33 protein-coding genes (1 of these 33 cut by a window edge) are annotated in these 48167 nt (G+C 37.6%); 22 read left to right on the forward strand and 11 right to left on the reverse strand.

The features are described from left to right. The 5 genes in view from LUD75_RS16675 to LUD75_RS16695 are tightly spaced (at most 18 nt apart) and all read left to right on the forward strand, a layout consistent with a single transcriptional unit that may run on beyond the window. On the forward strand, positions 1 to 3455 hold the 3' portion of the coding sequence (locus tag LUD75_RS16675; RefSeq protein WP_232706947.1) for a response regulator. Its footprint begins 163 nt before the window's first position; only the last 3455 of its 3618 coding nucleotides appear in the window; its start codon lies off the left edge, out of view; its stop codon occupies positions 3453 to 3455. An 18-nt stretch (positions 3456 to 3473) separates the two neighbouring features. Then, positions 3474 to 3839: a response regulator gene (locus tag LUD75_RS16680; protein ID WP_232706948.1), complete on the forward strand. Its 366-nt coding sequence runs from the start codon at positions 3474 to 3476 to the stop codon at positions 3837 to 3839. Continuing rightward, entirely contained in the window at positions 3839 to 4669 is an 831-nt protein-coding gene (locus LUD75_RS16685) for a protein-glutamate O-methyltransferase CheR (protein ID WP_232706949.1), read from the forward strand. Before LUD75_RS16680 ends, LUD75_RS16685 begins: the two co-directional genes overlap by 1 nt. A 3-nt stretch (positions 4670 to 4672) precedes the next feature. After that, positions 4673 to 5248 carry a chemotaxis protein CheB gene (locus LUD75_RS16690; RefSeq protein ID WP_232706950.1) on the forward strand — a complete coding sequence of 192 codons (576 nt, stop codon included), beginning with the start codon at positions 4673 to 4675 and terminating at the stop codon, positions 5246 to 5248. Between the two features lie 17 nt (positions 5249 to 5265). After that, the gene (locus LUD75_RS16695; RefSeq protein ID WP_232706951.1) at positions 5266 to 5628 is read left to right on the forward strand and encodes a response regulator; all 363 of its coding nucleotides are present in this window, start codon (positions 5266 to 5268) and stop codon (positions 5626 to 5628) included. A gap of 65 nt (positions 5629 to 5693) precedes the next feature. Here LUD75_RS16695 and LUD75_RS16700 read toward each other — a convergent pair whose 3' ends face one another. Next, on the reverse strand, positions 5694 to 7304 hold the full coding sequence (locus LUD75_RS16700; protein ID WP_262908228.1) for a Na+/H+ antiporter: 1611 nt from the start codon (positions 7302 to 7304) through the stop codon (positions 5694 to 5696). A 250-nt stretch (positions 7305 to 7554) separates the two neighbouring features. On the opposite strand from LUD75_RS16700, the gene LUD75_RS16705 reads away from it, so the two are divergent. Then, positions 7555 to 9579 (forward strand): M13 family metallopeptidase, encoded by a 2025-nt coding sequence (locus LUD75_RS16705; protein ID WP_232706953.1) that lies wholly within the window; start codon positions 7555 to 7557, stop codon positions 9577 to 9579. 289 nt (positions 9580 to 9868) lie between these two features. On the opposite strand, the gene LUD75_RS16710 is transcribed toward LUD75_RS16705, so the two are convergent. From LUD75_RS16710 to dnaE, 3 genes are all read right to left on the reverse strand, one after another. Beyond that, the gene (locus LUD75_RS16710) at positions 9869 to 11455 is read right to left on the reverse strand and encodes a T9SS type A sorting domain-containing protein (RefSeq protein ID WP_232706954.1); all 1587 of its coding nucleotides are present in this window, start codon (positions 11453 to 11455) and stop codon (positions 9869 to 9871) included. A 155-nt stretch (positions 11456 to 11610) separates the two neighbouring features. Continuing rightward, positions 11611 to 13218, reverse strand: a complete 1608-nt coding sequence (locus LUD75_RS16715; RefSeq protein ID WP_232706955.1) for a GEVED domain-containing protein — start codon at positions 13216 to 13218, stop codon at positions 11611 to 11613. Positions 13219 to 13407: 189 nt separating this feature from the next. Beyond that, positions 13408 to 18057, reverse strand: coding sequence for a DNA polymerase III subunit alpha (dnaE, locus tag LUD75_RS16720; protein WP_232706956.1), 4650 nt, complete (start codon positions 18055 to 18057; stop codon positions 13408 to 13410). A 227-nt stretch (positions 18058 to 18284) separates the two neighbouring features. Here dnaE and LUD75_RS16725 point away from each other — a divergent pair, with 227 nt between their 5' ends. After that, positions 18285 to 18923, forward strand: a complete 639-nt coding sequence (locus tag LUD75_RS16725) for a hypothetical protein (protein ID WP_232706957.1) — start codon at positions 18285 to 18287, stop codon at positions 18921 to 18923. A 60-nt stretch (positions 18924 to 18983) separates the two neighbouring features. Beyond that, entirely contained in the window at positions 18984 to 21047 is a 2064-nt protein-coding gene (locus tag LUD75_RS16730) for a S8 family peptidase (RefSeq protein ID WP_232706958.1), read from the forward strand. 72 nt (positions 21048 to 21119) lie between these two features. Here the strand turns inward: LUD75_RS16730 and pyk are convergent, their stop codons facing one another. Genes pyk through LUD75_RS16755 form a run of 5 tightly spaced genes read right to left on the reverse strand, consistent with a single transcriptional unit; the run spans position 21120 to position 25298 of the window. Then, on the reverse strand, positions 21120 to 22565 hold the full coding sequence (gene pyk, locus LUD75_RS16735; protein ID WP_232706959.1) for a pyruvate kinase: 1446 nt from the start codon (positions 22563 to 22565) through the stop codon (positions 21120 to 21122). Continuing rightward, complete coding sequence (locus tag LUD75_RS16740; RefSeq protein ID WP_232706960.1) at positions 22558 to 23031, reverse strand: IPExxxVDY family protein; 474 nt, start codon at positions 23029 to 23031, stop codon at positions 22558 to 22560. Before LUD75_RS16740 ends, pyk begins: the two co-directional genes overlap by 8 nt. Next, positions 23006 to 23776 carry a ribonuclease III gene (gene rnc / locus LUD75_RS16745; RefSeq protein WP_232706961.1) on the reverse strand — a complete coding sequence of 257 codons (771 nt, stop codon included), beginning with the start codon at positions 23774 to 23776 and terminating at the stop codon, positions 23006 to 23008. The genes LUD75_RS16740 and rnc overlap by 26 nt, the downstream gene beginning before the upstream one ends. Before the next feature lie 9 nt (positions 23777 to 23785). Beyond that, positions 23786 to 25033 (reverse strand): beta-ketoacyl-ACP synthase II, encoded by a 1248-nt coding sequence (fabF, locus tag LUD75_RS16750; RefSeq protein WP_232706962.1) that lies wholly within the window; start codon positions 25031 to 25033, stop codon positions 23786 to 23788. Positions 25034 to 25058: 25 nt separating this feature from the next. Further along, a complete protein-coding gene (locus LUD75_RS16755; RefSeq protein ID WP_002976354.1) occupies positions 25059 to 25298 on the reverse strand; it encodes an acyl carrier protein in 240 nt (79 codons plus the stop codon). Between the two features lie 181 nt (positions 25299 to 25479). Here LUD75_RS16755 and folE point away from each other — a divergent pair, with 181 nt between their 5' ends. The 11 genes from folE to LUD75_RS16810 all read left to right on the forward strand — a co-directional run bounded on the left by folE (position 25480) and on the right by LUD75_RS16810 (position 38773). Continuing rightward, positions 25480 to 26145 carry a GTP cyclohydrolase I FolE gene (gene folE, locus LUD75_RS16760; RefSeq protein WP_232706963.1) on the forward strand — a complete coding sequence of 222 codons (666 nt, stop codon included), beginning with the start codon at positions 25480 to 25482 and terminating at the stop codon, positions 26143 to 26145. A gap of 118 nt (positions 26146 to 26263) precedes the next feature. Beyond that, on the forward strand, positions 26264 to 27733 hold the full coding sequence (gene cysS, locus LUD75_RS16765) for a cysteine--tRNA ligase (protein ID WP_232706964.1): 1470 nt from the start codon (positions 26264 to 26266) through the stop codon (positions 27731 to 27733). Between the two features lie 117 nt (positions 27734 to 27850). Further along, the gene (locus tag LUD75_RS16770; RefSeq protein WP_232706965.1) at positions 27851 to 29002 is read left to right on the forward strand and encodes a T9SS type A sorting domain-containing protein; all 1152 of its coding nucleotides are present in this window, start codon (positions 27851 to 27853) and stop codon (positions 29000 to 29002) included. 98 nt (positions 29003 to 29100) lie between these two features. Beyond that, positions 29101 to 29832, forward strand: coding sequence for a hypothetical protein (locus tag LUD75_RS16775; protein WP_232706966.1), 732 nt, complete (start codon positions 29101 to 29103; stop codon positions 29830 to 29832). 70 nt (positions 29833 to 29902) lie between these two features. After that, positions 29903 to 32557, forward strand: coding sequence for a 4-alpha-glucanotransferase (locus LUD75_RS16780; RefSeq protein WP_232706967.1), 2655 nt, complete (start codon positions 29903 to 29905; stop codon positions 32555 to 32557). 301 nt (positions 32558 to 32858) lie between these two features. After that, complete coding sequence (locus LUD75_RS16785) at positions 32859 to 33833, forward strand: hypothetical protein (RefSeq protein ID WP_232706968.1); 975 nt, start codon at positions 32859 to 32861, stop codon at positions 33831 to 33833. A 107-nt stretch (positions 33834 to 33940) separates the two neighbouring features. Then, positions 33941 to 34315, forward strand: a complete 375-nt coding sequence (locus tag LUD75_RS16790) for a hypothetical protein (protein ID WP_232706969.1) — start codon at positions 33941 to 33943, stop codon at positions 34313 to 34315. Between the two features lie 85 nt (positions 34316 to 34400). Then, a complete protein-coding gene (locus LUD75_RS16795) occupies positions 34401 to 34907 on the forward strand; it encodes a ferritin (protein WP_232706970.1) in 507 nt (168 codons plus the stop codon). 15 nt (positions 34908 to 34922) lie between these two features. Continuing rightward, positions 34923 to 36803: a DUF3857 domain-containing protein gene (locus LUD75_RS16800; RefSeq protein ID WP_232706971.1), complete on the forward strand. Its 1881-nt coding sequence runs from the start codon at positions 34923 to 34925 to the stop codon at positions 36801 to 36803. Between the two features lie 7 nt (positions 36804 to 36810). After that, positions 36811 to 38133, forward strand: coding sequence for a DUF3857 domain-containing protein (locus tag LUD75_RS16805; protein ID WP_232706972.1), 1323 nt, complete (start codon positions 36811 to 36813; stop codon positions 38131 to 38133). 37 nt (positions 38134 to 38170) lie between these two features. Further along, complete coding sequence (locus LUD75_RS16810) at positions 38171 to 38773, forward strand: hypothetical protein (protein ID WP_232706973.1); 603 nt, start codon at positions 38171 to 38173, stop codon at positions 38771 to 38773. 150 nt (positions 38774 to 38923) lie between these two features. On the opposite strand, the gene LUD75_RS16815 is transcribed toward LUD75_RS16810, so the two are convergent. Together LUD75_RS16815 and LUD75_RS16820 are read right to left on the reverse strand one after the other, a co-directional pair. Further along, positions 38924 to 42082 (reverse strand): UvrD-helicase domain-containing protein, encoded by a 3159-nt coding sequence (locus LUD75_RS16815; RefSeq protein WP_232706974.1) that lies wholly within the window; start codon positions 42080 to 42082, stop codon positions 38924 to 38926. Positions 42083 to 42131: 49 nt separating this feature from the next. Continuing rightward, entirely contained in the window at positions 42132 to 42728 is a 597-nt protein-coding gene (locus LUD75_RS16820) for a ribonuclease HII (protein ID WP_232706975.1), read from the reverse strand. Positions 42729 to 42858: 130 nt separating this feature from the next. Here LUD75_RS16820 and LUD75_RS16825 point away from each other — a divergent pair, with 130 nt between their 5' ends. The 3 genes from LUD75_RS16825 to LUD75_RS16835 are packed head-to-tail and all read left to right on the forward strand — an operon-like array spanning position 42859 to position 48105. Beyond that, positions 42859 to 45837 carry a SusC/RagA family TonB-linked outer membrane protein gene (locus LUD75_RS16825; RefSeq protein WP_232706976.1) on the forward strand — a complete coding sequence of 993 codons (2979 nt, stop codon included), beginning with the start codon at positions 42859 to 42861 and terminating at the stop codon, positions 45835 to 45837. Between the two features lie 17 nt (positions 45838 to 45854). Then, positions 45855 to 47558 carry a SusD/RagB family nutrient-binding outer membrane lipoprotein gene (locus LUD75_RS16830; protein ID WP_232706977.1) on the forward strand — a complete coding sequence of 568 codons (1704 nt, stop codon included), beginning with the start codon at positions 45855 to 45857 and terminating at the stop codon, positions 47556 to 47558. Between the two features lie 58 nt (positions 47559 to 47616). Then, positions 47617 to 48105 carry a hypothetical protein gene (locus LUD75_RS16835; protein ID WP_232706978.1) on the forward strand — a complete coding sequence of 163 codons (489 nt, stop codon included), beginning with the start codon at positions 47617 to 47619 and terminating at the stop codon, positions 48103 to 48105. Positions 48106 to 48167 lie beyond the last annotated feature (62 nt).

Here is a 48167-nt window from a genome sequence, read left to right on the forward strand (position 1 = left end):
TGATTGCACTTTTGGATGCGGAAACCGGTAACAGGGGATTTCAGCTCACAGGAAAAGAAAGTTTTCTGGAACCTTACAACCGCAGTATCAAAGAATATTCTAAGGCAATAGAACTTGCCAAATCATTTGATATTGATAACACTCAACAATTGGAGCGTCTCAAAAGCCTGGAGCAAAATGTGGACGGCAATATGAGCAATCTGAAACAATTTGTTCAGAACAAACGAAACGGCATTGCAATGACACAGGATCAGATGATGCTCAGCAAAGTCTATATGGACAAATGCAGAATTCTAGTTCATAATTTTGTACAGTTTGAAGAAGCTCAGCTGGCGAAAAAAAATATAGATCTTGACAGATCGTCTAACACAACTGTTTTATTCATCATATTTTCTGCGCTTGCTGCCATTGCAGTAACTGTATTTTTCTATGTTAAACTTAGAAATGATCTGCTAAGAAGAGATAAGCTTGAGAAAGAACTGAAAGCAAAAGATATTGAAATTTCAAAAAGAGTAAGCGTCATTCAGCAGGTTGCAAACAGAGTTTCCAATGGCGATTACAATCAAAGATTGGTAGATAATTATGACGGCGATCTAGGTGATCTGGTGGAATCTCTGAATCATATGACAGATTCCCTAAAAGAATCCTTTGATAAGATTAATAAGAGCGACTGGCATCAGAAAGGTTTGGCTTTGATCAATGAATCTTTGGTTGGAAACAAATCTGTGAGCCAGGTGACAATTGATTCATTAAACCAATTAATTGATTACGGGAATTGTACAAACGGTGCAATTTATTTGGTAGATGATGCAAAATTAAGACTTACAACGGCTTTCGGACTGGAAAATACAATGAGACAGTCTTTCGAACTTGGTGAAGGAATGGTCGGACAGGCTTTCATTCAAAAAACACAAAAGGTTTATAACGATTTGGATGAGAATGACTTTGCCGTTTCGTTTGCAACCGGGAAGATTAAAATTAATGGTATTGTACTGGTTCCGATTCTTCTTAATAATGAAGGCATTGGTGTTTTGGAACTGAGTTCAAATTCTAATTTTGATGAAGATCAAGTCGAATTTTTTGTTGAAAGTTCCCGAAACATTGCAATTGCGCTCAATGCTGCAAAAGGCCGTGAAAAAGAACAGAGATTGCTGGAAGAAACTCAGGCACAGTCTGAGGAGTTACAGGTTCAGCATTCCGAATTGGAAAATCTGAACACGGAATTGGAAGCGCAGACACAAAAACTGCAAGCTTCCGAAGAAGAACTCAAAGTGCAGCAGGAAGAACTGATGCAGACCAATACAGAACTGGAAGAGCGTTCCAAATTGCTGGAAGAAAAAAACCATTTGATAGCGGAACGTAATTCTGAAATTCAGAAAAAAGCTGAAGAGCTGGAATTAAGCACCAAATATAAATCCGAATTCCTAGCAAATATGTCGCATGAGTTGAGAACACCATTGAACTCAATTCTGCTTTTGTCTAGATTAATGGCAGAAAATTCCGATGATAATCTGAATGAAGATCAGATAGAATCTGCACGTGTAATCCAAAGTTCCGGTACAAGTTTGTTGACATTAATTGATGAAATTCTTGATCTTGCAAAAATCGAATCCGGAAAAATGTCGCTTGAGTATGAAGAAGTTGCTTTGGATAATGTTTTGAAAGATCTTAAGAATCTAATGGGTCCTGTAGCCAAAAACAAAGGCATCGAATTTAATATTAATATAGAAAATGATCTGGCCAAAACTATTGAAACCGACCGTTTGCGACTGGATCAGGTTTTAAGAAATCTGCTTTCCAATGCCATCAAGTTCACAAAAGAAGGCAGTGTGCAGCTGAATATAAAGCAGCATCCAAAAGATCAGGATTGTATTATTTTCTCTGTGAAAGATACTGGAATTGGAATTCCGCAAGATAAGCAAATGGTAATCTTCGAAGCATTCCAGCAAGCCGATGGATCTACTCAGCGCAAGTTTGGCGGAACAGGTTTGGGATTGTCGATCAGCCGCGAGATTGCAAAATTATTGGGCGGCGAATTAGTGCTTGAAAGCGAAGTAAATGAAGGCAGTGAGTTTAGCCTCATCATTCCGAAAAATGAAAAATCAAAAATAAATAAGATTCAAAAAGATCAGATTTTGGATCAGGTGATTCGCGAAGAAGAAGATGTTGAAGAAGTGAAGAACATCATTGATTTCAATGAATACGGGATTTCAACACCAATTAACGATCTTCAGATTCCGGAAGATGTGGCGGATGACCGTGATAATATTGAAAAAGATGATAAAGTCATTCTGATTGTAGAAGATGACACCAATTTTGCCAAAGCATTACTGAAATATGCAAGGATTCAAAATTACAAAGGAATTGTGGCGGTGAGAGGCGATCACGCAATCTCTGCAGCATTGCAATACCGTCCTGCTGCTATTTTGCTTGATGTCCAGCTTCCTGTAAAAGACGGCTGGCAAGTGATGGATGAGTTGAAAGCAAATCCACAGACCAAACCAATTCCGGTTCATATGATGTCGTCTCTGCACGTAAGACAACAGAGTTTGATGAAAGGCGCTATCGATTTCATCAACAAACCTGTGGCAATGGAGCAGATGACAGAGATCTTCAAAAAAATTGAAGATGCGCTGAAAAGATCGCCCCAAAAAGTACTGATTGTGGAGGAAAACGCGAGACACGCCAACGCATTGTCTTATTTCCTCAGCAACTTTAATATTTCACTTTCTGTTGAAGATAATTTGGAAGACAGCGTGAAAGCACTGACGTCGGACAAAGTAGATTGTGTAATTTTGGATATTGGTCCTGCGAGAGGAAATGGCTACCAGATCATCGAGTCTATAAAAAGCTACGAAGGTCTCGAGAACTTACCGATCATCATTTTTACGGAACGCAATTTGTCCAAGTCCGAAGAACTTAAAATCAAACAGTACGCAGATTCTATTGTTGTAAAGACGGCGCATTCTTACCAAAGAATCCTGGATGAGGTTGGACTGTTCTTACATTTGGTAGAGGAAAAAAACAGCTCTGCCGAGATTATTAGAAACAAAACTTTAGGATCTTTGACAGAAGTTTTAAGTGGCAAAAAAATATTGGTTACGGATGATGACGTTCGCAACATATTCTCACTTTCCAAAGCGTTAGAAAAATACAAGGTCGAAGTCGTTTTGGCAATGGACGGAAAACAGGCTTTGGATCAGATCAAAATCAATCCGGATATTGATGTCGTATTGATGGATATGATGATGCCGGAAATGGATGGTTACGAAACGATCCAGGAAATCAGGAAAATGCCTGCTTATAAGAAGCTGCCAATTATCGCGGTGACGGCAAAATCGATGATTGGCGATCGGGACAAATGTCTCCAGGCTGGTGCGTCGGATTATATCACTAAGCCTGTGGATATAGATCAATTGTTATCTTTGCTCCGTGTCTGGTTATATGAAAACTAAAAACTGTTCGAATTTTTTATGAGTAAGAAAATTTTAATTGTGGATGATGATCCTAATAATATTTTTGCCCTGCGATTGACCCTGAAAGCCAGAAAATATCAGCTCGAAAGTTGTATGATGGCGGATGAGGCGATCAGGATTTTGAAAGAAGATAAAGAGTTCTGCGTCGTATTGATGGATATGATGATGCCGGAAATAGATGGATACGAAGCCATTAAAATTATAAGAAATACACCCGAGATAAGCAAAACACCAATCATTGCCGTGACTGCACAGGCGATGGATGAAGACCGTCAGAAATGTCTGGAAGCGGGCGCTCAGGATTATATTAAGAAACCAATAGACGTAGATCTGTTGTTAAATGCTATAGAAAAACACTGCTAATGCTGGAACCAAGTATCGTAAAAGATAACGAAATAGAACACCTGATAAAGGACATCTACGAATCTTACGGTTATGATTTTTCTCTGTACAGCCGCGCATCTTTCACAAGAAGGATCAATCGGATATGCATGATAGACAGATTTACAAGCTATGCGGAACTGCGCTATCAGGTGCTGAATGATGCAGATTACTTCAAACATTTCATCGAAGAGATCACGGTGAATGTCACAGAGATGTTCCGTGATCCGTTATTTTTCAAATCGCTTCGGGAAAAGATTTTGCCGCAGTTGGGAACTTTCCCATTGATCAGGATTTGGGTGGCTGGATGTTCCACAGGTGAGGAAGCGTACTCAATCGCGATTTTACTGAAGGAAGCCGGACTATATCACAAATGTCTGATTTACGGCACAGACATCAATCCGTCTGTGTTGGAAACTGCACGAGCCGGCGTTTTCCCGATGCATCAGATGAAAACCTATTCCGAAAATTATATGCTTTCCGGAGGAAAAAAGGATTTCTCAGATTATTACACTGCTAATTATGACAGTGCAAAATTTGACAAAAGCCTGCAGGAAAAACTGATTTTATCAACGCATAATCTGGTATCAGACAGTTCATTCAACAGCTTTCAATTGGTCATTTGCCGCAATGTTTTGATTTATTTTGATAAAGAATTGCAGGAGCGCGTTTTTGATTTGTTTGATGCAAGTCTTGAGAATTTGGGTTATCTGGCTTTAGGTTCGAAAGAAACATTAAGGTTTTCGAATTTGAATAAATTTTACCATCAGATTGATGATCAGAAAATCTGGAAAAAAGTAGATCTTAATTAATTTATGGAGACCAAAGATCCACATACAGAACTGATTGTGATTGGCGGCTCCGCAGGAAGTCTTCAGGTCATTCTGGAGGCGGTCAAAAACCTGAAAGCAGATCTTGGGTTTCCAATTGTTTTGGTGCTTCATCGCAAGGCGCAGGCAGAAAGCATTCTCCCAAAATTGATGCAGCAGTTTTCTGCAATAGAAGTTATCGAAATTGAGGATAAAACCGAAATCGAAAGGAATAAAATCTACATCGTTCCTTCGGATTACCATCTGTTGTTCGAGAATAAAAATACCGTTTCGCTGGACAGTTCAGAGAAAATGAATTACTCGCGGCCGTCTATAGATGTCACTTTCAGATCTGCAGCAGAGATCTTTAAACAGAGTACAATCGGTGTGCTTTTGTCGGGTGCAAATTCTGACGGTGTGGAAGGCTTGAAATATATCAAGAAAAATCAGGGAAGAATCTGGATTCAGGATCCGGAAACGGCAGATGTGGATTATATGCCAAAACAGGCGATCCAGAATGTGGAATATGATCTGATTATCAAACCAAACAATCTGGCAAATTATATTAATCAACTTAAATAAACTAACTATATATACTAATGAATAAGATTTTAATTTTTGATGACGATGCAAGTATTCTGGAGGTTATCACTATCATTTTTGAAGAAAATGGATACAAAGTAGAGATCTCCGAAACTTCGCACGACATCATAGAAAAAGTTTCAAAATTCCGTCCGGATGTGATTTTGATGGATAATTGGATTCCGAATATCGGCGGCGTGGAAGCAACTAAACTGCTGAAAAGCAATGAGGAATTCAAAAATATTCCTGTCATCTATGTGACGGCAAATAATGATATTGCAGCCTTGGCAGAAAGTGCGCAGGCAGATGATTTTGTTGCAAAACCTTTTAACCTGGAAGATCTTGAGGAAAAAGTGGCGCACTATATGAAGCTGAAATAATTTTTTATCAACAACGCTTACAATTGAAAAACTCTTCCGTCATTGGAAGAGTTTTTGCATTTATTTTATGAATGAAAATCCGGATTGATCTTCAGATCATTCAAATCCAGCTGAAGTTCTGCTTTTCTGATTTCCTCGTCTTCATAGTATTTTTCTTTTCTCATCTGGAAGATTTCCACCCTTTGTCTGTCGTAGATTTCTTTTAGAATTTCTTCGAAGTTATCAATTTCCTGAGAGGTACAATTGTTACATTCCATCAGGTCTAATTGATTTTCTGTGTTTTCGGTTTCCAGTGAAATCTGCATCTGATAATTCTTCAGCAGATTACTTCTCTGCAAAACATCACTGTATTTATTATTAATATGACTCAAAGCCAGTCTGTTGAGCCTCAGTTGAATCTGAGCTTCCTGCTGCTCCTGTGGTAAAACAACATCCAAAGGCGGAATGTTGAGTTTTTTGACAATAAATGGCAAAGACAATCCCTGAACTACCAAGGTGATGAAAATCACGATGAAGGTGATAAATAAAATCAAGTTACGATGCGGAAAAGGCGAACCGTCCGGCATCAGAAACGGAATTGAAAGCGCCGTTGCCAGAGAAACCACACCTCGCATTCCTGCCCAGCCAATCACAAGAGGACCTTTCCAGCCAGGATTTTGTTCTTTCCTTACCGATTTGAAAAGCCATCTGGGAACAAACGCAGCGGGATAAATCCACAAAAACCGAATTGCAATAGCTACAGCACTAATAATTACCCCATATTTAATTCCCTGAATCAACGATGCTTCTTCAAGTCCGTGAATGATGGAAGGAAGTGACAAGCCTATTAATATAAAAACCATTGCATTCATCACGAAAATAACGGTGGTCCAAACGCCCAGCATATTGAGTCGTGTATTTCCGTTTTTGAAAATTTCGTGAGATCGGTAGGAGATGAAAAGTCCACCTGTCACCACTGCCATTACTCCGGAGAAATGAAATTGTTCTGCACCCAGATATAAAATATAAGGCGTCATTATGGTTAAAGCGGCATCAATTGCTGAGGTGGTCGGGAGAAAACGATGAATCAAATACATAATTCCACCGCCTGCAAGTCCGCAGACGATTCCCATTCCGGCAACTAAAAAGAATTGACCCACTGCTTCGTGCATAGAAAAACTTCCTGTCAGAATCGCAGCCAAAGCAAATCGGAAAACAATCAAAGATGACGCATCATTCACAAGACTCTCACCTTCCAGAATGCTCACGATTCTTTTCGGAACTGGTAATCCTTTCAAAACGGTAGTTGCGGCCACGGCATCTGGCGGCGAAATAATTCCGCCTAACAAAAATCCTAAAGCCAATGTAAATCCTGGGATCATAGCCTGAGAAAGATAAGCAATAATCACAGACGTTGCGAAAACCAATCCGAAAGCCAAAAGCGAAATCGGTCTTTTCCATTTCCAAAAGTCATTCCAGGAGGTGTACCATGCGGCTTCGTAAAGCAATGGCGGAAGAAAGATCAGAAAAACCAATTCCGGATCCAGCTCTATTTCCGGAATTCCCGGGAGTAAACTGATTGCCAAGCCTGCGATGACCAAAAATATCGGATAAGCGATTTTCATTTTTCTGGCCACCATCACCATCATGAAAACTGAAAAAAGTAAGGCTAGTATTAATAATAAATTATGATGCATTTGTGTACGATTTGTTGTGAATTAAGATGTAAAAATATCATTCTATCTATTAAAATCCTAAATATCAAATCAATTAATTTAATTATTAAATCTACTGAGATTCATTCTTTAATTAATGCTTTAATTATAAGTAAGTTATAGAAGGATTTTGGCTAATAAGTCTTACTTTTAGTTTTTTGAAATTTGGATGATTAAATTGTAACAAATACAGCTTTAAAACTACATATAGAACAAATATTTTTATCAAGAAATGAAAAAGATCTCACTTACAGCATTAATGTTAGCTTCTTTGGTAAGCACTGTTTCTGCGCAATCCAAGCAAAACGCTCTGGAATTGACTTATATGGACACCACTGTTCGTCCGCAAGATGATTTTTACAACTATGTCAACGGAACCTGGATGAAAACCGCCAAGATTCCTGCAGACAAGCCAAGCTGGGGATCTTTCACACAGTTGAGAGAGACAACAGATATGAATTCATTGGGACTTTTGGACAACATCCTGAAAGAGAAATTCGAGAACGGTTCCGAAGGGCAGAAGATCCAGGCGCTTTACCAGACTTATATGGATATGAACAAGCGTAATGCCGACGGTCTTAATCCTATCAAAGGAGATCTTGCTAAAATTGATGGTATCAAGAATCTTGCGGATCTTCAGAAATATCTGATCGACGCAACGAAGAGAGGCGACAACTCATTCTACGAGTGGGGTGTAGACGGCGATCTTAAGGATTCTAAAATGAACGCTGTTTATTTGGGTGATGCATCTTTGGGTCTTGGAAGAGATTATTATCAAAAAGATTCTCCGAAGAATACAGAAACCATCGAGGAATACAAAAAGTATGTAGCTCAGGTTCTAACTGAGATCGGTTACAAGAACTCAGCAGTTGTCGCGGGACAAATTGTAGATTTCGAAAAGAAAATTGCTAAAACATTGCTGACGAATGAGCAGATCCGTGATGCTACGCTTCAGTACAATCCTAAGACTTTACCTGAACTTAAAGCCTTAGTTAAGAACATCGATCTTCCAAAATATTTGGCTGAAGTAGGCGTTAAAACTGATAAAGTAATCATTGGAGAATTGGGTTATTACAAAAACCTTGATACTTTCCTGACAGAGAAAAATATCCCTCTGATTAAGGATTATCTTAAATTCAACTTGGTTTCAGGAAGCGCAGGTTACCTGAATCAGAAATTGGATACAATGAAATTCGATTTCTACAGCAAATATCTACAAGGCCAGCAGGAGCAGAGAGCGATGAACAAAAGAGCGCTTGGTTTGATCAATGGCGTTGTGGGTGAAGCTTTCGGTAAAGTGTATGTTGAGAAGTTTTTTACGCCTGAGGCTAAAGCACAGATGTTAACTTACGTGGATTATCTTAAGAAAAGTTTTGCGGTTCACATCAACGGACTGACTTGGATGTCATCTGTAACGAAGACCAAAGCATTAGAGAAATTAAATAAATTCACCGTTAAGATCGCTTATCCAGATACTTGGAAGGACTATTCTAAATTGACTCTTAAATCTGAAAAAGATGGCGGAACACTTTACGCAAACCTTCAGAATGTTTCTAGCTGGCATTACGCTAAGGAATTGGAAAAAGTTGGAAAACCTGTAGATAAAGCAGAGTGGGGAATGTCTCCACAGACTGTGAACGCTTATTACAATCCGGTAAACAACGAGATCGTTTTCCCTGCTGCGATTCTTCAGCCGCCTTTCTTCAATCCAGCGGCAGATGCTGCGGTTAACTTTGGAGGAATTGGAGCGGTAATCGGGCACGAGATGACGCACGGTTTTGATGACAGTGGTGCACAGTTCGACGGTGATGGTAACCTGAAAGACTGGTGGACTGCCGAAGACAAAGCCAACTTCGAGAAAGCAACGAAAAGTTTAGCAGCTCAGTACGATACCTATTCTCCGGTAAAAGATATCCACGTGAACGGAACTTTTACAAACGGAGAGAATATCGCTGATCTTGGCGGTGTCAATATCGCTTATGACGCATTGCAAATGTACCTTAAAGACAAAGGAACGCCTGGAAAAATTGACGGTTATACACCGGATCAAAGATTCTTCTTAAGTTGGGCGACCGTATGGAGAACGCTTTCTACCGAGAAGTTTATGACCAATCAGGTGAAAACAGATCCACACTCTCCAGGACTTTACAGAAGTTTCGGACCATTGGTAAACACCGAAGCCTTCTACAAAGCGTTTGATGTGAAGCAAGGCGACAAGCTTTACAAAAAACCGGAAGAAAGAGTAAAAATCTGGTAAGATCAGCATTATAATAAAATGACAAAGTCCTGTGAATTTCACGGGATTTTTTTTGTGGTTTGAATTTAATCTTACGAAAGTATTATGAATATTAAACAAACGTACTCTTAATGTGACAAGTTTTCTTTTTTTAATGAGTTTCATATTTAAATTAAACTTGCTTTCAGCAGAACCAAATATTATTGTATCTAATAAATTAGTGATATAATTTACTTTTGATGATCCATTTGTTGGCAAACAAAAAGCCCACTTGTTCGAGTGGGCTTAGTATTAAGATAATTCTAGAGAATTATTTTTTGATAGCTTTGAAAGTTTTTACACTTCCGTCTTCCATTTGTAGGTTAACGATGTATAATCCAGATTTCAAGCTAGAAAGGTTAAGTTCTGCAGAAGGTGCAAGCGTTTTAACTTGTCTTCCGGAGATGTCATTAACTGATACGGATTTAACTCCTTTCACATCAGATATTCTAAGAACATCAGTGAATGGATTTGGATATACAGAGATACCAGCTTTAGTTACGTCAGAAACTGCAAGCGCATCTTGGTAATCAAGTGTGTAATCTTCTGTTTGTCCATTTACCATATTTGCACAGCCAGAAACTAAAGCAGTATGGATAGTTGCTCCAGAGAAGTTATATTTAATTCTCATGAATTTTTTACCTAATGAAGTACCTGCTGGGATTTCGATATTTTTAGTTAATGTAACTGGATTATCTGTTACTCCAGATACTCTAAGCATTGTTTCTGTAGTGTTCCAGTAAGATTCGCCAGCATCATCAAAGTCTCCATCGTTGTTCCAGTCGATAAATACAGATGCAGCCCATCCATTTACAGGATTTCCGTTAGTAGTTCCTTGGATAGTCAATGGTACACTTGTTACATTGTTTTTTACAGGGAATTCTATAGTTGTAAAATTCTGATGAACCGGGAACGAACCAATTGTTGTAGCTGTAGGATCGGATGTGTTTGTAACACCTGCGAAGTTTACAGACTTAATTGGAGCAATAGCAGTCGGTGCAGTAGATGTCAATGGTCCACAGTGTCCAACTGTATTATTTGTACTGAAAGTAATTTCCTGACATCCGGTAGCATCACCAACGCTATTTGTAGCCAATACTTTAGCGTAATAAGTTGTGTTAGGTGTTAAAGCTACATTTAATGAATTACCATAGATCGTTGTATTAACAACATTTGATCCGCCAGCTGTAGTTCCAACAGTTACTTTGTAACCAGAAGCAATAGCTGAAGTTGCCCAAGTAAGACCGTAAGTTCCTGCAGGCACAACACCGCCGTTAGTAGGTGTTGTAAATGTAGTACAAGCTGGCACAGTGCTTACAGCGGCTTGTTTCACGATCAAATCATCTACATAGAGAGCTCCTGTACTGGTTCCACTTCTTTGCATCCATGTTCCTACAGCGTAAGTTTTGTTAGGATCGAATGTCCCAGCCGGAACAGAACCTGTCACAGTTCCGCAAGTCGTAACTGCAGCAGCAGTCAAAGCGGTTCCTGTTCCAACAGTATAGATAGACCAAGAGTTAGATTCCTCATCTAATACAGCATAAGCAGCGTATAGAGTTCCAGTAAGATTTGCTCCTTTTTTGTAGCTAAAAGTGATGTCAAGTTTTTGACCGTTGTTTGTTTGGCCCGTAGCATCACCTTTTTCCAAAAGATTTGCCAACCATCCTGTCTGGGTTACAGTTGCACTGTAAGTTAAAGACCCGGAAGTTCCGGCACTACAGAAATTAACGGTGTTGAAACCACCACCGCCAAACTGGATCATACCAGCTGCATCGCCTTCAAAATCTTCGGTAAAGTCATATTGAGCGTTTACCCCAATACCTAATGCCAAAAGGCAAGAGAATAGAATTTTTTTCATAATATTATAAATTTATTAAAACTGATACGAATATAAAATAATTTTTCTTTCTAAAAAAGAATATTAACACTTAAAGTCAATAAAACTTGCTAATAACAAAAAGCCGCCTCGTTCAAAACGAGGCGGCTTCATTATTTTAATAATTTAAAGATAAATTATTTTTTGATTGCTTTGAAAGTTTTTACACTTCCGTCTTCCATATTAAGGTTTACGATATACAATCCACCTTTCAAACTAGATAAATTGATTTCTGCAGAAGGTGCAAGAGATTTCACTTGTCTTCCAGACATATCGTTTACAGATACAGATTTAACACCTTTTACATCAGAGATTTTAAGAACATCTGTGAATGGATTTGGATAAACAGAAACTGCTGCTTTGTTTACATCTGTTACAGCTAAGAAATCTTTATAGTCGATTGTGTAATCTTCTACCTGTCCATTGTTAATATCGGTACAACCAGTTGTAAGTGACGAATGGATCGTTGTTCCAGTAAAGTTATACTTAACTCTCATTCTCTTCTGACCTAGTGTAACGCCTGCAGGGATTGTAATGTTTCCTGTTAAAGTAGCAATATTTGCAGCACTTACAGTAGTAGTTCTTTTGATTGTTGCAGTAGTATTGAAATATGACTCACCAGCATCTAAGAAATCTCCGTCATTGTTCCAGTCAATAAATATCGAAGTACCCCATCCATTACCTGTAATACCAATTCCGTTTACAGTAAATGGTACAGTCGTTACGTTATTTTTTACTTCAAAAGGAGCAGATAAATAATTTTCGTGCGGTGCAAATGATCCAATCGTGGTTGCTGCAGCGTCAGAAGTATTGGTCACACCTCCGAAGATAAACGATTTGATAGGTGCTGTCTGTGTAGGAGCAGTAGAAATCATTGGGCCACAATATGGTGCTATTGCGTTAGCTCCGGTAGTGAAAGTCGTTTCTGTACAACCAGTAGCACTTCCAATATCGTTTGTAGCTGTTACAGTTGCATACAGAAGTTTGTTTTGTGGTAAAGCACTTGTTGATAGTGGAGTATAAGATGTGGTATTAACTGTTGTAGATAATACATCAGAAGCTCCAGGAGTAGTTCCTAATTTCACAGTATAAGATTGAGCACCGGAAGCAGCAGCCCACGTTAGTGTAGGTCTTACAGATACACCGGTAGCAGCAGAAGCAGGACTAGTTAATGCTGTACAAGCTGGAGCTGCGGTAGCTTCTTGTTTTACAACAACTTTGTCCAAGAAAATGTAGAAATCATCAGTTGCACCGTTTACAGTTACACTTGTGATTTTAAGTTTGAAATTTCCATTTACGTTGGCAGATTCTGGTATTTGTGCAGAGTATGCGTAGCAAGTAACCCCAGTAGATGGAAACGTGTAAGTTGTACCGAAAGGAACATACGTTGTACCACCATCTGTAGAATATGCAACATTTAAGTTTCCATTTGTTGTGCTACCTGTAGCATATGGAAGCGCAGATACTGTAAACGATACATCAATTTTTTTTCCGTTTGCAGTCACTGAAGCTGGCTTTGTGTACACTAAGGTTGATGTGTTGTATGCTACATTGGTTCCATAAAGGTTTGATCCAATTGCAATAGTACCATCACATCCTGCAAGATATGTGTTCGGACTGTACCCTCCTGTGAAGACGAATCCGTTTGCAGTGTAAGCTGCAGTTTCAAAACTTTCGCTTACAAAAATTTGAGCGTTTGCTCCTAATCCTAGTGCCAGTGAGCACGTGAGTAGAAATTTCTTCATAATTATTTAATTTATATTTCAGCAAATATAATAATTATTTTTAATGATAGTAATTAATGTTTATATTTTTTTTATTAATTTATGATAATATATGTGATTGTGTTAAATTAACAGCTACACAATAGTTTATTTAATAAAAACAGTCATTTTACGAAATGCAAAATGGCTGTTACTGTTATTTTAAACTCCTTAATTCAGAAAAACTTCATAATTATTAATGGAATGTATCACTTCTAAAAGATCTTCATTAATATTAATATGATGTTTCATACTCACAACTTCCAAAACAGATTCATCTTCCGGATTTTTGATAAAGAAATTCAATTTCTGCTCGCCATGATTCTCAATGATCTTCTCTTTAAAGAATTCAATATCAGTTTTACGCAAGGAATCCAGTGGCACTACAATACATAAACTACGTGCAAATCGGTCAAAAGCCTCTTTCAATTCCAAAACATCATTTACATTGACGAAAACACGTCCGTCTTTTCCCTGTGAGAATTTGAGTTTCATAATGACAAAGCGCTGAACTTCCAATTTGTCTTTCAAACGCATATAATCTCTGTCACCCAATCGGAAAGAGTAGGAGCCTGTGTAATCCTCCAACAAGACAAAAGCCACTTTTTCCCCACTTCGGAAACCATCCGCCACACGATATTCCGTAATTAGGCCAGCAACGGTGTATTCCTTGGTGTTGTCTTTTTCATTCATCTTGTCCTTCCAGCTTTTCTTTTCTTCAAAAAGTTCGGGTGCTTTTGGCGGAAAGGCCAAATCTTTGAAAGCTTCCACTTCATCTAGATTCAGGAAATTGAAATTACCTTTTGGTTCTGCTTTTTTGCCGGATTCTTCAATGATTTCATCTTCCAATCCGACTTCATCAGAAACCAAAATATCAGGAACTTCTTCGTCAGGCGTATTGTCGGTTTCCAAAATCGGAATTACTTCATCCAAAACAGGAATTTCGTCCTTCTTCTCATCAAGGATCGCTTTTTTGGAAAGGACACCTTGCATAAATTTAAACTGATATTTGAACTCGTCCAGAGGATGCGCGGACAAATAGAATCCAATGATTTCTTTCTCTTTATTGAGTTTATGCATATTCGGCCATTCTGCGCAAGGCAAAAGTTTTGGTTGTTCGATTTGAACTTCCTCGGCAAAATCTGCAAACAGAGAATTATCCATTTCATTTTTGCTGTCCTGAAAACTTTGTCCGTAACGCGAAAGTCTTTCAATATTCGTTTTCCCGGAAGCATCGATGTCAAAGTATTGTCCGCGGTGATACGTGTCCAATTCGTCAAACGCTCCCGCAGTCACCAAACTTTCCGCAACCCTTTTGTTCACTTGCGAAGGCGGAATTCGCTCAAAGAAATCATAGACGTTTTTATATCTTCCGTTTTGTCTCAAGGCTGCAATCGCCTCACTCGGGCCTTCACCAATTCCTTTAATAGCGCCCAATCCAAAGCGGATTTGTCCTTTTTCATTTACTGAGAATTTATATTGAGATTCATTCACATCTGGACCCAAAACATCGACACCAATGGCTTTACAATCCTCCATAAACATTGTGATGGAAGCGGTATTATTAATGTTATTACTCATTACACTCGCCATATATTCTGCTGGATAATTGGCTTTCAGATAAGCGGTTTGATAAGCGATCCACGCGTAACAAGTCGAGTGGGATTTGTTGAAGGCGTACTCTGCAAAGGCTTTCCAGTCATTCCAGATCTTTTCCAATCTTTCTTCATCTAGGTTGTTTTTTCTTCCACCTTCGATGAATTTCGGGTACATTTTGTTCAGAACTTCGATCTGCTTTTTACCCATCGCTTTTCTCAAAGTATCGGCTTCACCTTTGGTAAAGTTGGCCAACTTCTGAGACAGAAGCATTACCTGTTCCTGATAAACGGTGATCCCGTAAGTTTCTTCAAGATATTCTTTTGTTTCTTCGAGGTCATAGATAATTTCCTCAGTTCCGTGTTTTCTGTTAATGAAATTTGGGATATATTTAATAGGACCTGGGCGATACAAGGCATTCATCGCAATCAGATCGGCGAAAACCGTTGGTTTCAATTCACGCATATATTTTTGCATTCCCGGACTCTCGTATTGGAAAATCCCGATCGTTCTTCCTTCCTTAAATAATTGATAAGTTTTTGCGTCATCCAAAGGGATTTCATCTGGGTCGATATCAACGCCGTGACGTTCTTTTACAAGTTTCACTGCATCTTTAATAATAGTCAAAGTCCTCAATCCAAGGAAATCCATCTTCAAAAGACCCGCATTTTCCGCCACCGAGTTATCGAACTGAGAAACCAAAATATCCGCATCTTTCGCCGCAATCGTGATTGGAACCAAATTGCTCACAGGTTCTGGCGTAATGATCACACCACAAGCGTGGATTCCCGTATTTCGGATGCAACCTTCCATTTTCTTCGCGCTTTCCAGAACCGAGAATCTGGAATCATCGGAGTTTGAAAGAATGAACTTCATCTCATCAACCAATTGCTGATCCTCAGGCTTCAGCTTGTCATATTTTGAAAGCGCTTTCGCAATATTCATTCCCGGACTTGGCGGAATCAGTTTCGCAATCATATTCGTTTCTGGAATTGACAGGTCGAGAACTCGACCAGCATCTTTGATCGCTGATTTTCCTCCCAAAACCGAATAAGTGATGATCTGCGCCACCTGTTCCTGACCATATTTTTCAACCACCCATTTGATGACCTTATCACGGCCTTCATCATCAAAATCGATATCGATATCGGGCATCGAAACCCTTTCCGGATTCAGGAATCTCTCAAAAAGGAGATCATATTTGATCGGGTCGACATTCGTGATTTTAATGCAATAGGCAACTGCCGATCCAGCGGCCGATCCACGACCTGGACCAACCGAAACACCCATATTTCGAGCCTCATTACAGAAATCCTGAACGATCAAGAAATATCCAGGATAACCTGTGTTGGCAATAACTTCCAATTCAAAATCCAATCGCTCCTGAATTTCAGGCGTAATAACTGGGTAACGTTTATTTGCACCTTCGTAGGTCAAATGTCGCAGGTAGGCCATTTCACCACGTTTTCCGCCATCAGCTTCATCTTCTGGATCGATGAATTCTTCCGGAATGTCAAACTTCGGTAGCAAAACATCACGTTTCAAAGTGTAAGGTTTGAACTTCGCCAAAAATTCTTCATAAGCTTCGAAAGCATCCGGATAATTTATAAAAGCTTGTTTTAATTCATCTTGACTTTTGATGTAATATTCGTTGGTCGTCAAGCCTTTTCTCTTTCCGAAACCTTTGCCAATCGGCGTTGATTGCTTTTCGCCATCTTTGATACAACCCAAAATGTCTTGGATATTCGCGTCATCTTTATTGGTGTAGTACGTTTCGTTTTGAGCTAAGATCTTGACATTATATTTATCTGCAAATTGCAATAGAACTTCATTCAAATGCTCTTCCTCGGGCAAATTATGATTCTGGATCTGAACATAGAAATCATCGCCAAATTCCTCTTTCCACCATTGGAACAATTCTTCCCCTTTTTGTTCTCCGATATTTAAGATCGTATTCGGAATATCGCCGTTGATCCCGGAAGTCAAGGCGATCAATCCTTCTTTGTATTGAGAGATCAATTCTCTGCTGATCCTTGGAACGCCAAAATAGAATCCTTTCTGAAAACCAATACTGGAAAGTTTGATCAAATTTTTATAACCATTGAAATCCTTTGCCAGCAACACCATTTGCGTCCTTCTGTCCGGATCGTCTTTGGTAAATTGCTTTTGCTCGTATCGATTCGAAATGAAAAATTCGCAACCAACAATTGGGATCAGTTGATCTGTAATTGGCTCTTCTTCATTGAAAACTTCTCCTTTTTCTTCGGCTTCCTGTTTTTTAGCCAAATATTCTTTGTGCTTTTTATTTCTTCCGGAATTGGTGTCTTCAACCGCAGAAACGAATTTGAACGCGCCCATCATATTGCCAATATCCACCATTCCAACGGCCGCATAGTTCTCATCTGTCGCTTTTTTGATAAGGTCGTTGATATTGGTCGTCGCCGTCAAAGTGGAGAAAACGCTGTGGTTGTCGAAATTGAAATATTTTCCAAGCTCAATGTCATCAATGCTGCCAACATCGGCTTGTTTTTTCTTATTGTTAAAACTTGCAACCTGTCTTCTGATGACGATTCCGAAAGGTTTTATCGGATTTGGATTGTGGGTCTGAAATTCTTTTAACTGAGTTTCATTGATCTTCAAAACATCCGTCGGAATCACGCCGATTCTCATCATTTCAAAGAAAACCTGAGCCGTTGCATTCACATCGGCTGCAGCGTTGTGCGCTTCATCAAACTTGTGTCCGTAAAGTTTCTCGTAAAGTTCTTCCAGTTTTGGCGATTTGAATTTTCCGCCTCGTCCGCCAGCCAACTGACAATAATCTGTTCCCAAGATCATCGTATCTGCTCTCGGTTTTTCCTGAAGATTATCTTTAATATTTTTCCTGAAAAATTCTGCCCCAACGATGTTGTAATCGAATTCCACATTGTGTCCGGAAACAACTCTAACGTTTTCCAAAGCTTTAGAAAATTCTACTAAGATCTCTTCCAGATCTCGACCTTCTTCATTAGCGATTTTAGTCGTGATCCCGTGGATTCTCGCGGCGTTGAACGGGATGTCATAACCTTCTGGTTTGATGATGTAATCTTGGTTTTCTATCAGGTTTCCATTGTCATCGTGGATCTGCCAGGCGATCTGGACCATTCTTGGCCAGTTGTCTGAATCTGAGAGCGGTGCGTTGAAATTTTTGGGTAAACCAGTGGTCTCTGTATCGAAAACTAAGTACATCTACATTGTAATTTTGCGTAAAGTTAAGGTTTTAAACAGAGAAATAAAATGCTTTGGAAATCCGATTTTGTTAAATGTTCACAAAAAAGTTAATCCTGGTTAAATGTCATTTCCGAGCCGGAATTAAATTTATTTTTGATGAAAAATAGCCTTTGAAAATATTTCTATTCTCTTGTTTTTTACTGCTTTTTCAAACCTTTTATTCACAAAATATTAAAGGAAAAATTGTGTCTGATTCTGTTTTGGCGAATCAAGTTTTGGTCGTTAATATCAATTCTCAGGAAAAAACTTATTCTAATTCTCAAGGTCAGTTTGTGATTAATGCAAATCTTGGTGATGAGCTCCGGTTTGTGAAAGAAGGTTACGAAAGGAAGATTTTGAAAATCATTAATACTGATGAAATTGTCATTAATTTAATAAAAATTGTTACGGAAATCGAGGAAGTTGAGGTCAGGAAAAAGTTGTCTGGGAAACTTGATGAGGATTCTAAACTTTTCAATGAAAACAAGAAAAAAGTCGCTTTGAACAATGATTTGAAAGTCTATTTCAAAACGAAATCCAGTGAGGAATTAATGAAACCAAGACACGGCGAATTTGTACAGCCAGTTGGCGGAGGTATTAGTTTTGGAAAAATCGATGACAAATGGACTACATCAGATTTTGTGGAATGGCTGCGCGAAAATCTGACGGATGACTATTTTATTTCTTTAGGATTAATATCTCAGGAAATTAATTCTTTTATCTTCTACTCACTTCAAAGTTTTGGGACGAGAACTATTCTGAAATATGGCTATTGCAGTGAAGAAGATATTGGAAACCTGAAACTTCACTTCGAAACTACATTTAAGAAATTCAAAAATAAATAGTTAACATTTTTAAAACTTATTATGATCTAAGTATTTTTTATCTTTGCAAAAAGTTTTTAGATGAAAAAAGTTGTACTCAGTGTCGGAATGTTATTTTCGTTTTATTTTTCTAATGCCCAGGATCTTAAACTGAAAAATGAGTTTGGGAAACAAAGATTAGAAAATGAAAAGAAACTGGATTCTTTCTTATCAAAAAGCGCAAAGTATTCTTCCAAAGAAAAAGACAGTCTGAAAAAGAATCTTGCAGGTTTTGCGGGACAGATTCCCCTTTTTTATTCCACCGAAGAGACCAGAGCGAATGCGACAGCTAATATAGATGAATTGCAGTCCGGGTCAGTTTCCGGAGCTGCTGCAGTTACAGGAAGTGGTGTGAAAATTACCATTTTCGATGCAGGAAGAATTCAGGATACGCACGAGCAATTCACGACAAACAGAGCCGTGAATAGGGAAGCGGCGACAGAAGCCAAGCATTACCACGGGACAAATGTCAACAGTATTCTTATCGGAAACGGAACAGCAACGGGAACTTTTACTCAAAGTGGAAGCACTTACTCCAAGCTGGATGCAAAGGGAATTCTGCCACAAGGAATCACGGATAATTATATGTTTGCTGCGACGGCTTTGGGCAATAATTACCAGAAACTAGCAACTTTGCCGGATCTTAATATTTCCAATCATTCTTATGGCGTCAATCTAGGCTGGCTGCAATCTGGCAGTTCTTACTATTGGTATGGTAATTATGAATTTAGTCATCAGGATACCTATTCCGGCGCTTATTACGAAAACGACTATAATTTTGATAAAATCGTTTATGCACAGCCTCAGCAGATTATCGTAAAATCTACAGGGAACTATTACGGCGTTGGGCCTTCTGCTGCTTCTCCAAAATATAAATTTAATACTGCCACAAATTCCTGGGTTGCTTTCGCAGCCGGAGATGAGATTCCGCCGGCCAATTGCAGTCAGGGTTATAATTGCATAGGATATGGTTCAGTAGCCAAAAACATTATTGTAGTAGGAGCGGTCAATCAATTGACAACTTCGGATCATAAATATACGCAGGCAAATGACGTGGTAAAAGGCAGCTTCAGCGGTGCAGGTCCGAGAAAAGATGGCGCTGTGAAGCCAGATATTACAGCTGTTGGCGTAGATATGATAATGGCAAATTACACCAATGCAAATCCCAATGCAACCACTCAATACGTCGTGAATTACGGAACATCCTATGCAGCACCAATGGTTACAGGCATTGCCGGCGCACTGACTCAGATTCAAAGAGGGATTTTGGGAAACAGCAGTTTTATTTTTAAAGCTGATGAGATGAAAGCGCTTTTGACTCATACTGCGAATGAGGCTGGAAGACCAGGTCCGGATGTTTGGTATGGCTGGGGACTTGTGGATGCGAAAAAGGCCGCCAAAGTTTTAATTAACAAACTGAATGAAGATTCCTATCTGGAAAGAAATACGCTTCAGTCCACAGTAGATTTTACGAAGGAAATCAAAGCATCGGGAACAGAACCTTTGAAGGTCAGCATTTCTTGGGTTGATCCTGCAATTGCCTATTTCACAACAGATATAGACCAGCAGCAAAATCACACCTCGAGACTGGTGAATGATCTTGATCTTAGAGTTGTTGAAGTTGGCTCCGGAACGGTTTATTATCCTTGGAAACTGGACATCAATGATCCTAATGCTAATGCCACGAAAGGTGATAATACTGTTGATAATGTAGAACAAATCGTGATTGATAATCCTGCAGCGGGTGGAATTTACAGAATAGAAGTCAGCCACAAAAATACGCTGGTCAATCAGGAAGGTAATGCGGCAACTCAGGATTTTGCATTGGTCGCAACCGGAACGAAGAAGATTACTTTAGCTTCAGAAAATATTTCAAAAGACGAAGTGAAAATCTATCCGACGAAAACAAAAGATCTAATTAATATCAATGCACCAAATGATATAGAAAGAATTGCTCTTTTTGATATGAACGGAAAACTGATTCTTGAAAATCTTAAAGCTTCAAAATCCCAAACCATCAGTCTGAATAAGCTTCCAAATTCAGTTTATATCTTAACGGTTAAAACTAAAACTGGAATCGTATCAAAGAAAATTGTGAAAGAATAGTTTCTTTGACAATGGAAAATAAAAAAAGACACCAAGTAGATTGGTGTCTTTTTGCTTTTATATAAACCGAAATTATATCGTTGATAATCTCAAAGTATTTGTTTTTCCGCCGTTGTGAACCGGCATTGCATTAAGGTTGATAACATAATCACCTTGCTCTACAAATCCATAATTGTGCGTCAGCATATTCACTTGGATTACAGTCTCATCCGTAGATTTTTCCATATCATAATAGAAAGCTCTTACGCCCCAAAGAAGGTTTAGCATTGTAATAACACGTTTGTTGTTACTGAAAACGATGATGTGGGAAGATGGTCTGTGCGCAGAGATCTGGAAAGCGGTGTAACCGGAAGATGTCAAAGTGACGATAGCCTCAGCTCCCGTAGATTTTGCAATATCAACTGCAGAACGACAAACTTTATCCGTAATGAAACGCTCGTCCACACAATTGATTTTTTCTTCAATCACGTGATTTAGTTTTCCGTAAAGTGGCGTTTTCTCAATATTCTTCACGATTTTTGCCATATTGCTTACCACTTCCACAGGATATTTTCCAACCGAAGTTTCTCCGGAAAGCATTACTGCATCAGCACCATCCAATACAGAGTTGGCAACGTCATTTACTTCCGCTCTTGTAGGCGTCAGGATGTTAATCATTGTTTCCATCATCTGAGTTGCGATGATTACAGGTTTTGCGTAAAGTCTAGCTTTGTTTACAAGGTTTTTCTGGATTACAGGCACTTGCTCCATAGGAACTTCAACTCCCAAATCACCTCTGGCAACCATCAGACAGTCACATTCCAGCAAGATCTCATCGATGTTTTTCACACCTTCTGGCTTCTCGATTTTTGCAATGATCGGCGTTTTGGTCTTGTTGGTTGGGTGTTTTGCCATCAGATCTTTAAGATCGATAATGTCCTGAGCGTGACGTACGAAAGATAAAGCAATCCAGTCAAACTCATTGTCCAGCATAAAGTTTGCATCTTCGATATCTTTTTCTGTCAATGCAGGCAAAGAAACGTTTGTGTTAGGAAGGTTTACTCCTTTTTTGGAACTCAACGGTCCGCCTTGGATTGTTTTAGCTCTTACAGTGTCCAGGTTATTAGTTTCGATCACTTCGAAAACCAATTTACCGTCGTCAATCAGGATTCTCTCTCCAACTTTTACGTCCTGAGGGAACTGCTGATAAGTCATGTAAACTCTGGTAGCGTCTCCTTCAATTTTTTCGTTAGTGAAAGTAAGAATATCTCCGGGATTAAGGAAAGATCCTTCTTTTACTACACCAACTCTAAGTTTTGGTCCCTGAAGATCTCCCAAAATAGATACAGAGTAGCCATATTCTTTGTTGATCTCACGGATAATATTTACATTTTTCATCACCAAATCGTAATCGGCGTGTGAAAAGTTTATTCTAAATACATCAACACCTGCCTGGATCATTTGGATCATCGTTTCCTTGCTGGAAGATGCTGGTCCTAGGGTTGCAATAATTTTTGTTTTTTTAAGGTTTTTATTCATAATATTGAATTAATTGATAAAGCTCTTCTTCAGAGCTCAATGGATATTCCTGAATTTGGAACACGAAATTTTCCGGAAGCAAAATTAACGAAAATTCCGCAAACATGTCGGAATTAGTTAAAATGTAATCCACATCTTGATGCGTATTAAGTAGAAATTTAATATTTGATTCATCTGAAAAAAGCTGATTCTGTTCTTTTTTCTGAATTGAGACAATAGACTTGTTGGAAATAAAACTGTAACAGTTTTTGGATGATTTGTCGTACGCCTGATATCTGGAAAAAGAATGGTCGAAATATTCGCCTTTGATGAGAATATCATCTACTCTTGTAAATTTGAAAGTATTGATATTGTTGATGAGAAAAAACAATTCGTGTTCCGGGATTGGTTTTGCAAGTCTAATCAATCCTACGTTGATCTCTGATAGATCTTCTTCTAGTTTAAGATACTGTTTTTTGATGCTCAATAATGTTTTCTTTCTTACTCAAAACGTAAAATGCCCTCTGAGCTGCTTTTTCCTCGGCTTTCTTTTTCGAAGTTTCTACCGCGTTGGCGATTCTTTCGTTGTGAAGCCAGACGTGACAGCGGAAAACGGCAACTTTATTTGGCTGAAGTTCCTCGCAGGTTTCGTACTTGATAGGGATTTTCTTTTTCTGACTCCATTCCAGCAAAAGACCTTTGTAGCTGATGATCTTATTTTCAAGCTTATTGATTGTGGAAGGCGTAAGAATCCTGTCGAGGACTATTTTCTTACAGAATTCATAATCAATATCGAGATAAAGCGCACCAATTAAAGCTTCCAAAAGATTTCCTGAGATGTTTTCACTAAGAATCGTCTGGCTTGTATCGGCCTGCAGAAGAGAGCTTAATTTAAGATCTTCTCCCAGTTTGTTGAGGTTTTTCCTGTTGACAATTTTGGACTTCATCTGCGTGAGAAATCCTTCGTTTTCATTCGGATAAGTTTGAAAAAGATGACAAGAAATAATGGTTCCTAAAACAGAATCCCCTAAAAACTCAAGACGTTCGTAATTTTTTTTATTCGTGCTTTTTGAAGACGATTTCAAAGAAAATGCTTCTTTAAAGATTTCGATATCGTGGATGTTGTAACCTACGATGTTTGAAATGTTTTTGCGAAAAAGAATATCTTTTTCCGAAAGTTTTTGTGCTCTGTTTTTAAGAAGGAATTTAGAAAAATAACTTTTCAACTCCATAAAAACATATTATATTTTTTTGAAAAGAACACAAGCGTTGTGACCTCCGAAACCAAAAGTATTACTCATAGCGATGTTAACATCTTTTTCAATCGCAGTATTGAATGTAAAATTCAATCTTGGGTCGATGTTTTCATCATCAGTAAAATGATTGATTGTTGGTGGAACAATACCGTGAATAATGGCGTGTAACGCGGCAATGGCTTCAATAACGCCGGCAGCTCCCAAAAGGTGGCCGGTCATTGATTTTGTAGAATTGATCTGAATATCAAAAGCGTGTTCTCCGAATAATTTTGCAATCGCATTGGATTCTGCGATGTCTCCCAGTGGAGTAGATGTACCATGCATGTTGATATGATCTACTTCATCGGCAGTTACACCAGCATCTTCCAGACAATTTTTCATTACCAGATAAGCGCCAAGTCCTTCAGGGTGTGGAGCCGTCATGTGATGTGCATCTGCACTCATTCCGCCACCAGCTAATTCTGCATAGATTGTTGCACCTCGTTTTTTTGCGTGTTCGTATTCTTCAAGGATGATACATCCTGCGCCTTCGCCCAATACAAATCCATCTCTGTCTTTGTCGAATGGTCTGGAAGCCGTTTTGGGATCATCGTTTCTTGTAGAAAGTGCGTGCATGGCGTTGAAACCTCCCATTCCGCTCGCTGTAACAGCAGCTTCTGAACCTCCACATACAATCACGTCAGCTTTGCCTAAGTTAATAAGCATCTTAGCATCGATCAAAGCATTGGCAGAAGAAGCACAAGCAGAAACAGTTGTGTAATTAGGACCATGGAAACCATATTCAATAGAAATATTTCCAGGCGTAATGTCCGCAATCATTTTTGGAATAAAGAAAGGATTGAATCTCGGAATACCTTTGGATTCTGCAAAACCCAAAACTTCTTGTTCAAAAGTTTCCAGTCCGCCGATTCCTGATCCCCAGATTACACCAACGCGATTTTTATCGACATTGTCTTCAATAAGTCTCCCGTGAGCAATAGCTTCTCTTGCAGCAATTTGGCCGAACTGAGAATTTCTATCCATCTTTTTCGCCTCTTTTTTATCGAAATAATTAAGTGGATCAAAGTTTTTCACCTCACTGGCGAACTTGGTTTTAAAATTAGTGGAATCAAAAAGAGTAATCGGGGCAGCGCCACTTGCTCCTATTTTAAGGCTTTCCCAGTATTCCTTCGCGTTATTTCCAATCGGTGTAATAGCGCCGAAGCCGGTTACAACTACTCTCTTTAATTCCATAAATTTTTTTTGTCTTGAATAAATATTATTTATTTACAACTTCCTCGATGTAAGCAATAGCGTGACCAACAGTTGTAATTTTCTCTGCTTGATCATCTGGAATCTGAATGTTGAATTCTTTTTCGAATTCCATGATAAGTTCAACAGTATCCAAAGAATCAGCTCCTAAATCGTTTGTGAAGCTAGCTTCTGGAGTCACTTCTGTTTCTTCAACGTCAAGCTTATCAGCGATGATAGCTTTTACTCTTGATGCAATGTCTGACATAGTATTTTATTTTTAATTATGTTAATTTGGTGCAAATATATAAAAATTCAAATCATTTCAATTTTTTTTTAGTTTTTTAGATGCTTTCTAAATCTATTCTTTTTATAATCAAATCTTTAGATTTACTCTCAACGGAGTAGATAAATTTTGTTTATTTTTGCTTCTTATTATTAATGATATTATGGAACACATTTCTGATAATGATGATGATGTCTTTACAGGAAAAGATCACACGCCTCTCAGACCGGATGCTTTTGATCTGAAACCTGAAGAAAAAATAAAGAAAATCGAAGGGCTTTTTGGCGAGATCATGCAAACTTTAGGCCTCGATATGACGGATGATTCTCTGAAAGATTCTCCAAAGCGTGTGGCGAAAATGTACGTGAACGAGATCTTTGGAGGTTTGCTTCCGGAAAATAAACCTGGCATCTCAACATTCAAAAATCAGTACAAGTACCGACAGATGTTGGTGGAAAAAGATATTACAGTCTATTCTTTCTGCGAACATCATTTCTTGCCGATCATCGGGAAAGCGCACGTTGCTTATATTTCAAGTGGTGAAGTGATAGGTTTGTCTAAAATCAATAGGATTGTAGATTATTACGCAAAACGTCCCCAAGTTCAGGAACGATTGACAATGCAAATTGTTGATGCCTTGAAAGAAGCTTTGGGAACGAAAAATGTAGCCTGTATCATCGATGCTAAACACCTTTGCGTCAATTGTCGCGGGATAAAAGATACTGCAAGTTCTACGATTACAGCAGAATTGAGTGGGATTTTCAGAACGAATCCAATTACGAGACAGGAATTTCTGCATTATGTGGGAAGTCACGCGAAATTTGATTAAAATGATAAAATATAAAAAACTGACTCATCAAATTTTCATCACAACAACTATTTGATGTTGATATTTTGTGTCAATATTTAAATCATTTATCAATTATAATTTATCATTCATAAAAACAATGCAACTAAAAATATACAACTCGCTCTCAGGCGAAAAAGAAGTTTTCAAACCAATATTAGAAGGTAATATCGGGATGTACGTGTGTGGGCCGACGGTTTACAGCAATGTGCATTTGGGGAATGTGAGAACTTTTTTGTCATTCGATTTTATTTACCGAAGCCTTCAGTTTCTGGGTTATAAAGTTCGATATGTCAGAAATATCACTGATGCCGGACATTTGACGGACGATGGCGATATCAATAATGACAGATTCATCAAGCAATCCAGATTGGAAAAATTGGAGCCAATGGAAATCGTGCAAAAATACACAGTCGATTTTCACGAGGTTTTGAAGAAATTCAACTTGCTTCCGCCAACAATCGAACCGACTGCAACGGGTCACATCATCGAACAATTGGAACTTGCAAAAGATTTGATTGAAAAAGGTTTTGCTTATGAAAGCAATGGTTCCGTTTACTTTGATGTTTTGGAGTATAATGCAAGAGGTCTTAATTATGGTGAACTTTCCAGAAGAAATATCGAGGAATTATTCGCCAACACAAGAGATTTGGACGGACAGTTTGAAAAGAAAAACCCGCAGGATTTTGCGCTTTGGAAAAAAGCTTCGCCAGAACATATTATGAAATGGCCGTCACCTTGGGGAGAGGGTTTTCCTGGCTGGCACTTGGAATGTACCGCGATGAGCACGAAATATCTGGGAGACCAATTCGACATTCACGGTGGCGGAATGGATTTGAAATTCCCGCACCACGAGTGTGAAATCGCTCAAGGAAAAGCTTGTTACGGCGTAGAACCTGTGAAATATTGGATGCACGCCAATATGCTGACTATGAACGGGCAAAGAATGAGTAAATCCACAGGAAATTACATTCTTCCAATGGAATTAATTACTGGAAAAAATGATTTCTTTGAGAAAGCTTTTCATCCAAGTGTGTTGAGATTCTGCTTTTTGCAGGCGCATTACAGAAGTGTTCTGGACATTTCCAATGATGCGATGTTGGCGAGCGAAAAAGGTTTCAACAGATTGATGGAAGCCGTAAAAATCCTAAATACACAAGTTCCGACAGAAGGTGTGGAAACCTCTTCTTTTGATTATAAAACTTGGAAAGAAAAAGTTTTGGAAGCTTTGTCAGACGATTTCAACAGTCCGATTTTGATTTCCCATTTGTTCGAGGCAGTGAAGTTTATTTCAGCTTCGAAACTTGGAAAAGAAAGCATTTCGACCAATGATTTTGAAGATTTGAAACAATTCCTGAATGCTATTGTTTTCGATGTTTTAGGATTGGAAACGATTGAAGAATCGAATAATGATAAGCTTGACCAGACTTTGCAGGTTTTGATCGATTTGAGAAATCAAGCGAGAAAATCAAAAAACTGGGAACTGTCTGACCAGATCCGCGATCAGCTTCTGGAAAAAGGAATTGAGTTGAAAGATGGAAGAGACGGAACGACTTACGTTCTGAATTAATTATCAGAAACAATAAATAACTAAACCTTTCGTAGCAAACGAAAGGTTTTTTGTGAATATGATTGTGGTGTTTCAAAAATACTTAACTTGGTATCAACAATTACAAATACTTATACTATGAAAAAATCTCTATCCACTTTAATTTTATTGTTTATCGGCGCCAATTCCTTTGCACAGCAAGACATTTTTGCACTGACAGGCAAAGAAACCGCAAACATTATTTTCCAGGATTTCCGGGCTTTAGATTCCAAAAAAGGCATTACGGAAAAGATCTTACTGTCTGAAAAAGATCAGCCTAAAACATTTTCGACCAAATTAGATAAGGAAATTTTCGAGGACAAAAAATCTTTTGCCAATGCGGTAGCAAGTCAAATTGCTGGTTTAGCGGTAGATGGAAGGGGGAATTTGGTTTATATGCCAATGTTTTCTTCAAATATTTACATTTTGGATTCTAAAACAAAAGATATCATTTTGCTGGAAAACAATCTTTCGAATCCGACAGCTTGCGACACAGGTTCTCAGTTTTCCAGAATGACAATAGGAAATGACGGTAACATTTACGCACTTTCAAATTCCGGTTCTCAGCTTCTGAAAATTTCTAGAATTAATGGCAAATATGCTGTTTCGGATTTGGGAATTGTTAAGGATGATTCAGGAAACGGTGACAATCAGCTGAGCAAGATGCAGACTGGTTTTGGAGGCGATATGATTGCGGATGACAATAATAATTTGTATGTTTTTTCATCGACAGGAAATGTTTTCAAAGTTGCTTTGAAAGAGATGAAAGCCAAATTCATCGGAAAAGTAAAAGGTCTGCAAGATAATTTTTCTATCAACGGCGTTGCAGTGAATGCTGAAGGAAAAATCGTCCTGGGAAGTGCAAAAGGCGGTGTTTTACATAGTTTGAACTTGGAAACTTTGCAGGCTGAGCCTATGAATGGAAACATTAACTTGCCAATTTATGATTTAGGAAGTTCGTATGTTCTTAGAAGTAATAAAAATATCGCTAGCATTGACAAAAATGAAATTTACCCAACAAAAGTTTCTGATGGTTTTGTAAATATAAGACTTGGAAGTTCTCAGAAAGGAAACGCACAAGTTAAAATTTACAGTTTAGCCGGCGCTTTGGTAAAGGAAAATAAGATTACCAATATCAATAATTCTGAAACTAAAATTGAACTTGGAAAGCTGGTTTCAGGCGTTTACCTTGTCAATGTTGAATCTGAAAATGGAAAAACCATTATTTCTAAAAAGATTATTGTAAAGTAATTTTTGTTGGATCAATATTTATAAAATACGGTTAACAAACGTTAAACCGTATTTTTTGTTTTTAATAAAGCGCTATTTTTGGTTAAAATTAATCACGGTTGAAGAACTTTCTATTCCTTTGCTTCCTATCGATTTCCATTTCAATCTCTTCTCAGATGATTTCCGGCGTTGTGGTGACAGACGAATCTGCGCGTCTTCCCAAAACTTTGATCATTAATATAAGTTCTGACCAGAAGGTTTTTAGCAATGAAGTCGGCGAGTTTTCCATCGATGCAAAAGCAGGCGATGAATTAAGAATTGTGAAAGAAAATTACGAGCGGGAAAAAGTAATTGTCCGAAATGATTATTTCCTGACGGTTCGCTTGGTCAAAATTCCACTTGAAATTGAAGAAGTCAATCTTGAAAATAAAAAATTAGCAGACGCTAAAAAAGAAGAGCTTAGAAAATCAATTGGTTTACCGAAAAGTCCGGAAAAACCAAGAGAAAAGCCGGCTGAAGCTGTCAATGATATTCTGATGCCTCTTATAGGAATTCCTCCAACAGTAAAAATTCAGGCGATTTATGATGTTTTGAGTGGGAAATCAAGACGGTTGAGACGGCTTTACAAATACGAAGATCTGCAGGAAGGTCTGGCCTGGATTAATAATAATATTGATCCGAATTATTTTGCTGAAGCTGGAATTACGCCTGATAAATTCAATGATTTTCTGATATTTTCAATGCGCGATGAGAAAGTTCTGATGTATATGAAAGCCAAAAATGTAGGCGGAATTACCGTTTCTCTTGACAATAATATTAAGGACTATCTGGACCGAATTACGAAAAAATGATTTTTTTATTTGAATAATAGTTATAATTCAATAAATCATTAAATTGCGCCAATATTAATAGACCTTAATAATGAAACTATACTTTAGTATTAATTTCGGAACAAAAGTTGGCGAACGGCTTGTTTTACGACTATTTGACGAGAAAAACGATCACCGCGATCACGATTTAAACTATTCCGAAAATAATAACTGGACCACAGAAATTGATTATTTTTCAAAATCAATCGAGTACAAATATCTTTTGGTAAATGAGCAGGGCTACGTTTTGGATGAGGAGATCCCAACTCACAAGCTTAATCTGCCAAACAGCTTCAAAGAATTTGTGATCTTCGACAGTTGGAATCTTAAAAATTTCCCAGAAAATTATTTGACCAACAAAATTCTTCACAATCGTCTGCAAGGTTTCAAACCTGCAAAATTATCGGTTGTCAAAAAACATTCGCACCTTTTCCGCATAGAAGCGCCGCTTTACAATCCAAACTGGCAATTGGTCATTATTGGAAACGTAGACGCTTTGGGAAATTGGAACGGCGAAAAATCAGTGCAGCTACAGGAAACGGATTACGGCGTTTGGGAAATCGGTGTTGATATTCCGACGCATCAGACAGTTCTTTACAAATATGCCATCAAGGACAAAACGTCTGGGCAAATCATTTACATCGAACCGAATGAAAACCGTTGGGTTTTCGGAAATCCGACTAAGGATATTCTGTATGTGAAGGCTGATCATTATTTCAAATTTAATAATGAAACACTTTGGCATTCTGCTGGGGTTGCAGTTCCGGTTTTCTCTTTGAGATCCGAAGACGGTTTTGGCGTTGGTGAATTTTCTGACATCAAAAAATTAGGCGATTGGGCCAATGATGCAAAGCTTTCTGTGATTCAGATTTTGCCAATTAATGATACAACTGCCAATTATACTTGGACCGATTCTTATCCGTATGCGGCAATTTCGGTTTACGCACTTCATCCGCAATATCTTTCGATTGAAAAATTGGAATATGCTTTACCGAAAAAATTAGTAAAAGAATATCAGGATAAAAAAGCTGAATTAAATGCTTTAAGTTTAATCGATTACGAGCTAATGATCTCCGGAAAATGGAAATTTGCAAAAGCCGTTTTCGAGGAAAATCAAGAAGCTATTTTTAAAGATAAAAACTTCAAGAAATTCATTAAGGATAACGAAGAATGGCTGATGCCTTATTCTGCATTTTGTGTTTTGAGAGACAAATACAAGACGCCAAATTTCAACGATTGGAAAACGCATAAGAAATTTGTTGCCGGAAAAGTGGCAACGCTTTATTCTCCTAAACATAAGGAATATTCTACGATAATGCTTCATGCTTGGGTTCAGTACCAGTTGCATTTGCAATTGCAGGACGCGGTGGAATATTTGCATCAACTAGGACTTTCGGTGAAGGGCGATTTGCCAATAGGGATCTACAGATATTCCGTAGAAGCCTGGACGGAGCCGGAGCTTTTCGGGATGGATTTCCAGGCCGGTGCACCGCCAGATCAATTTTCAGATTTAGGTCAAAACTGGGAATTCCCGACCTACAATTGGGAAGTGATGAAAGCTGATGATTACCAGTGGTGGAAAAAACGTTTCAAAGTTTTGGAACAATATTTTGATGCGATGAGAATCGACCATATTCTTGGATTCTTTAGAATTTGGAGAATGCCGATTTCTGCGACGCAAGGTTTGCTGGGTTATTTTTATCCGGCTGTTCCTGTGACAGAAAGAGAGTTTTCTGACAGACAGATTCCTTTCAACTACGATCGTTACATCAAACCATTTGTAAATGAGCCGATTCTTTGGGAAACCTTTGGCGAATCGAAAGAAAAGGTTCAGAATCACTTCTTTGATAATCATTTCAATGGAACTTATAGCTTCAAACCGGAATTTGATACGCAAAGAAAACTGACTGATTATTTCAAGAAAGAAAAATGGGATTGGGCAGAAGAAAAATTGATCTCTTTGGCCGGAAATGTTTTGTTCTTGACCGAAGAAACTGAGAACGGAATCGTTTATCATCCAAGATTCAATATCGCTAAAACGACATCTTACAAGTATTTGCCAGATTGGGAAAAAGCGAAGTTGAGCGATGTTTACAACGATTACTTCTTCAAACGTCAGGATGGACTTTGGTACCAGAAAGCGATGGAAAAATTACCGGCTTTACTCAATTCTACTACGATGTTGATTTGTGGTGAAGATCTTGGTTTGGTTCCGGATTCCGTGCCTGTTGTGATGGACAGATTGGCGATCACTGCTTTGAAAGTTCAAAGAATGCCTTCCGAAAATATTGCCTGGTACGATCCCAAAAATGCAAGTTACCTGAATGTCGTAACGGCTTCTTCTCACGACAGTTCTACACTCAGACAATGGTGGCACGAAGACAGAAATCTGACTCAGAAATATTTCAACAGACAGTTGGGACAATACGGAACAGCACCTTGGGATTTGACGCCGGATTTGTCGGAAATGATTATGAAACAGCATCTTTTCACAGAAGCGATGTTGGCGATATTCCCGATTCAGGAATTTTTGGCAACCGATGAAAATCTGATGAACCAAAATATGGATGAAGAAAGAATCAACAATCCTGCGGTTTTCCCACACTACTGGCGTTACAGAATGCATTTGAAATTGGAAGATTTGAAAGAGCAAACGCAGTTCAATCAAAAAATTGCAGGCTGGATAGAAGCGAGCGGAAGATTTTAAATAGCTGATGGCAATTGGCTTTTTGAGATTTGCTTTAAAAATTTAAATTTCACTTTGGAAGAGGTTTAAATCTTGATAAAGTTTTTATAACAACCTTTCGGATTAATTTCTGAAAGGTTTTTTGTTTTTAATGATAAAAATTATTATGCTGATTATCAGATGTTAATATTAAATTAATCTTAGATTTTAAGATATTAATTCGCTGGACTTTAACTTTTAATCTGATCCAATATCCAAAAGGAAGAAAGTTAAGTACAAAGAAAAATTGACTTTCGCATTTAATCTTAAAATAAAAGAAAACATGAAAAAGATATTTTTAAGCCTCGCTTTAGTTTTGGGAACTTTTGTTTTTTCCCAGGATTATTATGACACTTATCCAAGTGAGTACAACGGATACGAATATTATGATAATTCATATGACTATCCTGATGATTATTATTACAATTATCCTTCAGATTACTATCCGGATCAGTATTATCAGGGTTATTACAATGATTATCAGAGTGCAGTCGTTTCTGTCAACTGGAATCAGTTTTTTATGCAAAACAGGTTGAGTCCTTACCAGATCAATCAGATTTTGATGCTGAATAATCGTTTTGCTTCGTATAACGCTTGGAATTCTTATTACAGATGGAATCCGGACAGATGGTACTACGACAGATTTTATGCTTTGCAAAATATTTTGGGACCAAGGATTTTTGTGGTTTATCAGAACGTCTACTTCCGAGGTGCCAGTCCATTTGTTTTTTACAGAAACAGAAACGTGAATTTCTATGCAAGACGATATCCGGTACGGCCAGTTTACCGAAATGTGAATATCAATATTTATAAAGTCAACAGAGGAAATTTCAAAGAAGGTTTCAGATCTGTAGGGAGAAATCAGAATATGATCCAGCCAAACAGAAACGACGGAATCCGAAATCAGCCAATCAGAAGCGGAGCCAATGGAAATAATCTTGGCGGAACGAGAAATCCACAGTTTGGAGGAGTCAGAAACAATGGGAACAATGGAATCCGACCTAATGAAAACGGCGGAACGAGAAACCAAGGCGGCATCCGAAATGGAAATGATAACATCAAAGCGCAATCTCCACGGGTTCAAAATGATGGCGTCAGAAATCAAAATAATGGTGGTGTGAGACAAAACCAAAACAACGGTATCCGCCAAAACCAAAACTCTGAAAGAAAATTTGAAAACCGCGGAAATCAGAAAAATGCTTCTCCAAGATCTGAAGGCAATGGCAGAAATTCTGGAATGAGATTTACTTCAAGATAATCATTTGATAATTTTAACAAAATTTTATAAATTCAAGGATTAACTTTATAAATAATAAGACATCAAACAAACAGATAAAATTTATTAATATAAAAAATCAATTTAAAATGAAAAAAATAATTTTAAGCGCAGCATTTCTTGGACTAGGTGTTTTCGGATTTGCACAACAGACAACAAAAGCAGACTTCACTCAGAAAAGAGCTGAAAAGCTGCAACAAATGAAGCAGGAGCTTAATCTTTCTGATGCTCAGGTGGCTCAGATAAAAGCACTTCACGAAGCAAAAGCTGCAGAAAGACAGCAAAATGTGTCTGCTAAGAAAGAAGACAGAATGCAGAAGATGAAACAAAATGAAGCTGAAATGCAGAAAATCCTGACACCAGAACAGTATAAAAAGTTCCAGGAATTGAAAGCGAAAAAAATGGCGGAGAGAAAAGAGAATTTTAAAGGCAGAAAGAGTGCTGATGCAGCGGTAGTTAAATAGTTTTTATTTTGTGGTTAATTTCAGTAAGAGTCGTTATTTTTTAACGGCTCTTTTTTGTTATATTTGGAAAAAATTAACAGTTATTATGGTAAGCGAAACAATTATAAATCTAGTCAACGATCAAATCACAAAAGAACAATATGCAGCTCAGCTTTATTTGTCGATGAGTGCGTGGTTCTACGCGCAGGATCTGGAAGGTATTGGAAATTATTTCAGAGTGCAATCAAAGGAAGAGTTGATGCATGCTGACAAAATGTTTGACTATGTGAATGATATTGGCGGCAAAGTGATCCTTAATGAAATTCCAAAACCACCAAGCGAATTCAACAATGCTCAGGAGATCTTCGAGAAAGCTTTGGATCACGAAAGACTGGTGACGAAAAGCATTTTCAACATTGTGAAAGCGGCGAATGACGAAAGCGATTTTGCAACCACAAGCTTTCTGCAATGGTTCATCAATGAGCAGGTGGAAGAGGAATCCAGCGCATCACTTTTGGTAACGAAAATCAAAATGGTGAAAGACAATCCTTCTGCTTTGTATCTTTTTGATCAGGAACTGGCTCAGAGAGTTTTTGTTCCGGCAGCGAACTAATATTCGATATAACCAATGAAAAAACTAATAACCCTATTTGTGTTAATGTCCATCCAGACGTTTTCGCAAAACTATGCTGTTTCAGAAATTCCGGAAGAGTTAAAGAAAGATGCGAATGCTGTTGTAAGGAGGAATTTATCTCAATACACAATCAATTCAGTTGATGATGTGGATATCGTGGATACAGAAGTTCTGACGATTTTTAATAAAGCCGGCGAAAAATATTCCCGTGTATATATTCCGTACACCAAAACGTTGAAAATTAATGACGTTAAAATCAAACTTTATAATTCTGACGGCGTTGTTACAAAAACATACTCCAAAAAAGATCTGAATGATGTAAGTCACAGCGGTCAATCGGAACTGTATGGCGACGATCGCGTGCTTTACACAGATATTATTGGGATTTCATATCCTTATACTTTGGAAATTGTTTACAAAGCGAACACCAGTAATACCATTTTTATTCCGACCGTCACACCATTTTATGATTATAATGTCGGAATAGAAAGCACCGGAATAGAGATCATCAACAAATCCGGTATCAAACTAAGAAAGAAAATTACGGAGAATTCTTACGCCAAAACAGAAGTTTCCGGCGACGAAAATCATCTGTACGTTTTTTATAAAAATATTCCAGCTGCCAAAGAAGAGAAATATTCTCCAAGTATGTCCGTCATTTTACCAAAATCCGAATTTGCTTTGGATCAGTTTAATCTTGAAGGCAAGAAAGGTAATTTTACAACTTGGGCAGATTTCGGGAAATGGTACAATACACTTTTGGATCCGGTTTCTCAGATTACGCCGGAGATTCAGCAGGAAGTTAATTCGCTTAGTCTAAAAGGTTCTACGGAGGAAAAAGTAAAAGCCATCTACCAGTATATGCAGAGCAAAACTCGCTATGTCAATATTTCGATTGGTATTGGCGGTTGGCAGCCTATGTCTGCAGATGCTGTTAGGAAAAAAGGCTATGGCGATTGCAAAGCGTTGACCAATTATATGCGAGTTCTATTGAAAGCAGCAGGAATTCCGTCTTATTATTCAGTGATTTATATGGACGAAACACCCAAGATTTTCGACAAAGATTTTCCAAAAATGGATGGTAATCACGTCATTCTTTGTGTGCCGACAGAAAAGGGAAATATCTGGCTGGAAAACACCTCTCAGAAAATTGCTTTCGACCATCTGGGCTATCGCACAATGGACAGAAATGTAATGATGGTAAAAGATAATTCTGTTGAAATCATTGAGACGCCGAAATCCTTGGCCGAAAATAATAAAGAAATTTTAAAGATAAAAGCGAACATCTCGGCAGATAATACTTTGGATGTCACTTCATCTTTTTCTTATCACGGTGGTGGCTATGATATTTTTATGCCTATCCTTTCTTTGACGCCAACTGAACAAAAGGATGCTTTGAAACATCGTTATGACAATCTTCAATTTTGCAACATTGATATTCAGAATTTGATGAATGACAGGAATAATGGACAGATTAATTTTGATTTGAATTTTAAAGCCTCCAATTATTCCAAATCTTTGGGTTCTGATATTTACTTCCGTGCGATTCCTTTTTTAGACAACGATTTCTATCTCGAAAATTCTGACAGAAAGTTACCGATAGAAATTCCTTTCGGTTTTACAGATGACTATGAGATTGAATATACCATTCCAGAATCTTACAAATTTTCGGAAACGATTGCGCCTGTAAAAATTGATTCCGAGTTCGGAAGCTTCTCAATGGAGTTCATTCCACAGGACAAAAAACTATTAATCCGAAGAAAATTTATGCTCAAAAAGGGAATTTTCGCAGCAGACAAAATCACCGACTATATTAATTTTAGAAAAAAAACCAATAAAATAGACCATACAAAAATCCTTATTACCAAACTGTAACCGAGCTATGAAAACAAAAATTTTACATTTAATCTTAATTTGTATTGCACTGCCAATATTTGGACAATACAAATTTCTTGATCTTCCAAAGCTGGATATCGAAGATCTAAAACTGTCTTCATATCCGAAAGATGCCACCGAACCTGCAGAAGTACTTTACAAAACCTATCATTATTACATTACAGACGGAGAGTTGCATCTGGATGTCATCAGCCGTGTAAAAATCTATAAAAAAGATGATGCGAAAAAATTTCTGGAAGAGGAAATCTACACACAACTTGGGCAAGGTAGCGATAATGAAAAAATAACCTCACTTAAAGTCAATACCTATAATCTCGAAAACGGAAAAATAGCCGCAACATCTGTTGATAAAAATTCCAAATATAAATCAAAGGAAAATAAGAACTATTCGGTTACCAAGTTTGCTTTTGAAAACGTAAAAGATGGATCAATCGTCGAGTACAAATATTCGATTTTGTCTCCTTTTCTGTATGTGATTCCAAAAGTGATGATAGAGGATGAAGTACCGATCCGCTACTTCGAATATGTCTTTGATGCACCAATATATTTCGGGTACAATGTGAATTACAGAGGAGAATTGAAACCTTTCAAACAGGAAGTCGCCGAGAAGATTCTTTACGGATCCGATGCCAGAACTTATCGTTTTGCATACAAAGATATTGCACCGTACAAAGATGAAAAGTATGTCAACAATATGGAAAACTACAGAACATCTGTCCGTTTCGAGCTGAATTCGACTAATTTTCCAATCTCTGGTGGCAATGCTTATGAAGGTCTTTCCGGTGGATTCAAATCATACGGTGTAAGCTGGCAGGATATTAGAAAACAACTTTATGATCGCGAGGATTTTGGCGACGAACTGAAGAGAAACAATTTGGTTAAAGAAATGCTTCCTGCAGATATCAAGGCAATTAAAAATGATGCAGAACGGGCTTTTGCCGTGCTGAAGTTTGCCCAAAGCAAATTCACGTGGGATGGAGAATATTCTGTTGTTACAGACAAAGGTCTCAAGACTCTTATCAATACAAAATCAGGAAATTCTGCTGAGATCAATCTTTTATTGATTTTGCTAATGAGAAGTGCAGATCTAAAAGCAGAACCAGTGGTACTGTCAACAATCGGAAGAGGAATTCTTACCGGCTATTCCCCAAGTATCGGGATGTTGAACTATGTGTTGGCAGCAGTGGATTTTGATGGAAAACCAGTGCTTTACGATGCCACTTCCAAGATGACAACTCCAAATATCATTCGTCCCGCTGCGCTCAATTATTTTGGCTATGTCATGAAAAACAGATGCCAAACAGATTAATATTCTTTGTCCTCAGAAAAGTGTAACCTACCTTACGGTGGATGCAAAACTGAATCCGGATGGGACTTTCGGTGGTCGTTTTTCGGATAGAGACACAATGCTTTATGCAATGATGAACAACGAAAGCCACGACAAAGACAAAACCGAATTTCAAAATACAAATTACAAAGAGCGCTACAAATTCCCGTACACCAACATAAAATCCGGCGTGACGGAGAAGGGTGATTTCGAAACCAGTTTCGACTTTGATTCTGATAGTTTTGTGGACGGAATTGGCAATAAATTGGTTTTCAATCCACTTTTATTTTTATTCAACAAATCCCACGAGTTCGATCAGACAGAAGCCAGACGTTCACCTATCGAACTTTACACAGGTTATGACAAAATCAAAAAAGTAACGATTACATTGCCAGATGGTTATGCTTTCGAAAATGTTCCGAAATCCAAAAAATTCAGGACCGAAGACAACGCAATCCAGTACGTTTACAAAGTGACTCAGGAAGGAAATAAGTTAACTCTGGAAACAACGACAACAGTTGAAGACCCGGTTTATCCGAAAGAATATTATCCGGCTTTCAAGCAGATTTTTGATAATATCACCAAATTGGAAGGTCAGGTTGTAACGGCTGTTAAGAAATAGAAAAGCAAATCCCGGGATCATTTCTCGGGATTTTTTATTTAAAGTCGCAGAGCGACGACTGTTATTAGCACAAGCTCCGGAGGAGCGATATGTTTGTAGAAAATCAGCAACCAAGCAACAAAAAGCTCCAGAGGAGTGATCCTTTCTTCATCAAATATAAATCACATCCGTTTTCAAAACCTTTTCCCCAAATTGCTCCAATTTTTCCTGATAAAGCGCGACCTGTTTCTGGTCTTTTTCCTTCTCGCTTCCGGTTTTGAAATCCACGATGATGAAGCCATCTTTTGTTTTGATTAATCTATCCGGACGATACGTTTTCGAAGTTCCATCTTCCACAGAAAGCATATCTCTTTCATTGATGATGGTCAGATTTTCTTCGAAATAGGAAGCGTAATTATTATCATTAATGATATTCTCGATGCGTTCCAAAATCGAAGTTTTCTCATCGTTCGTGATGGTGCCTTCCAAAACATAAGAATTCAGAACTTTCAAAACATCTTTTTTTGTTTTGATTTTTGATAGGATTTCGTGGGTGAAAATTCCCATTCGCACGTGTTCCACTCGGTTTTGATAACTTTTGGATGAGGTCGCAATTTCGATATTCGAAGCTTTCTCCGTCTTTTGAGAAATAGAATTGATATTTTCGGATTGATACTCTTTTTTCTCCTTGCGTTTTTGTTTTTTTAATGATTCCGATGAGACTCCATAAACATCAAATGAATCTAATAATTCGCCATTTTCAACAGGCTGAAATTGACTTGCAAAATCAAACAATTCCAAATGATTTGCAGATTTATTCGGCTTTTCCAGATAGAAGAAAAGTTGTTCCACAGGTCGCGTCGTCGCCACATATTGAATGCAAAAACGGTCGATTTTATTACGGTAAGAATTTATCAAATTAAAACCAGCCAATTCCTCATCATACCTTTCCAGTTCAGGAGAAAATTGATTTAGAATCACGGTTTTCAGTTCATCTTCGCTTCCCAAATCAAACCATTCCGAGAATTTGCCGTCGTTATTTTTATTTTCCATTGGAATGAAAACGATGGGAAATTCCAGACCTTTCGCCTTGTGAATCGTCATAATCTGAATCGCATCCACATTTTCACTCGCCTGAATACTTATTTTCGAAGCTTCATCATCCCAATATTTCAGGAATTCTTTCAGCGTTGCGCCCGTATTTTGCGTGTAATTGTGAAGCATTTCAAGGAAATTCAAAAGGAAGTCCGTTTCTTTATTTTCAACCGAAAATTCGTGAACGTAATATTCAATGAAATTGTAAAGATTCAATTGCGGAATGTCTTTCTGAATGAGCGTTACATTATATTTTTCATTAATGAAATCTTCGATGTCTTTCTTATTATCAAACTTCAATATTTCTTTAATTTCCGAAGTGAAATCCGTCATTGTAATTCTTCCCGAAACATTCAAGAAGTACATCATTTTAACCAAGAATTGACGGTTTTTCGGAACCAGATTCCATTTCAAAAATTCAATCAAAGCTTTGATGGTAAAGGCTAAATCTAAGGTCAAGCCTTTCTCGGAAATCGTTTTGATGTAAGTTTCTTTTCCTTTGTAATTGACTTTCAAATTTCCCAACAACTGAGAATAGTTGAAAATATCAGAATTGCCTCTACAAAGAATCGTGATGTCTGAAAAATCAAAACCATTGTCCAAACTTTCCTGAATGTCATTCTGCATTTTCGCCACCGTTTCATCATAAAAAACGTTCTTGGTCGAGTTTTCCAAAAGATGGATTTTCACGCGACCTTCCAATTTTGATTTTGATTCCTGCAAAGCATTTTCGCCGAAGATTTTTTGATGTTCATCATTCAAATCACCGGACATAAAATCGTACAATTTGTTATTAAAATCGACAATATTCTTCGCGCTTCGCCAGTTGAAACCAAGATTTTCCGCCGTTGCAAATTTTGGTGTGATTTCTTTTTTATTAATGATGTTCAGCATCAATTCACTTTCGCCACCACGGAATCTGTAGATGCTTTGTTTCGGGTCGCCAACGATGGTGAAACTCGTGTCGTCCGACGTGATGCTATTGTCCCGAAGTGGAAGGAAATTCTGCCATTGCATCGTAGAAGTGTCCTGAAATTCATCAAAGAAATAATGCTGAAACTGAGTCCCAACTTTCTCATAAATAAATGCTGAAGGCTCATTCCGAAGATTTTCATTAATCAGAATATTGAATTTCGAAAGTAAAACCAAATCATTTTCTTCCTCAATTTCCAACAGTTTTTTCTGAATATCTGCGTTTACTTTCAGCGGAAGAATGGCTTGCAGAACTTTCTCTTTTTTATGAGAATTAATGTAAAGGTCAATGATTTCTCTTCGCCAGGAAATCAGTTGCGGTAAAATATCTTCAATGTTGCCTTGCTTGTGTTTTCCTTTTGTGGAAGCACCTTTTAAGAAAGTTTCAATCTTTGAATCTTCGGAAGTTGTTGGGAACGGAAATTTTTTATCCTTAATTTTATGAAACTCAAGGATATTGACAAAAAATCCACCGATTCCACTTTTTCCACTCGCAAAATCCTCAATCTCAATATCTTTGCTTTTGATTAATTCCAAAGCTCGTTTTGCAATTTCGAGCGATTCAGATTTAAGATTTTTAATGGTTTCTCTAAGTTCGTTTTTCTTGTTTTCATAAGCTTCCCATTCGAAATCTTTGTTGTCCTGCAAAGGTTTGTAATGCACATCGCTCACAAATTTCTTCGCCGAATTGTAAAGCGTTTGGTTGAGGTTGACACGCTCGTTATTATCCAAATTATAATTGACATAATCCATAAAAGCGTCGGAAACGGTGTCGTCTTCGCCGATTTCGTCCAGCATTTTGTCAACCGCCTCAATCAAATAAGGTTCAGGCTGGATTTCCAGATTGAAGTTCTGAGCCAATCCCAATTCGTAGGAAAAACTCTTTACCAATCGGGAATTGAACTTGTCAATCGTTCCAATGTTCAAAGTCGAGTAGTGGTGCAAAATATAATCAAGCACTTTCTGTGAACGATGATGCAAATCATCCAGCGTAATCCTATGACCTTGATTCGCCAATGCTTCCTGAACATTCTTCAAATCCTGATTTTCTTTGTAATTATCTTTTACAAATTCACCAAGATAGAAGAGGATTCTTTCCTTCATTTCTTTGGCCGCTTTGTTGGTGAAAGTCAATGCCAAAATCGTTCGGATAGCATCGGATTGATTGGGAAATCGAAGGCAAATCATCAATAAACTCTGAACCAGACGGTAAGTTTTGCCAGAGCCGGCAGAGGCGTTGATGACGGTGTATGAGTTTTGCATCCTTATATATAGGTTAAGGAAGCAATTTACAAAATAGTTTTAAAAAAGTTTAATCAATCTCGACATCGTAGTCCAATCGGAAAGATTTTCTGTGATGAATCGTCGGGCCAAATTTTTTCAAACCTTTCTGATGCGTTTTTGTACAATAGCCAAAATTGGTATCCCAGCCGTAATGTGGGAACTCATCGTGGAGTTTTATCATCAGATTGTCACGGTAATTTTTTGCGATGATAGAAGCGGCAGCGATTGACAGAAATTTACTATCTCCTTTGATGATGCAATGGTGCGGCGTGTAATTATAAGGATGAAAACGGTTGCCATCCACCAGAATCAATTCCGGTCTGCTTTTCAGTTGGTCTAGAGCCAGATGCATTGCGTGGATGCTTGCATTGAGAATATTATGTTGGTCAATAAATTCCGGAGAAAGTTCTGCGATTGCAAAATCTACTGCATTTTCTCTTATGTATAGGTCGAGATTCTGTCTTGTTTTAAAATTTAACGTTTTAGAATCATTAACTAAATTTTGCTTAAAATTTTTGTTAATAATAACTGCTGCAGCGACAACAGGACCTGAAAGACATCCTCTTCCAACTTCGTCACAGCCTGCTTCTAAAAGGGATTCTGAAAAGTTTTTTAATAAAGACATAATAAATATTACTTGTCAAAGTTATAGAAATAGTAAACTTTACATAATACAATTAACAAATTTTTAACAATTTGTGTTGTATATATTAATAAAGTTTTGCATTTTTGTTTATTGAAAAATTTGATTTGATATGAAAAAATTAACAACAAGCGTTTTAGCAGTGGTTCTTTCGTCGTCTTTTGCAGTAGTTTCTGCACAAACGGTACAGGATACAGCTAAGACACAAGATATCGAAGGTGTTGTAGTGACGGCTTTGGGTATCAAGAGAGATAAAAAATCTCTAGGTTACGCGTCTCAAGAAATTAAGTCGGATGCGATAACCAAAGGAACCACTAACACAGGAAACGTTGCTTCGCAATTATCCGGTAAAGTAGCAGGTTTACAGGTTAACACTAATAATAACTTTGGTGGTTCTTCCAATCTAGTTATCAGAGGTTACAAATCTTTAAATGCTGGAGGTCCATTAATCGTAATCGATGGTTCGCCGGTAAGTAATACATCTTTGTCCGGACAGTATGATTACGGTAACTTCTTATCTGATGTTAATCAAGAAGATATCGAATCTATCAACGTTCTGAAAGGTGCAGCTGCATCTGCTCTTTACGGAGAGAGAGGTTTGAATGGTGTAATCGTAATTACAACTAAATCTGGTCGTGGTAAAGATGATAAAAGATGGGGTGTAACCATTAATTCAGGAATTACTGTTGGAACTATTGATAAAACTACCTTCCCAAAATATCAGAGCCAATTTGGTGGTGGGTATGGTGATTATTTCAATTATGATGGTTATGCCAACTTTAGTGATGATGCATCTTTAGGACCTGCGTATGATGGCAGTTTACTTTACAATTGGGACAGTTTTGATCCAACTTCACCGAACTTTGGTAAGGCCACACCTTATGTTGCTGCTAAACACACACCTATTGATTTCTTTGAGACAGCTACTTCTTATACAAATTCAATTTCATTACAGAAAGCTGGTCCTAAAGGAGATTTCTTGTTAAATTATACCAATCAAATAATGAGTGGTATTCTTCCAAACTCTGAGTTAAGAAAAAATACTATTTCTGCTAAATTCAATTATGATCTGACAGATAAGTTGAGAGCTTCTGTATACTCTACTTTAACTCTTCAGGATACTAAGGGTAGAAATGAGACAGGATATTCTGATAACACAATGTCTGCATTCAGACAATGGTGGAACGTAAACACGGATATCTACGATCAAAGAGATGCTTATTTTAGAACCAAAAAGAATATTACTTGGAACTGGCACGAGCCTACAGATATTACTCCTTATTACTGGGATAATCCTTATTTCCAAAGATACGAAAGCTATCAGTCTGATAACAGAACGAGAAGTTTCAGTTATGCATCTTTAACGTATTCATTTACTAAAAAGATCAGCTTTACAGCAAAGTTATCTCATGATCTTATGGATATGAAGATTGAAAACAGAGTTGCTGTAGGATCTGTACCAAGAGCTTTTGGTGCTGCTGGAAATAACGTTGGATCAGGATACTCAAGACAAGATATTAACAGAACTGAAACTAACTTTGATGCTTACTTGAATTATGGTTTCAATATCACTGACGATTTAGATATCTCAGGTATCATTGGAGGGAATGTTAGAAGAAATACAAATGAGAATGTTTACGCATCCACAGAAGGTGGACTTGTAGTTCCTAACTTGTATGCTTTATCCAACTCTCAAGGAGTAGTAAAACCAGCTGCAGAAACACTACAAAGATATGTGACTGGTGGTGCTTATGCAACTGCGTCATTGGGATATAAAGATACATATTTCTTAGATGGAACTTACCGTGTCGACAAAGCTTCAACACTACCAAAAGATGATAGAACATTCGGTTATGGATCTGTATCCGGGTCAGTTGTTTTGTCAAATTTACTTAAGCAAGATTGGTTAAGTTTCTGGAAAATTAGAGGTAATTACGCTGTTGTAGGAGGTGCTACTGATCCATACAATTTGGTAAACACATATACTTCTTTAGGAAATTACAATGATGTAGTAATGTATGATACATCTAATATTTTGAAAAATCCTGATCTGAAACCAGAAAGATCAAAAGAATTTGAGGTTGGTACTGAATTGCAATTTTTCAAACGAAGATTGGGTATTGACTTCGCTTATTACAGCAACAGAACAACAGACCAAATTATCAATCTGCCGATTTCAAATGCTACAGGTTACAACCAGTTAGTATTTAATGCGGGAAGAATTGATAATAAAGGATTTGAAGTTGCTTTGAATGTGACTCCAATCAAAACAAAAGATTTCTCTTGGGATCTTAATGCAAACTGGGCAAAAAATGAAAATACAGTTGTTGATTTGAATGGTGTTGATAACTATCAGTTGGCAGCTTATCAGGGAAGTGTTACGCTTAATGCAAGTGTAGGTCAAGCTTTCGGTACTTTGGTTGGAACTGATTATGTATATCACGAAAACGGACAAAGAGTTGTAAATGCAAACGGAACTTGGGCTAAAACTGCTCCAAAAGTGATAGGTAACATCACACCAGATTGGACTGGAGGTGTTAGAAATACTTTAACTTATAAGGGTGTTTCACTTAGTTTCTTAGTTGACGTACAACAAGGCGGAGATACATTCTCTACCGATTTATGGTACGGATATGCAGGTGGATTGTATGCAGATACGGTTTCACCAGAATGGAGAAATCCTACTGGAGTAGTATTGCAAGGTGTCTATGCAAATGGGAATCCAAATACAACTCAAGTTGGTGGTATCAGAGCAAATGGAACTGCAGTATTAAATGCAGAGAACTATTATAGTTATCAGCCAGAAGGTTACACAAATGCACCTAATAGCAGATATGTTTATGATGCATCTTATGTAAAATTAAGAGAAGCTAGTATTTCTTATTCATTACCGAAAAACTTCTTGTCAAACACTTTCTTGGAGGATGTAACACTTTCTGTAGTTGGAAGAAACTTATGGATTATTCACAAAAATACCCCATATGTTGATCCAGAAGCTGGAGTTGGAGGTGGTATCAGATCAAGAGGTAACTCTATTGGTATTTTGCCGACAACCAGAGACTTTGGGTTTAATGTAAATATTAAATTTTAACGCGTAAAAGTAAAACAATGAAAAAATTAATTCAAATATTAAGTTTATCATCTCTTGCATTTGTTGGATTAACATCTTGTGAAAGTGATACAACTACCTTAAATAATGATCCCAAGAACCCTGTGGTAGTACCTTCAATTAATGTACTTACAACAGCTTCTTATTATCTTGCAAATCAACATGTTTCTCCGAGTGTGAACGAAAATATCACCAGGTTTTTCACACAACAGTGGACAGAAACAACTTATACAGGAGAGACTAATTATTATTTTGACCAAAGAAATCAAAATCAGTTTCATTTCAACAATATGTTTCGTGAAGTGATTGCTCCTTTAGCAAAAGCTAAAACTTATGTAGCAAGTGAGAGTGAAGATCTAGCTCTTTCTGCTACTGATGTGGCTAAAATTAAAGCTAATAAAGTTGCAATTATGGAGATTCTATCAGTATTTGCGTGGGCAAACCTAGTAGATACTTATGGCGATATCCCTTATTCTGAAGCACTTAAATCTGACGCAAGCGATCTTGTTTTGCAACCAAAATATGATGATGCAGCTACAATCTATGCTGATTTAGAAAAAAGAATCAATGCTGTATTAGCTACTATAAGTACTGATATGCCTAGTTATTACACAGGTACACAATTGGAGCAATTTTATCCAGAAGCTCAAAATATGGATCACTGGGTAAGAGTTGCTAATACTATCAAGCTTCAGATGGGGCTTAACTTAGCTGACGTTAATAATGCTAAGGCAAAAACTTTAGTAGAAAGTGCTGTTGCGGGAGGTGTTATAACTACGGCTGGTAATACTCTGCAATTTCTTTTTGATAGCGGACAATTTACTAATCCAGTATATCAGAATCTTGTAGCGAGTGGTAGAAATGATTTTTTACCTTCAAATGTTTATGTTAATTTTTTAAAAGCTAATAAGGATCCACGAAGAATATCCTATTTTGCCGAAAATTTAAATAGATCATTAGGTACTGTATCTACAGTTGTTGGAGCTGGTATTACAACTATTACTTTTGGTGCAGCTCTAGCTAATGTTCCAACAGTTGGTCAAGCTGTTTTCATTAATGACAATGGTGTTGGTCTTGCTGATGACACTTATGTTGGTGACGTAGTTTCTGTAGGACCAAATTTTATTACTTTGCAATCAAATGGTACACCTGTTAGCGCCGATATGCTTCTAAATTTTGAGAATTATGTTGGTGGGACTTATGGAACTTTGAATACTTACGGTAACTTCACTAGAGTAACAGATAAAATTAAGAGACCATCCGAACCAGGTATTCTTTATAATCCTACTGATGTTAAATTTATGTTAGCGGAAGCTGCTGCAAGAAATTTTAATGTTGGTGGAACCGCTGCTACTTATTATACAGAAGCGATTACATCTTCAATGAACGAATGGAATGTATCTGCGGCAAATACAGCAACTTTTTTAGCTTCTCATCCTTATGATTCTGCAAATTGGCAAAAATCAATCGGAGAGGCTGCTTGGGTAGCAATGTATAACAGAGGTATTGAAGCTTGGAACTTCTGGAGAAGATTGGATTATCCAGTTCTGAATAATGCACCTACTGCTGAGTTTGGCTTAGTAAAAAGAATGCCTTATCCATTGAATGAAAGAAATAATAACGCTGCTAATGTTGCTGCTGCTGCTGCAAAAATTAATGGTGGAGATAGATATAGCTCAAGAGTTTTTTGGGATATCAAATAGTATTTCTAAAAACCGCCTTATCAAGGCGGTTTTTTTTTAACTTAATAATAATTTTATTATGAAAAAAATTTTGATTCTTAATGTTTTGTTATTTTTATTAGGTTCTTGTTCATCAAATAAGGTATCCTATGAAAATATTAAAACCAAAATCTACAGCAATAATTTTAATTTTCTTTTGACAAGCCAGGACGGTAGAAAGACCTTCTCGACGCCTGCCGGTACAGGGAGAATTATGACTTCAAATATGCCTGTAGGCGCGATAGAAACCGTTGGGATTTCTGTAAATAAAGACAAATTTTCAGTTAATCTACCTTTAAACGACAAAGAATATGCAGGCAACAAATCTTCTATCGAATTTGTTTCTTATGATTTTACTGTTGCTCGGAAAGATCTGGAGAATGGTAGTATTTTACTTAACTTCTTTTTAAATGATCAAAAAGATATTAATTTAGTAAAAATGGAAGTCAGCAAAGATGGAAGAATCGACTCTTCTCTTGAAGGTCCAAACCAAAAACCATTATTGTACCTTGGTTCAATAGATAACTAAAATTTTTATGATTAGAGCAAAAAAACCTCAGAAAATATTCTGAGGTTTTTTATATTTAAGTG

Source organism: Epilithonimonas sp. JDS, assembly GCF_021261315.1.
GTDB lineage: Bacteria > Bacteroidota > Bacteroidia > Flavobacteriales > Weeksellaceae > Epilithonimonas.

Excerpts from the sequence above, each read along its gene's own strand:
- LUD75_RS16830 (WP_232706977.1), top strand. The coding sequence starts at position 45,855 with ATGAAAAAATTAATTCAAATATTAAGTTTATCATCTCTTGCATTTGTT.
- LUD75_RS16685 (WP_232706949.1), top strand. The coding sequence starts at position 3,839 with ATGCTGGAACCAAGTATCGTAAAAGATAACGAAATAGAACACCTGATA.
- LUD75_RS16835 (WP_232706978.1), top strand. The coding sequence starts at position 47,617 with ATGAAAAAAATTTTGATTCTTAATGTTTTGTTATTTTTATTAGGTTCT.
- LUD75_RS16705 (WP_232706953.1), top strand. The coding sequence starts at position 7,555 with ATGAAAAAGATCTCACTTACAGCATTAATGTTAGCTTCTTTGGTAAGC.
- folE (WP_232706963.1), top strand. The coding sequence starts at position 25,480 with ATGGAACACATTTCTGATAATGATGATGATGTCTTTACAGGAAAAGAT.
- LUD75_RS16820 (WP_232706975.1), bottom strand. The coding sequence starts at position 42,728 with ATGTCTTTATTAAAAAACTTTTCAGAATCCCTTTTAGAAGCAGGCTGT.
- LUD75_RS16795 (WP_232706970.1), top strand. The coding sequence starts at position 34,401 with ATGGTAAGCGAAACAATTATAAATCTAGTCAACGATCAAATCACAAAA.
- cysS (WP_232706964.1), top strand. The coding sequence starts at position 26,264 with ATGCAACTAAAAATATACAACTCGCTCTCAGGCGAAAAAGAAGTTTTC.
- LUD75_RS16715 (WP_232706955.1), bottom strand. The coding sequence starts at position 13,218 with ATGAAGAAATTTCTACTCACGTGCTCACTGGCACTAGGATTAGGAGCA.
- dnaE (WP_232706956.1), bottom strand. The coding sequence starts at position 18,057 with ATGTACTTAGTTTTCGATACAGAGACCACTGGTTTACCCAAAAATTTC.
- LUD75_RS16785 (WP_232706968.1), top strand. The coding sequence starts at position 32,859 with ATGAAAAAGATATTTTTAAGCCTCGCTTTAGTTTTGGGAACTTTTGTT.
- pyk (WP_232706959.1), bottom strand. The coding sequence starts at position 22,565 with ATGAATAAAAACCTTAAAAAAACAAAAATTATTGCAACCCTAGGACCA.
- LUD75_RS16770 (WP_232706965.1), top strand. The coding sequence starts at position 27,851 with ATGAAAAAATCTCTATCCACTTTAATTTTATTGTTTATCGGCGCCAAT.
- LUD75_RS16800 (WP_232706971.1), top strand. The coding sequence starts at position 34,923 with ATGAAAAAACTAATAACCCTATTTGTGTTAATGTCCATCCAGACGTTT.
- LUD75_RS16780 (WP_232706967.1), top strand. The coding sequence starts at position 29,903 with ATGAAACTATACTTTAGTATTAATTTCGGAACAAAAGTTGGCGAACGG.
- LUD75_RS16730 (WP_232706958.1), top strand. The coding sequence starts at position 18,984 with ATGAAAAAAGTTGTACTCAGTGTCGGAATGTTATTTTCGTTTTATTTT.
- LUD75_RS16710 (WP_232706954.1), bottom strand. The coding sequence starts at position 11,455 with ATGAAAAAAATTCTATTCTCTTGCCTTTTGGCATTAGGTATTGGGGTA.
- LUD75_RS16680 (WP_232706948.1), top strand. The coding sequence starts at position 3,474 with ATGAGTAAGAAAATTTTAATTGTGGATGATGATCCTAATAATATTTTT.
- LUD75_RS16755 (WP_002976354.1), bottom strand. The coding sequence starts at position 25,298 with ATGTCAGACATTGCATCAAGAGTAAAAGCTATCATCGCTGATAAGCTT.
- LUD75_RS16700 (WP_262908228.1), bottom strand. The coding sequence starts at position 7,304 with ATGCATCATAATTTATTATTAATACTAGCCTTACTTTTTTCAGTTTTC.
- LUD75_RS16815 (WP_232706974.1), bottom strand. The coding sequence starts at position 42,082 with ATGCAAAACTCATACACCGTCATCAACGCCTCTGCCGGCTCTGGCAAA.
- rnc (WP_232706961.1), bottom strand. The coding sequence starts at position 23,776 with ATGGAGTTGAAAAGTTATTTTTCTAAATTCCTTCTTAAAAACAGAGCA.
- LUD75_RS16825 (WP_232706976.1), top strand. The coding sequence starts at position 42,859 with ATGAAAAAATTAACAACAAGCGTTTTAGCAGTGGTTCTTTCGTCGTCT.
- fabF (WP_232706962.1), bottom strand. The coding sequence starts at position 25,033 with ATGGAATTAAAGAGAGTAGTTGTAACCGGCTTCGGCGCTATTACACCG.
- LUD75_RS16690 (WP_232706950.1), top strand. The coding sequence starts at position 4,673 with ATGGAGACCAAAGATCCACATACAGAACTGATTGTGATTGGCGGCTCC.
- LUD75_RS16790 (WP_232706969.1), top strand. The coding sequence starts at position 33,941 with ATGAAAAAAATAATTTTAAGCGCAGCATTTCTTGGACTAGGTGTTTTC.
- LUD75_RS16695 (WP_232706951.1), top strand. The coding sequence starts at position 5,266 with ATGAATAAGATTTTAATTTTTGATGACGATGCAAGTATTCTGGAGGTT.
- LUD75_RS16805 (WP_232706972.1), top strand. The coding sequence starts at position 36,811 with ATGAAAACAAAAATTTTACATTTAATCTTAATTTGTATTGCACTGCCA.